This window comes from Eubacterium ramulus ATCC 29099, from assembly GCF_000469345.1.
Lineage (GTDB): Bacteria > Bacillota > Clostridia > Lachnospirales > Lachnospiraceae > Eubacterium_I > Eubacterium_I ramulus.
The window spans coordinates 1-46,574 of record NZ_KI271191.1 but is presented as its reverse complement, the minus strand read 5'-3'; the positions used below and the strand labels follow the sequence as shown (position 1 = coordinate 46,574).

Here is a 46,574-nt window from a genome sequence, read left to right as displayed (position 1 = left end):
GCACCAAGTCTCACGTGCGTTCGACTTGAAAGTAAAAACTGAGATGAAATCTGATTTCCGGGAAAATTTGATTTCAAGAATTAAGTATAGCATACTTTGAAAAGAGGTGTATAGAAAAAGTTCTTCGTTTATAAAAAGTTCACAAATCGTTTACCGGTTTGTGTATTGTGCGATGACTTATTCAGTGGTAAAATATAGATTATGTTTAGCGGCTTATAGCCGCAAAGAAGGAAAGGTACAGGAGAACTACATGAATATTATAGAAAAAATTTTTGGAACCCACAGCGAGCGGGAACTGAAATCAGTTTATGCGATCGCGGATAAAATCGAAAGTTATCGTCCTCAGATGCAGGCATTGTCTGATGAGGAGCTGCGTGGTAAAACAAAAGAATATAAAGAAAGACTTGCAAAAGGAGAAACTCTGGATGATCTTCTTCCGGAAGCTTTTGCAACTGTCCGTGAAGCTGCAAAACGTGTGCTTGGCATGGAGCATTACCGGGTACAGCTCATCGGTGGTATCGTTCTTCATCAGGGACGTATCGCAGAGATGAAGACCGGTGAAGGTAAGACACTTGTTTCCACATCTCCGGCATATCTGAATGCACTGGAAGGAAAAGGTGTTCATATCGTTACCGTCAATGATTACCTGGCAAAACGTGATGCTGAATGGATGGGAAAAGTACATGAGTTCCTGGGACTGACCGTAGGCGTGGTTCTGAATGATATGGATCATGATGAACGTAAGAAAGCATATGAGTGTGATATTACGTATGTTACCAATAATGAACTTGGTTTCGATTATCTGCGTGACAATATGGTTATCTACAAGGAGCAGCTGGTACAGCGTGATCTGCACTATGCCATCATCGATGAGGTTGACTCTGTATTGATCGATGAGGCACGTACACCGCTGATCATTTCCGGACAGAGCGGCAAATCCACCAAGCTGTATGAGGCATGTGACATTCTGGCAAAACAGATGAAACGTGGTGAGGCAAGTCAGGAATTTTCCAAAATGGATGCCATCATGGGTATTGAAATCGAGGAAACCGGTGATTTCATCGTAAATGAGAAAGATAAAGTCATCAACCTGACACAGGAAGGTGTGGAAAAAGTCGAGAAATTTTTCAAGATTGACAACCTTGCAGATGCTGAGAATCTTGAGATCCAGCACAATATCATCCTTGCACTGCGTGCACATAACCTGATGCACCGTGATCAGGATTATGTAGTTGCAGATGATGAGATCCTGATCGTTGATGAGTTTACCGGACGTATTATGCCGGGACGTCGTTATTCTGACGGACTTCATCAGGCAATTGAGGCAAAAGAGCATGTAAAAGTAAAACGTGAGAGCAAGACGCTTGCAACTATTACATTCCAGAACTTCTTCAATAAATATGCAAAGAAAGCAGGTATGACAGGTACAGCCCTGACAGAGGAAAAAGAGTTCCGTGATATCTACGGCATGGACGTTATCGAGATTCCGACCAACCGTCCGATCGCACGTATCGACAGAGAAGATGCTGTATATAAGACAAAACAGGAGAAATTCGAGGCAGTTGTACAGGAAGTTGTGAAAGCACATGAAACCGGTCAGCCGGTTCTGGTTGGTACGATCACGATCGAGACTTCCGAACTTTTGAGCAGAATGCTGAAAAAAGAAGGTATTCAGCACAGCGTATTAAATGCGAAATTCCATGAACTTGAGGCTGAAATCGTAGCGCAGGCCGGTGTACATGGTGCAGTAACGATCGCAACTAACATGGCAGGCCGTGGTACCGATATCAAACTGGATGATGAGGCAAAAGCTGCCGGTGGTCTGAAAATCATTGGTACCGAGCGTCATGAATCCCGCCGTATTGATAATCAGCTGCGTGGACGTTCCGGCCGACAGGGAGATCCGGGTGAATCCCGTTTCTATATTTCTCTGGAAGATGATCTGATGCGTCTGTTCGGTTCTGAAAAACTGATCAATATGTTCAACGCAATGGGTGTTCCGTATGGTGAGCAGATTGAGCATAAGATGCTTTCCAGTGCAATCGAGAAAGCACAGGAGAAGATCGAGGGTAACAACTTTGGTATTCGTAAAAACCTGTTGGAGTACGATCAGGTTATGAACGATCAGAGAGAGATTATCTACGGCGAGCGCCGTCGTGTCCTGGATGGAGAGAACATGCGCAGTGCCATTTATAAGATGATCACAGACCGTGTGGAAGATACCGTAGATCACTGTGTATCGGATGAAGAAGGTAAGAAGTGGGATGTCCTGGAGTTAAATGAACTGCTGATCCCTGTCATTCCGATGCAGCCGTTAGGGGACGATGAGGTTCAGAGTCTGAACGCAAACGAACTGAAACATATGCTCAAAGAGCGTGCAGTGAAGTTATATGAGGCAAAAGAAGCAGAGTTCCCGGAGGAAGAGATGATCCGTGAGCTGGAGCGTGTCGTTCTGTTGAAAACCATTGATCGTAAGTGGATGGATCATATTGATGATATGGAGATTCTCCGTGAAGGCATCGGTCTTCAGGCATATGGTCAGAGAGATCCGCTGGTTGAGTACAAGATGGCCGGATTTGAAATGTTTGATGAGATGACGGCAAACATTCAGGAAGAAACCATCCGCCTGCTGTTCCATGTAAAAGTAGAGCAGAAGGTTGAACGTGAGGAGGTTGCCAAAGTAACCGGAACAAACAAAGACGATTCCCTGCAGAGAGCACCGAAGACACGGGAAACTAAAAAAGTATATCCAAATGATCCGTGCCCATGCGGAAGCGGTAAGAAATACAAACAGTGCTGCGGAAGAAAGGCATAGAAAGTGTAAAATACTATATGAAATAAAAAAATGGCATCTGAACGATGATATCGTCAGGTGCCATTTTTGGGTGAAAAGATGTTAATTTTGACAGAAAATATCTTTTATATACAGCGAAAATAATTTCGTTATGTCGTGGAGGATTACGGCAAAGGAAACGTTACTTCGACAAGAAAAAGCGTTTTATCTTTCTGCGTAAAAGTCAGGGTTCCATGGTGCATTTTGGCTATTTTTTCCGCACTTTTTAATCCGATGCGGTTGCTTTCAATGCCGGTCAGGTCTTTTTTTACTGCATTGGAAAGTATGATCTGGAAAATATCATTTTTCTGAGAAATCTGTAAAGTCACTGGTTCCGATTTATCCCCATATTTCAAAACATTAGAAAACAGATTTTGAAACAACCGCTTCAGGGATGTTTCATCGCCTTCGATCTGTCCGTACAATGGAGCTATGGTTTCTGATGTCTGAAATCCGGCAAGCCGGAGAAAATCCAGATGCTCGGAGAGCATGTGCTGTACATTTTTCAGAGGAACCGGAACCAGAAGAGGGGATTGCGGGGGTTCGTAAACCAGAGAATATTCAAACATGCGGTCGGTCAGCTGCTGGATGTCTTCTGTTTTTTGCAGACAGCGCCGGACATATTCAGATTGTTGCTCTGGATTGCGGCCAAGTGCCAGAATATCCAGATAACCATGTAAAATGGTTAGTGGTGTGCGCAGATCATGGGACATGGCAGTGATGAGGTCCTGATTGGCCCGACGGCTTTCCACTTCCTGCTGTATGTTGGTGTACAGGGTATTGCGCATCTGATCCAGTTCCCGTGCGAGGACACCAAGCTCATCATTTCCCATGGAAGCGATGGGATGATTTAAATCCCCACCGGACATTTGCAAAATGTGGTCTTTTAGAATGCCGATGTCCTGTACTTTTTTCCGCAAAAACAAAAGTGGCAGTAACAGCAACAGAAAGAGTGCAACTCCGATGGAAAACAGGAACCACGGAATGGTCAGTTTGGAGTTGTGGAAACTGGAGACATACAGTTCGCCGGTTTCGTTTTTAAATTCTACTTTTATCTGAAAATAATCTTCGATTCCGTTCAGAGGTAACACGCTTGCGTAATTACTGTATGTGATCTGAAAGATCATGTTGGTAAAAAAGTTCCAGTTCTTGCTGTGAACGATGTCGGCGGTATGCTGTGTACGAAAGTAACGTTCAGACCCACTGTAAATTGCGATGCCAGTGTAAGAATCCAGGCAGTCAAAAAATGGTTTGAACGCTGCCTGCTCCTGCTTATTATTTTCGGAAGAAGGCAGGTCGTAATTTTTGGCACGTTCTGTGAGCTCTGTCTTAAGAGTCTCGCGGTCCAGATCCATACCGGGAATGTGGCGGGCAATTTTCCATGCACAGGGCATCATATGCCAGGTGAGAGAAAAACCACCAACGGCCAGCATGAAGGAAAGCAGGATCGTGACAAGAAACTGCAAGCGGATCCGTGGAATTTTCCAAAGGGGGTTTTTGTCACAGAGGACAGTAAAATGTTTTGTGTGGGAACGCAATTCTTTGTGTTTAATTTTCTTTGTCACAGCGGTAGCCCCTTCCCCAGACAGTTTTGATCAGTGTCGGATTTTTCGGATCGTCCTCAATCTTCCGGCGCAGATTCCGGATATGCACCATAATGACGTTGTTCGCCCCATAGTAATATGGTTCGTTCCAGATAGATTCATAAAGGTGCTCTGTGGAGAAAATCTGTCCAGGATGCATCAGAAGCAGGAGCAAAATGGAGTATTCAGTATCTGTTAATTCCACAGGAAGACCGTTTTTGGTCACTTCCTGCGTCAGTTCATCCAACTGTAACTGGTGATAAGTGATTTTGTCCGGTTGCGAGGGTTGCGCTGGCTTTCCCTGATACACCTGATATCTGCGTATCATGGCTTTGGCTCGACTTACCAGTTCCGCATAAGAAAAAGGTTTTGCAAGGTAGTCATCGCCGCCGCTGGAAAAACCAAGCGTTTTGTCACTTTCCTGGGTGCGGGCACTTAAGAACAGGATCGGGACGTTTGTACTCTTGCGTATTTCCAGACAGGTTTGATAACCATTAAGACCAGGCATCATGATGTCCAGAATGATCAGGTCAAAGGTGTTTTCTTTTAACATGCCGAGAGCCTGGGTTCCGCTGGCGGCTTCATGTACCTGAAAACCTTCTCCGGAGAGGAGAATCTGTATGATCTCCCGGATTTCGGGATTATCGTCTGCGATTAAAATGGCTGCTTGTTCCATGATGATAACGAACCTTTCCATATATTTTTGTAAATTAACGTTTATCACTCACATCATAGCATAGTTATGAAGTTGTAGCATGTTTTCTTAAGAAAGATTCAGAAAGAAGTTCGTCTTGCGAACTTTTTCTGGACAAAGAATCGCAAAACTATTACAATGAAAATTAGGTAAGACCAGCAGACCAAAAAAGAGAGTTTGACATAGAGGAGCTGGATCAAAGGAGGATTATTTATGAGTGAACATATAACATATGTGGCAAACGGAGGACAGACTTACCAGCCATGTCAGGATAATGTAAAGGTACCTTTTGCATCTTATGAGAAACCGGCCAAACCGAATCCATTACTGCCTGAGCTGGAGCTGAATCAGGATGCCATTGACAAAGGATATGTACTTCCGTCACAGAAACAGCATTTTCTTCCCGGGGTAACATCTGAGATGATGGACTGGTTCTGGGCAAATATGGAAAAAGGATATTATCTGTGGGCTCCGGGCTCTCACAAGAAATTTACATGGGTAAAGACACCGGTAGAGTACGGTATGGAAGCTTCCGTTCATATGATCTCCGAAGCATGTGAACCGGGTGCAGCTGTATTTGGTGGCGAAGGTGTTGAAATCCACAGACTTGCGTTGAAAGAGTTCTTCCCGTTCACCACATGTCTGAAACATGTGATCTGCGAAGGTGTATACAACGATCTCGGTGAACTGGTGGATTCTACGGTTCATATGTGGGAAGATGTAGAAGGTGGCTGTGTGCATATTACAGCAACCGTACAGAACTCCAAAGTATCTGCACCGCCGGCCTTTATCATTGATATCCTGAAAAAAGATCCGAATGCGAAGATCGTACCGAACTTTCTGACCGAACATGAGGATTTTGAAGCAAGTCAGTGGCCGGTATTTTTACCGAAATTATATGATTTATGGAAAAATCATCCGGATCCGTCACAGAATGTACAGTGCTGCCTGGAAGTAGAGAAAACTGCTGAGGGATGGCGTTACATCAAAGAAAATGGTCCGGTTGTATTATAGTTCGATCCGCGCAGTCTGAACGGAGTCTCTGTTTTTTCCATGTAACCTGTGGATATTTGCGGCAGTTAATGTTATAGTAAGCTGTATGAACAGAGAATGTCTGTAACATTCATATTCTTAAATGCAAAATGCAAAAACAGAGACAGGATTGAGATAACGTATGGATAAAAAGAAGAAAAGTGCCGGTTCCAGCTGCGAATACTGTATGAATTACGAATATGATGAGGATTATGAGTACTATGTCTGTACCCAGGATCTGGATCAGGACGAGATGTATCGGTTTATCACCGGGCAGTTCCGGGAATGTCCGTATTATCGTGCCGGAGATGAGTACAGTATTGTAAGAAAGCAGATGTAAACCAGAATCGTGTGCAGATTTGTACACAGAAAAAGAATGAAAAAGAAACGAAAAGTGCAGGAGAACGAGTGGCTCCTGCATTTTTTTGTCTGAGTGTACCGAAAATCACATAAAAATTAAAAATATGTGTAATTTCTTGCCTGAGATGAAATTGCCCGCGGATAAAATGTGAAAAATGTGTGAAAAGCACTACTGGATTCGCCATGTTTTGGACTTATGAGATGGTGTGAGGTTTGATAAAATGCAGATATCAAGGTTTGGATAAGGAGGACAAGGTAGTTATGAAGATGAAAAAATTACTGACCATTTTACTGGCAGCATCTATCGTAGCAGGAAGTGCACAGGTGCCGGGACTGACCATGCAGGTACAGGCCGCACAGGTGCAGACACAGGAAAGTGCCGGAAGTGCAACCGCTACTTATAACGGAAAAACATTCAACCGCGCATCTGCCGCATATCAGGATGGCGATGTAAGCTATGAGGGAATGCCATTGTACAACGGAAATGCAGAGGATCTGGATGATTATGTGAATCTGATCATGGACGAGATCGGAGTGGATGGCTGGATCAGTATTCTGGCAGGCAAATCTCCGGTTGGTACTTACGCCGATGAGAATGGAGAGAGCAAAACATACAATGTGCCGATTACAGTAAACCGTGCGGCAGATGTGGGTCTGGATGGAGAGACACAGTGGCCGAATCAGCTGGCACAGGCACAGACCTGGAATACAGATCTGCTGAAACAGGCCGGTTCGGTATATGGCGATGAGATGCGTTCTAAATATGCGACATCATCTATTGGAACCACAGCAGTGGGCGCACATGCGGCACAGATTGATGCCCGTATGAATCCGTTATCCGGACGTTACGATGAGGGATACGGTGAAGATGCATTTATGATCGGAGAGATGGCAGACGCCTGGGCCGGCGGTATGGTTGGCGATGAGTCTGACGTTTATATGAAATCCATTCCGCAGACAAAGCACTGGACCACGTACAACTCCGAGTTTTTCCGTCTGCAGGGCGGCAACAACGTAAGTACTCGTACATTCTATGAGTATTATGGAAAAGCGGCTGAGAAGCCATTTTCAGATGGAACGATCACCGGTTATATGTCTTCTTACGGAAACATGAACCGTGTACCGACGACATCCACATTTATCCATGATTTCGCACAGAAAATAAGCAAAGACGGTGTGACTACAGGTTGTGATTTTATGGCTGAGTATGGTTATATCGACGAGCAGTACCGACTGAATGCATCCGGATTTTCCAACGGATATGATAAGCTGTATTCTTCTTCCCTTCTGGATCGTACCGCATCCATGATTCTGGCTGGTCATATTCAGGGAGGAACCACCGGTATTGCAGATGCTGACATTGCACAGACGATCAAAACCGCGGTGGAGAATCATGTGGAAGGTTTGACAGAGGATGATGTATATAAAGTAGCACGTCCGACAATTGTAACCATGGCACGTTCCGGCGCACTGGATGAACGAGATGAAAACGGTCAGCCGCGTTACTATCCGTATACGGATATCAAGACAGATCATTCTTCCAAAACAAGCCAGGAGACAGAGCTTCAGATGGCTGAAGAGTCTGTGGTATTGCTGAAAAATGAAAATCATACGCTTCCGTTATCCAGTGATTCCAAAGCCGGTGTCTATGGTGTGATGGCAGAAACGATGCAGTACGGACAGTATTCTTCCGAACTGGATGTCAATGATGAGAAATATAATACTTATGTACAGGGCGCAGGCGATAATATAGTGGAGGCAGTACAGAGCCAGATTGGCAGCGATAATGTATCTTATTCCACCGGAAACCGTGTGGTTGCGTACAAGACAGCCGGTGGATATGTAACAGCCACCGAGGATGAGAACGGTGCACAGCTCACAGTTTCCAACCCGGAAGAGGGCACCAAGGCAGCAGATCAGTCCAAGTATTTATTTGAGTATGCGGACTGGGGACAGGATGCATTCAGTCTGCTTTCTCTGGCAAATCAGAAATGGATCAATGCAGGTGTGAAAAACAATTCTCTGCCGGGCAATACCATGGGATTGTATGATGCGGCAGTTTCCAATAACGGATCTTACAGCATGAAAGCAAGTGCCGGAATGGCAACTGCAGTCAGCAACATGCCGACTTTCATGTCAAAACGTGCAGCGGATGAGGATGGAAATTATTACCTGAAAATGGGTGATAAATACAATGATACTGATTTTTCCACCACTTGGGCACTCAGCGATAAATTAGGTTGGTATCTGCAGACAACAGAGGATGGAAAAATAAAATTAAATGGTGATGCACAGCCGATTCAGGGACCGAATCTTCCGTTCCTTCTCGGAGGAAATCTGGCAACCGGTATCGCAGCATTTGAAAGTGCAGAAGATAAGACACCATATACTTTCAAAGAAGAAACGATAAAAGAGGCTGGTGCGGATTCCGAAGAACTGGCAGCAGATACGGATTATGCCATTGTAGTTATCGGACAGCCGTACAACGGTATTTCCGGTGAAGGTGTTGACCGTAAATATCTGAGCCTCAGTGAAGATCAGATGGATATGGTATCTACCGTTGCTGCAAATTATGCAAAAGCAGGCAAGAAGACAATTGTTATCATCAATACAGAGTATCCGGTAGAGGCAGAAGCTCTGCAGAATGATGAAAATGTATCCGCAATCGTATTTAATGCATTTGGCGGACAGTATGATGCAACAGCACTTGTAAATGTGCTTTACGGTGAGGCAGCACCGACCGGTCGTCTGGTAAGTACCTGGTATAAATCGAAGGATGCACTTCCGGCAATCGACGAGTACTCTGTTCCGAATAACGCAATGGCACTGATCGGACCGGATCTGGTACAGGGCATGACACTGGATGATATTGACGATAATGTAACCGTAGATATGACAGAGACAGATATGGAGCAGAAACATCTGACTTATATGTATGCAGATGATGAAGATGTTACCTATCCGTTTGGATATGGTCTGTCCTACTCTTCCTTTGACTACTCAGGCATGAGTGCAAAAGCAAATGAAGACGGCAGCGTTGATGTATCTGTAACTGTAAAAAATACAGGAAAAGTAGATACTTCTGATGTTGTGGAAATCTACGCTTCCAACCCGGATTCTTCCTATGGCAATGCCGTACCTAAGAAAAAACTGGTTGGATTTGAGAAAGTTGCTCTGAAAGCCGGAGAATCCGCAAATGTTGACATTCATGTAGATGCTTCTGCACTGGAAGTATGGGATGTCAATGCAGGTGAATATGTGGTAGAAGGCGGTACTTACCAGCTGTATGCGGCACATTCTTCTGATCTGAAGGGTGAGAATGTACTGAACAAAAAAGTAAAAGTATCCGGAAGTACACTCAGCAACGCTGATACTGCAGAAAAACGGAATGTATGGTCCTCTTCCTTTACAGCATCTGATGTAAAATATGTAGAGTATTCCAAAGGAAATACCGCAGAAGCCGCAGCAGCAGACAGCGATGAGATATTTGCGGTTATGGCAAAAAAATCAGGTGCATATACAGCACTTCTGAACGTGGATCTGGATCAGGTAAAACAGGCTGTCCTGACCGTTGCTTCCACAGAGGCAGAAAACGGAATCGAACTTCGTCTGGATGCTCCGGATGGAAAACTGATCGGTACTGCAACTTATGGTGCAACAGAAGCCGTTACAAACAAACGTACTGCTGACAATGGCGTGGATGCCGGAACTTACACAGAGCTTGGTTATACAACAGCCTCTGCTGATCTGAGCGGTGCATCAGGTGTTCATAACGTATATCTGGTATTTAAAAATGCAAATGCGAGAGTGGAAGGAATCCAGTTTGTAACATCAGGTGTGACGATTCCGGATGGACTTGCAAATGAGGCAGACGAAAATGGAAACTGGAACTATTATATCGATGGTAAAGTTGCCACAGATGCAACCGGCCTTGCTCCAAATGCTTACGGTTGGTGGTATGTAAAGAACGGAAAAGTTGATTTTACTTATACCGGACTTGCATCAAACGACCAGGGATGGTTCATGGTTGTAAACGGCATGGTGGACTTTGGCTATACCGGACTTGTAGCAAATGAGTATGGCTGGTGGATGGTACAGAACGGAAGTATCAACTTTGCTTACACCGGACTGGCTGCAAATGAGTATGGCTGGTGGTATGTCCAGAATGGAAGTATCAACTTTAATTACACCGGACTGGCAGCGAATGAGTACGGCTGGTGGTATGTAAATGGTGGAAAAATCGATTTCGGTTATACAGGCCGTGCAGCAAATGAGTATGGCTGGTGGAATGTAGTGAACGGAAAAGTAGTATTCTGATCATAGAGCGTGACAGAACCGGGGGTTTTATTCCCCCGGTTTTTGTTGTACAATCGTGAAAAAGACGGAGATAACATGCAGGCAATTGCGCAGTAAAATAAAATGTGATAAAAGAAAACATGCGACAAGAAATAACATGTTGGGAGAACGAAAATGGTTCATTTTATGGTTAGGAAAGAAGGACGGCAGGAGCCGGAGTGGTCATCAGATTATAGCTTTCTGATACCGCTGTCCGGGACAGTGAAGCTTTTTTTGAAAAAGAAAATTCTGGAACTGAAGAAGGGGGATGTTGTGATGATCGAACCCTTTCAGTATTTCAGTTTGTCTGATGTGTCCGGGAGCTGTTTGCTCTGTGGAGCTGACCTGACAAAGCTGATGTCGGGGCAGGGAGCGGCGCCGGGAAGGCTGGAGTGCAATTCTGTCATGGAACTCCACAAAGAACGGTATCACGAAGTAATCTGCGATATCTTACATCTTGTGCAGGAGATTCAGCAGGAAAATGTGTGTGCATATGTCCGTGAAATGAAATGGTCTTATCAGCTTCTGGAGCATCTGCTGCGTGACTTCCGGGTTGAGACAGAGATACCGGACACAGAGTTCCCGATGATGCAGAATGTGCTGTTTTACATTTCGCAGCATTATACGGAAGCGTTAACTCTGGCGGCATTGGCGGAACAGTTTTTTGTCAGCAGTTCGTATATTTCCAAAATGTTCCGGGAGAAGCTGGACACCAGTTTCTTGAAATATATCAATGAGATTCGCCTGTTGCATGCAGCGGGTCAGCTGCGGGATACCAGGAAAACCATTGACCGGATCGCAGAGGAGAGCGGTTTTAAAAATGCCAGATCTTTCAGCACCAAATTTCGGGAGTATTATCAGATTCTGCCTAGCGAATACCGCAGACAGCAGAAGACGGAAGTACCTGCACGGCTGCTGGCAGATGAGGAGCAGGAACTGGCAGCGTTTCTGCAGGAACTGGAAGCGGATTTTGCCGGGGCAGAACTGCTCAGCCATCCCGGGAAAAAACAGCTGATTACCGGAGTGGATTTGGATGGATTTGTCAGTCTGGATCAGCCCGGAGGGATTCTGACGATTCGGAAAGCCAGCTATCTGTTGCTTCATCCTGTGCGTAAGATGGTGCGGGAGCTTGCGGAAAAATTACATTTTACCGGTATTTATTTTCATGAACTGTTTCATGATGATATGGAAATTTATGTAAAAGACAGGGATCGAAGACCGCATTATAGCTTTTACCGGATGGATCAGCTATTTGATTTTATTGCAGAGTGTGGTCTGATCCCATTTGTAGAACTGTCTTTTGTACCGTTTCTTATGGTGGAGAATGTAAATAAAGACGCACTGATGCGCAATTCTATCTCCGATATGCCGACGGATATGCAGCAATGGGATCGGCTGGTATACCATGTGGTGGAACATATGGTGGAACGGTATGGCCGCAGTCAGGTGTTGAAATGGAAATTTTGCGTGTGGAATTCACCGGATAATCCGGGGATCAATTATTCTGCACTGCAGCGTGAAAATTATTATCGTCTGTATTTGTCTACCTGGAAAGTGATCAAAGCAATCGATGAGCGGTTTCAGGTTGGGACGTCAGCTTTAATGTCAGTAAATTTACTGTATCCGGAGTGGATGGACAGTTTTGCATCCTTTTATCAGAAGCAGCATTGCGAACCGGATTTTGTCATGATGAATCTGTATACCGTGGATGATACACCGCAAAGTATCCAGAGGCATCAGTCTGCCGGTATTATGCAGCACAGGGATGCCGTGTATGATGTGATACGGAGGATTTTGAACAATAATGAGGATTGTGGATGGCAGGTGAGGGCCTGGTATGTGGCGGAGTGGAATTTCGATCTGGGCTGGAACAACGCCCTTCAGGATACCATGTTTTATCCGGCATATATTGTAAAAAGTATGGTTGATTGCTGGCAGACGGGGATTTCCTTTGGAGTGATGGATCCGCTGGAAAATCTCTCAGAGGATCAGATGATACAGGGATCTTTTCAGGGCAAGCGTGGGATCTTTACCTATGATTTTATTAAAAAACCTTCTTACTATGTGTATGAGATGCTGGCAAAAATGGGTTCCTATTTTATCAAAAAAGGGGAAAACTATCTGATCACGAAGTCAGAGGACGGGGAAATTCAGATCTTATTATATAATTATCTGCACCTGTCAGAAGCATATTGTCAGAGAAAGCTGGATCGGAATAAAATCAGCCCGGGGATGTTGGAGCCGGAACATGATCTGACTTATGAAATTCGTCTGGAACATGCAAAAGAGCGGACGTATCTGAAAGGAACGAGTGTGCTGAATGAAAAGAATGGAAATCCGTATGGATTTTGCAAAAATTATAGAAGAGCAGCGCGGATTTCATCTGCGGATATTGTTTATATCAACGAAAAGAATCAGCCGCTTCACACGACTGATTATGTGAATCGTCAGGAAGATGGAAGTATCTGTCTGTACGAACACCTTGAGCCATTTGAAGTCCGGCTGATCCGGTTAAGTGTTATGTAGGTGATAGGGGACTGATCGCAATTAAAAAAGGCAGCTGCATATCGAAAGTGTTGTTTCGGATACAGCTGTCTTTGTCTGTAAATTAAATCATATGCAGCACATGGATCAGAAGCAGCCATGCGAGTCCATAGTAAGTGATAACGGCAACCAGATCATTGACGGTTGTAATCAACGGACCGGAAGCAACTGCAGGATCGATTTTGATCTTGTGGAAAAACATCGGGATCAAAGTACCGACCATGCTGGAAATTACCATGGCTACCATCAGGGAAAATCCAACGCAGCCGGAAATCAAAAATGCATGTCCCATTGGATAATGTTTTAATACACAGATGTAAAGTCCGATAAATACGAAGGAAAGGATTCCAAGGAAAAGTCCGTTCAGGAATCCGACCTTCATTTCTTTCAAAACAAGGTTGAATTTCTGCTTTGCAGTCAGTGTCTCATCTACCAGAACGCGGATGGTAACAGCCAGAGACTGGGTACCAACGTTTCCTGCCATATCCAGAATCAGGGACTGGAAGCACATGACAATGGGCAGTACGGCTACAACGGTTTCAAATACGCCGACCACAGAAGATACCGCCATGCCGAGAAACAGCAGAATGATCAGCCATGGCAGACGTTTTTTGATACTGGTGGATGTTTTTTCGTGCAGATCTTCTTCTGCGGTCAAACCAGCCAGCTTTGCGTAATCCTCACCAAGCTCATCGTCTACGGCTTCCACAATATCCTGGGCAGTCAGAATACCGATCAGTTTTCCACTGTCAGTCAGAACCGGCAGAGAATCTTCGGCATAATCTTTGATGGTTTCGATGCAGTTATCAATTTTTTCATGATCTGTTACATACGGATAGGATGTACTGATGATGCCATTCAGTTCATCGGTTTCGCGGGCAATGATCAGATCTTTCAGATCGATGGCACCGTAAAATTTATCTGCATCATCTACCACGTAAACCGTGGAGATATTATCATTTTCACCAGCCTGTGTCACCAGTTCCCGCATGGCCTGGCGGATACTCAGATCTTTGCGGATGACTACGAAGTTTGTAGTCATCATGCTTCCAATCTCGTCCTCGTCGTAGGAGAGGATCAGACGGATGTCGTGGCTGGAATCTGCATCCAGCAGTGTTACGATTTTCTCTTTTGCGGATGCTTCCATCTGTTCCAGAATATCTACCGCATCGTCAGAATCCATGAAGGATACAATCTTTGCAGCCTGGTTGATGCTGAGCTCAGACAGATACTGTGTCGGTGTTTCGAGATAGGAAAAAATCTCTGCAAGCCTTTCGGCACCGAGTACCGGGTACAGTTTTTTGCGCTGCTGTGGTGACAGCAGTTCCAGCGCATCCGCAATATCTCTCTCATGATAGTCATTCAGCCGATCCAGCAGGACTTCATTTTTTAACGGGCTCTGAATGATTTTCAGTAATTCTTCTGCATAGTTTGGTCTTTTTAATGTTTTTTTCATCTCATTTCCTCCTGACAGCCCTCAGGTACTTAGGTACATTTGTCATCTTTTAAAGGCAGAATGGTAATGCAATAGTGTACCTCTGAAAAAAGGGCATAAAAAATCACCGCTTACGAAATTACGAAAGCTAATGTTACAGTTGCAGACTGTGCAGTATAGGAATTCTTAAAGTTCATTTACGAATTACAACGAATTACATATGAACTGATCGTATACGGTGGGAAAATGAATGAAATAAAAATATGGGAAATAATGAACAATTCTATTGAGCGAATGAATCCGTTAAATATATAGACAAACTGTTTTTTCGAATATTTTTATAACAATTTTATCTTCAATTGGAAATGAAAATGCAGGAATCAGTGAATCACATGGAACAGCTGCATATTCAGTTTCCATTGTCTGCCACCGCAGATCATACTTCGTCCTGTACTATCACAATTGTCCATGATCACACCTCCTGTTGAAAATTTTTGAATTCTTTTGTAAAAGAGTTTTTGGATTTGAATTATTGTAAATTTGAATTGGTTTCAGCTGTTTGCTTCAAAACCTTGGCTAGTTTAATACGAAAAAATAGATTCGTCAAGAAAAAAATGATGATTTACGAAAAATTTACAGAAAAATAAGGATCCTATATAATATGGTGAGGCATTAGAATCCTTATTTGAGACTATGTTTTTCAATTATTGTATGAAAAAACGGGTTGTGTTATAGTAGTCTTAGTTTTTAAGATGTTTACATAATACACAGATTACTAAAATGGCAATGATGACTAATAAAATGTATAGCATATAATTCTCCTTTGTTTATGAATATGAAACCAATCAGATATATAAAAGAAAATTTTGGAAAAATACCATTTTGCAATGAAAAACCGGATACCGCGCCACATTTAGGAAAATTTTGTTTTCCTGTCTGCTGGCGTTGTTTTGCATTAATTACCAGTATTCTTATAACGTATCTGGTAGCACATGTTTGGTTGAACATGATATTTCCACTGTGGATATCATTTGTTATGATATGCCCGACTGTTATTGATGGAATTGCCCAATATATATTTGGTATCCTGAGCAACAATCGACGGCGATGTATTACTGGTATTATTAGCGGAATAGGGATTACAATGACAATCCTGCATATACCACAATACTTTTAATATATCTGTAACCATTAAAACAAGTAAATTATATCATTGATCCGATGATTTGTATAGGATGAAATGTGAATAATATTTTATGAATTATTATCATGTGCAGGATACGGAGATTATGGTACGTAGAAATGGGATGGAGAAGCGGATATTTCGCAGAGGAACAGCAGAAAGAGCAGGAGAATTTGCAGAGAAGTTTGGTAAAAGGGAATGGGGATATTGTTGTGGAATGCTGCATGATATCGGAAAATATTCTAAAGAATTTCAGAGGAAAATACAGGAGAATACAAATGAAAGGGTGGATCATGCTACTGCAGGAGACAGGACTTCCTGCTATTCGCTGGCATGATCTGAGAAGTATATATTGCACTCTGTTGTTAAAGAATAATTTCTCTCCTAAGGCAGTAGCCAAGTTGATGGGAGATGCAAGAGAGTTGATAACCATGGATGTATATGGAGATAATGGAAATATTATAGCTGAGGAGATTCCACCGGAATTGCTTTCTTATATGGAAGAAGTATTACCGGAAAAGAAGAAGGATAATATAGAAAATGTTTTGGATACGCTGATAAATGTAGAAGAATCTCATAGAACTAATGTTCGCTTTGCGTATACAAATCCATATTTCCATGATATAATAGCTCTTACATTTGAGTGTTAATTCGCCCACGTTAGTTTTACTACTTTTTATAAGTCTATAAAATGTCAGGTGGTGAACAGAATTCGTCAAGAGGCATATTTGGGCGAAATCGGAGAATGTGCTTCGACGAATTTCTGCCTGATAGACGAACTTTTTTGATATAAAAACTAGGAGGTGCTTTTGTGCAGGATTCACAACAAATCTTCAAACTTCATTCCGAATACCAACCCACAGGAGACCAGCCCCAGGCAATCGAAAAACTGGTCAAAGGCTTCAAGGAAGGCAATCAGTTCGAGACGTTGCTTGGAGTCACAGGTTCCGGTAAGACATTTACCATGGCAAATGTTATTCAGCAGCTGAACAAACCGACGCTGATCATTGCACACAATAAGACGTTGGCGGCGCAGCTTTACGGGGAGATGAAGGAATTTTTTCCACACAACGCAGTGGAATATTTTGTCTCCTAGCATGAGAAAGTTACAAAATAGGTGGTATTTTGTGGTATGTGGGTGGTTGAACATCCAGATGTTGTGGAAGTGGTAGAGGTGAGAGTATAGGTGAAAAGAGGGTGGATGAAGAGGTTTTGTGACTTTTCGTTGTAAATTTTTTAATAATAATTAAAAAATAAGGTGTATGGAAAGAAAATACTTGATATAATTTGATTATGAGTCTAACGGAATATATATAAGAAAGAGAGTACAAATGAATTATTTAGAAAATTTTAAAAAAGAAAAAAATTTAATTGAAAGATTTAAAGAAGAAAATGCCTATTTATGTTGGGTGATGGCATTATATTTAGATAGAAATGATGTGTACGAATTAGGTACGGATAATTTGACAGATGGAAAAAATGATAGAAAAATAGATTTTATAGATTTAGATATTGGAAATGAAAGAATTACGTTGGCGCAGGGGTACTATTCAAAGAAAGATAAAGATGAGGCTCCAGCTAATAAGGCATCAGATATGAATACGGCATTAGCTTGGTTGTTATCAGGAGATATGAATGAAATTCCAGAATATTTGAGAAGTATTATTGCTCAATGTAGAGAAGCAATAAAGAACAATGAAATATCATGTATAGATGCTGTTTATGTTCACAATTTATCAGAGTCTAAAAATTGTAAAAATGAATTGGATACTATTCAAAAACACCAATCGAAATTGTTTGAAAGTTATAATATAGAAATTGAAACACACGAATTAGGAAAGCAAACAACTGAAAATTTATATATGTCAAGAGAATCACAGATTTTGATTAAAGATAAAATCGAAATGGAGGAGATTCCTTTATTTGCAGAAAAGTCTGATGGATGGGATGCGTATGTGTTTTCGGTAAGTGGAAAATGGTTATTCGAATTATATAATAAATATGGAGATGATTTGTTTTCAGCAAATTATAGAGGCTTTTTAGGAATAGGAAAGAGAAAGAAAATCAACAATTCAATAAGGCAAACTGTAGAAATGGAACCAACAAATTTTTGGGTATATAATAATGGAATTACAATTCTTACATTGGGTGTAGAAGAAGATAAAAATAAAAAAATTATAAGTGGTTTGTCTGTAATAAATGGAGCACAAACTACGGGATCTATTAGTATGGTAGAGGACTCTAAGAAAAGTAATTTAGAAGATGTGAAAGTTTTGTGTAGGGTAATAAAATGCAATGATATTAATTTGATTCCTAAAATTGTAAAATCAAATAATACACAGAATGAAATTACTTCGTGGGATCGTTATAGTAATGATCCAATACAGCTTTGTTTAAAGGAAGAATTTAAAAAATATGGAAAGGAATATTCATTAAAAAGAGGATTCGATGATACAACAGATTCTTTTGGAATATATACAATAGCACAGCCGACGTTAGCGTTTGAAGGAAATTATTCTGAGGCAAATAGAGGAAAAAATAATATATTTAAAAACAATTATCTGTATAGATCTGTTTTTGAAGATAAAAGAGCAAGGCATCTATTGTTAGTATATTCCTTAGCGCAGGCTGTTGATGAAGTAAAATATGAAATCAAAGATATGACGTCAAAAAAGGAAGAGCTAAAAGATGATGAAATAGCAAAACTCGCCTTTTTTAGAAATTTGAAGTTTAAAATGTTTTTAATTGCAATAATAGCAGAATGTTTGGATTCAATTGTTGATTTTAAAGTTGATAAAAAAACAATTGCGTTGTCAGAAGTTGCTGCACAAGATAGTTTGGAGTCGATAAAAAATAAATGGAAAAAATTTGTGAATAGTATATTAACTATATTAGGAAGTCAAATAAAAATTGAAGAAATAAATGAGTATATTTCGGATAAGGAAAAATTTGAACAATTATGTAAAACATTAAAAGCATTAATAAGCGTATTGCAAACTTCTTCAGCTACAAAGTTTGATGAATTAACAACAAGCTTGTGGAAAGGATAATGATACATAGCCGATTGGTTCACCAAGAATCAGTCGGTTTTTTCATGCCCATTTTTATACATAGCCAGTCCCGAAAAAAGGATTGGCTATTAAATTTTTCGAGGAAGGAGGAAACCATATGACCAAGTGTAAAGTAATTGCCCTTGCAAATCAGAAGGGAGGAACAGCCAAGACCACAACTACATTAAATCTGGGAATCGGTCTTGCACATCAGGGGCGAAAAGTATTATTGGTCGATGCTGATCCGCAAGGTGATTTAACAACTGCATTAGGATGGACCGATGCAGATAATCTTCCGGTTACATTGGCAACACAAATGAAGAAGATATTACAAGATGAACCATTTGTGTATAATGAAGGCATTTTGCACCATGAAGAAGGAGTAGATATTATTCCGACCAACATTGAATTATCGGGCATGGAAATCTCACTGGTAAATGCCATGAGCAGAGAGCAGACTTTAAAGCTGTATCTGGCAGATTTGAAAAAGGATTATGATTATATCCTGATTGATTGTATGCCTAGTCTGGGAATGTTGACCATCAATGCATTAGCTGCCGCAGACAGTGTAATCGTTCCGGTGCAGGCTCATTATCTTCCATTAAAGGGCATGACGCAGTTAATGAAAACAATCGGCAAGGTACAAAGGCAGCTAAATCCTAATCTGAAGATTGATGGAGTCCTACTGACACTTGCAGATGTGAGGACAAAACTTGCAAGAACAACAGAGGATAGCCTTCGAGAAAATTACGGGAAACATATCCGAATTTTTAAAACGGTTATTCCGCTGGCTATTACAGCAGCAGAAAGCAGTGCAGCAGGACAGAGCATTTATGAGTATGACAAGAATGGAACTGTTGCAAAGGCGTATGCAGAATTTACGAGGGAGGTGATTCAATGTGGCGAAAAACAGAGAAATAAACATGAATCTTCCCTCAGTCGATGACCTTTTTAGTACGCAAGAAGAAAGAGACCAGAAGAATCAGGAATATGTAAAAGATATTTCTATTTATGAAATTACAGATTTTCCGAATCATCCGTTTAAGGTAAAGATGGACGATAAGATGTTGGAAACAATTGAGAGTGTTCGTGATCATGGTGTATTAGTGCCTGCACTTGTTAGGGAGAAACCAACGGGCGGGTATGAAATGATTTCCGGACACCGCAGAAAAATGGCAAGTGAACTGGCTGGAAAAGAGACAATGCCATGTATTGTAAGAAATCTTAGTGATGACCAAGCAGTTATTGTCATGGTTGACAGCAATCTTCAGCGAGAAGAAATCTTACCATCCGAAAAGGCATTTGCTTATAAAATGAAACTTGATGCCATGAATAGACAAGGAAAGAGAACAGATTTAACTTCGACACCACTGGTGTCAAAGTTTCGGACAAATGAAATTTTGGCACAAGAAGCAGGAGAAAGTCGAGAGACAATCCGTCGATATATCCGCCTTACAGAACTTATCCCGGAAATTCTTGAAATGGTCGATGACAAAAAGATTTCTATGCGTCCGGCGGTGGAGCTGTCTTATTTGCCGAAAGAGGAACAGGAGATATTGTACGACACCATGGAGTCGGAGGCTTGTACCCCAAGTCATGCACAGGCAATTAAAATCCGCAAATTTTCAGCAGAGGGCAGGTTGAATGAAGATGTTTTGCTGTCGATTATGTCAGAAGAGAAGCCAAATCAGGTAGAGCAGTGGAAAATCCCGAAGAACCGACTGAAGAAATATTTTCCGTCGGGAACATCACAGCAGAAAATGGAGGAAACCATTATCAAAGCACTGGAATTATACCGGAAACGGGAAAAAAGCAGGGAACGATAGGCATTTTGACACCAAGGGAAAAGTCTATCCGTTGGTGGTCAATGAGAAATCAGCTTTTTCCTGTTTTCCCCTCCCCACACCCTACCCCTTTGGTTTACCAGCAGATTACCAGCCGAAAAGACAATAAGGAGCCGGGAACATTTTCTCTTTCGGCAGGTCAGAGATTCCCACACCCTGCATGACAGCAGGGAATAAACAGCACAAAGCAACAACAGGCGTTCCAGACGGACGTCTTTTTTTGATTGAAAAGAAAGGAATTGTAGAAAATGAAGAAGATATGGAAACGAGTGTGTACAGGGATTCTTGCCCTGACCACGATTTTAACCGCATTACCGACTACATCGGTTCAGGCAGCGGAAACACAGTATTGGACGGAATCCTCAGAGAGAGTCGGATATATTGAACATGTGATGAATGATGGAACCATTCATTCTACATTCAATGAAGGTCACATGCGAGTAGAGGGCGAAACAGCCTATTGCGTAGATATTAACACCGGATTTAAAAATGGATATAAAACCAGACACGATGCAAGTGTCAGTATGAGTGCTGCACAGATCGAAGATGTGGCATTGTCATTGGAATATGTAAAGCAGTATAGGAGCAGTCACAGTAACCTGAATGCGAATCAGGGATATCTGTTGGAACAGTGTGTGGTATGGCAGAGACTGAGTGAGTATTTAGGCTGGCAGTGTGATAATGTCCGAGCTGCATATTCTGAGATTTCACAGGATATTCAGAATGAAGTGTATGCAGAAGCGAGAGCATTTGTACAGGCAAACAAAGGTCGCTATAAATGTGGCGGATATATCTATACTGGTGCAGGACAGGATCTTGGACAGTTTTGGGCAGAACTGAATGTCGGAAATGCGAAGGTAAAAAAGACAACTGCAAATGAGATTGTCACAAATGGAAATGCAATGTATTCCATTGTTGGAGCAACCTTTGGCATATTTTTAGACCAGAATTGTAGTAATCAGATTGGAACACTTACAACAAATGAAAATGGCGATACGAATGAAGTTGAAGTGACTGCAGGGACTGTTTATATCAAAGAGCTTTCTGCACCGAAAGGATATAAGCTGGATACGACAGTACGCAGTCTGAAAGTTGAAGCCGGAAAGACAGCCGTATTAAATGTTTCCGATGTTCCGAAAGTAACAGAGACATTGGTAGATCTGTTCAAGATTGATATGGAGACAGGAAAAGCAACCGCACAGGGTGATGCAGCATTGTCAGGAGCAGAGTTTACCTGGCATTATTATGACGGATTTTATACAAAAGATAACTTACCAGAGAAAGCAACACGTACCTGGGTTACAAAAACGGTGGCAGAAAAGAGCAGTGACGGAAGTATTCATTATGTGACAAAACTGTCAGATGCTTACAAAGTATCGGGAGATGCATTTTACACTCAGAATGAAAAAAGCGTATTACCACTTGGAACACTGACTGTTGAGGAGACAAAAGCACCAGACGGATATTTACTGGACGGAGCTTATATGCAGGCAGGAGACAGTACAGAGCAGATCAAAGGAATGTATCTGACACAGATCACAGAGGACGGAGAACTTGCAGTTCTTTCCGGAAGCAACCAGTATTCCGTATCTGACCAGGTAATCCGAGGTGGTGTGAAGATTCAGAAACGTGATTTAGAGACAAAAGATACCAAAGCACAGGGAAGTGCCACATTAAAAGATACTGCATTTGCAATTATTTCTTTGAACGAAAATTCGGTTCTGGTAGAAGGAAAACTGTACAAGAAAAATGAAACAGTTAAGACAATTCAGACAGGAATTGACGGAGTAGCAACAACATCGGCAGATTTACTTCCATATGGTAAATACAAACTGGAAGAAACCAAAGCACCGGAAGGTTATCTGACTGACGGGGCAAAAACGATTGAATTTTCGATTACGGAAAATGGAAAAATAGTGGATTTAACAGGCGAAAGCCATTCCATTTACAACCAGATTAAACGTGGAGATTTGGAGGGAGTAAAGATTGGAGCAGGCACACATAAGAGACTTGCCAATGTTCCTTTTAAGATTACGAGCAAAACAACCGGAGAGAGCCATATCATAGTGACAGATAAAAATGGTCAGTTTTCAACTGCTTCCGATTGGGCGTCTCATAAGAAAAATACAAATGCCGGAACATCCAGTGAGGACGGTATCTGGTTCGGAATTTCTGAGCCGGACGACAGCAAAGGTGCATTACTTTATGACACTTATGAGATTGAGGAGTTATCTTGTGAATCCAACAAAGGCATGAAGCTGATTCCGGCATTTGAAGTTGTTGTGAGCAGAAATAAAGTAACTATCGACCTTGGAACACTGACTGATGAGTATGAAAAAGAGATTACCATTCATACAACTGCAACAGACAAGAAAACAGGCGAAAAAGTAATTGTTGCAGGAAAGAAAGTAACGATTGTGGATACAGTTACTCTGGACGGTCTGGAAGAAGGCAGAAAGTACCAGTTAAAAGGCTGGCAGATGCTGAAAGAGGAAAATGCAGAACTGCTCATTGATGGAAAGCGTGTGGAGAGTGATTACACTTTTGTTGCTGATAGCGAGAAAATGAAAGTAGAGATTTCTTATACGTTTGATGCATCAGAACTTGGCGGACAGAATCTGGTTACATTTGAAGAATTATATGATCTGAAGAATCCGGAAGAACCTGTAAAAGTTGCAGAGCATAAGGACATTGACGATGAAGGTCAGACCGTCCTGATTACGGAGCGAAAGATTTCGATTCATACCACAGCAACGGATAAGAACGGTAAGAAAGAGGTGGAAGCCGGAAAAGATCTGACGATTGTGGATACGGTTACTTTAGAGGGATTGGAAATTGGTACGAATTATAAGTTGTCCGGTTGGCAGATGGTTAAGGCAGAAAATGCCAAGTTGCTCATTGATGGCAAAGAGGTTACCAATGATTATGAATTTACAGCGGACAAGGAAAACATGGAAGTGCAGATTGAGTTTACTTTCAACGGCAGCACGCTTGGAGGAAAGCAGCTTGTAACCTTTGAAGAACTGTATGATATGACAAATCCGGAAGAACCGAAAAAGGTAACAGAGCATAAGGACATCAACGATGAAGGTCAGACTGTAACCATCAAAGAAGTACCGGAAACACCAACCCCAGAGACACCGGGTACTACTACAAAGACAAGTAATCCTCCGAAAACAGGAGATACGGAAAATGCAGCTTTATGGATAGCCATTCTGGTATTGTCAGCAGCCGGAATCACGGGAGTTCGTATCTGGAATAAAAAGAAACAGGTTAAGAGATTAGGAATTGAAGAAAAGAAAGAAGAGGAGGAGTAAAACAAAGGCGGCGATAAGCTGCCCTTTGATGATGAAATGGGAAAAAATCAGAAAGCAGTAAAAGTATTACAGCGTTTATTTGATGCTGGGTATGGAACGGAAAAAGAGATTGTCAATATGACGATGGATGAGATGCTTGCTTTGCCGGGAGTGAATGTAGCAGATTTGTGTATTATCAGTGAGTTACAGAAAAGCATTAAGACAAACAAAGTGATAAGCTATTTGTCAGGAAAAACAGAAGCAAGGGAAAAAACGAAAGGAGCAGATTATGGTGGAACAACATAAATGTTTGGAAATGACATTATCACAATTGAAATCATATGTGGAATCTTCAGAGAGTAATGTCCTTCTGGTTGTAGAATTTCCAAAAGGAGATCAGAACAATGGAGAATGAATTGGAAGTTGTGAATATCCGTTTGGTAAGAGAACCATCTCTTTATAGTGAGCAGATATTGGATAGTCCACAGGCTGTTGTAGAATTGATGGCGAAGGAGTTATCGCAATATGACAGAGAAGTATTTTGTATCCTGAATATGAAAAATAATGGACAGGTAATCAATATGAATCTGGTTAGTGTTGGAACAATCAATGCATCTTTGGTAATTCCCAGAGAAGTTTTTAAGAGCAGTATTCTGGCAAATGCTTCTGCAATCATTGGACTTCATAATCATCCCAGTGGTAATGTGAAACCATCAAAAGAGGATATGATTGTTACGAGAAAGCTGCAGAAGTGCGGACAGCTATTGGGGATAGAATTGCTGGATCATATCATTGTCGGTGGAACTAATGGAAAGATGCTCAGCTTCCGAGAAGAAAAGATGTTGAATGTGACAGGAAGGATGGACTGGGAGAGATAGAAGAAAAAAGAATTAGAAGTTTTTATTTATTGTAATATTTCATGTAGCGGCATTAGTAAAATAGTGTCGCTACAAAAAGCTGACTTATACATTGATATTATATGCATAACTCAAAATAAAATTGTTAAAAATAGAAAAAGAAACAATATATAACGAAAAAATCTCTAAATAAGAGAATTTACATTGACTGAGAGAAGAGTAAACCATATAATAAAGGTGGAGGTGTATAAGAATGTTAGTAAAAGTAAGTGTTGAAAATTTTAAATCTTTTGATAAAGCAGCAGAGCTGACAATGATTTCCTCAAATAAAATACGAACAAATGCAAATCACAGGTTAAAGATAAAAAGTACCCAGTTATTAAAATATGCAGTAGTTTATGGAGCAAATGCATCTGGAAAGACCAATTTGGCATTGTTCTTTAAATTTTTTAAAGATAGTGTCTGCAATGGTATTCCGATAGAAGCTACACAGATGTTTTGTAAGAATCGGCAGGAGAATAAGGAACGAGAAAGTAGTTTTGAAATTCAGATTACTGTAGGTGACAAATTTTATGCCTATGGTTTTTCTGCAGTTTTAAGCAGACGAAAAGTAACCGGAGAATGGTTATATGAATTATATCAGAATGGTTCAGCAAAATGTCTCTTTGAACGAGAAGGAAGTAAACGTCCGGTGTTAAATGATGGTATTACGCTGACAAACACAGAAAAAAATAAATTTGAAACCTATGCAGATGATTTTGAAGGAAATGAAACATCTTTGTTCCTGACAGAAATGAATCGTGGAAAAAAATATAGCACACGATCTAAATTATTGTTCTTCCGGGATGTATATGATTGGATTCAGAATCATATTTCGATTATCACACCGGATACGCCATTGATTGATTTGGAATATTATTATGATGATAATTCGCTGAAGCTGATTAACAAATTGATCAAAACATTTGATACGGGTATCAGCCAGGTAAAAATTGAAGAAATTACATTGGATGAGTTATCAAATGCATTGCCAAAATCAGTATTTGATAAGATGATGCAGCATGTAAAAAATAGAATGGAAGAGCAGGAAGAACCATCATTCAGAATGACGATGAGGTCGAAGGAAACTTTCTTTAATATCGAAGTTGAAGGACATTCTGAACCGAAGGTCACAACAATCCGGTTGCATCATAATAAGTCATTTTATGAGTTCGGTTTTGATGAAGAGTCTGATGGAACAAGAAGATTATTCGATTTGATGGATATGCTGTTGAATAAACGAGAAGATGTTCTTTATGTTGTGGATGAATTGGAGAGAAGCTTACATCCGAAGCTGACAGAACGATTTTTGCAATTGTTTATGCAGCTACATGATGAGCAGCGTATGCAGCTATTGTTCACTACACATGAATCATCCATTATGGATCAGGCTATTTTTAGAAGGGATGAAATCTGGTTTGTAGAACGTAACGCAGAAAATGCAAGCTCTATTTATTCCTTAGATCGTTTCAAGGAGAGGTATGATAAAGTGTTGAGCAAGGCATATCTGGAAGGAAGATATGGTGCGATACCGGTATTTTCAACATTCGACTTTAGAGAGGAGGAGTAGCCTTGGCTCCAGTAAGAAGTTATACGAATTGGAATAGCAGAACTACAGATGAAGAAGAACAGATTGAGCCTTATCGTAAGTACTTTTTCATATGTGAGGGTGCAAATACTGAAACATGGTATTTCAAAAAGTTAATTGATATCCGAAAAGAGTTAAATATTCATCCATTGATCGATATCCGGTTACTTGAAAAAACAGAGGGAGACAGGGACATTTCATTTCCAAGACGTTTGATTGAATTTGCAGAAAATCAGAAAGAAAATCCGGAAATAGCATTTGATAAAGAACGAGATAAGATGATTGTTGTATTTGATGGAGATATTTTTGAAGAAAAAGTACTTGATTATGATGAATTGGTAGCAGAAGGTGAGAAGAATAATATATTAGCGGTTAGCAATCCGGCATTTGAACTGTTCCTGTTGTTGCATTATAAAAATTCATACGAAGATGATATTGAGCCAAATGCTGAACAGATTATCAAGAATGAAAAAGATGGACATCAGACATTTATCTATAAGTTGTTACTTGCTAGAACAGGAATCAATCCGAAGAAAAATGCTGCGATTGGAGAACTCGCGAAAAATATAGAGATTGCTATTGAACAGGAAAAGAAAATCAATGAGGATATTCATCAGTGTAAAGGACAGATTACATGTAATATAGGCCGGATTATTGATGAGATTCGGAAGGATGATGGAAAATAAGTTGTTAGATGAAAAATAGGGGTGGAAAGATACAGTATGAAAGCAGATAATATAAAAAATATAATCAGTGACATAGATCATCTACCGTATAGAGCAATTTTATTTGATGGAACATGGGGAATTGGAAAATCTTATGCGGTAAATGAGGCATTAGAAGCAAATCCCAATGTTTGTAAAATATCAATGTTTGGTTTGAAAGACACTAGGCAAATATATCATGAAGCTTTATTTCAATTGGCTTTAAAGAATAATATTGGTGGGAAAATAGGTGAAATAGCTAATAATATTTTAGATGGCGCATCAAAAATCTGGGATAAAGTTGGTCAGGCAAAGGAAGCAGTACAAAGTATAGTCAATGAAAGAGAAATGTTTCTATTATTGTCAAAAGAGTTTACTTCTGTTCATATTATTGTAATAGATGACTTGGAAAGAATGAGTGATGACATAAATTTGGAAGATATATTTGGAATTATAGAAGAACTCAAGCAATGTAATTATGTAAAAGTTATTGTGATTGCGAATACAGATGAAATACAATCAGACAAAAAAGTTGTATTTGAAAAGTATAATGAAAAGGTCATTGAAAGAATATATCATATTACAGAACGTGCAGAGAAAGTGACATGGAGTAAAATGAATATCCATGCAGACTTTGTTGAAAAATTCTTGGAAATCCATAAAGTCAAAAATTTACGGACGCTCGAAAAGGCGCAACGTTTTTTTGAAGATGTAAAATTGTTTTGTAATAGTGACATGAGTGAGCAATTTAAAGAGGAATTAAGGTTAATATGCTTTGCTGTTGTTGTGGAGAGTATAGAAAACTTGTACTATAAAGAAATTGATTCTGATAATACTGATTCTGTAGAAAAAATGACAAATACGATTGGAAATATGCTTCAGCATAGAATTGGCAGATATCTTTATGGAATAAAGTGTAGTACAAATTTGGTAGAAATGATACTGAAATATTATGAGGAAGGGGTACTAAATGAAGAACAATTGGAGGCTGAATACAAGTTATTTCTTAATTCAGGAGATAAGCCTAACTATTATAAGTCAGATGAGGAAATAAGGAGTGTATTACCTATTTTAAGAGAGAAAATGCTTGAAGCAAAGAGTTTGGCAGAATTAAATGAATTTGCAGATGCGTATGTTGTTTGGAGTGATGTTTTAGAGGAAAATAATGAAAGTGTTTTATCAGAATATAGAAATATTTTAGAAGAAATGCTGGAAAAAACTGTCTTAGATGGGAAAGAGGAAATGCTATCGTATTCATATGATTTGTTTCACATGTCATCGGAAAAGACAAAAAGAATATATCAAGAAGAAAATAAAGAAACGATGAAATTTTTAATAGAGACATATGTGGGATATTTGAAAAAAACAACTCATGGGAAAAAGGCTTATGAGTATTCATATAAACTTAGAAATAATTTTGATAGTAGTTATTATCATGATATTATCATATCAGAGATAGACAATTTGTATAATAAAATTTCTTTTCCAGTAGACAATGTGGATGAGGATAGATATCATACGTGTTATAATATTATGTATGTTTTGTATCATTCAGATGCTGAAAAATTCTTGCAGTATTGTGAAAAAATAAAAGAAGATTGTGATAATATGTCAAGGCATAGAATAGATGTTTTGATTGAGGAGATAGTAAAAAAGTAAAAGTAAATTTACATAGCCAGTTGGTTCCAACTCAAGGAATCACCTGGCTATTTTCATGCCTGGGTATTATCCCGAATAATATCAATCTAAGGCAAGAAAGGAGATGAAAATTATGCCATATATACCACCATCGGTCGTGCGGGAGGTCAAGCGGATGGATTTGCTCACGTACTTGAAAAATTATGAACCATACGAATTGGTTCACTTTTCTGACAACACCTACACTACCAGAACACACGATAGTTTGAAAATATCAAATGGGAAATGGATGTGGTGGAGTCAGAGAACCGGTGGCAGATCAGCACTGGATTATCTGATCAAAGTAAGAGGATACAGTTTTTTAGAGGCGGTTGAATTGCTTGCAGAACGGGCAAATATTCAGCCGCCTCTTTCTGTATCTGAGAATGTTCCGATGGAGAAACAGTTACTGTTGCCAAAGAAAAATCAAGATGATCAGAAAGTGATTGCGTATCTTTTAGGACGTGGGATTGATAAGGAAATTATTCAGTTTTGTTTGGAGTCCGGAAGAGTTTATGAAAGTGCATTTCATCATAACGTAGTGTTTGTAGGGATGGATGAGAAAGATAATCCGAAATATGCAGCTCTTAGAGGAATCGGAACCAGCTTTATAGGAGAAGCAAATGGAAGCGATAAGAATTATTCTTTTTCCATTTTTGCAGAGAAATCCAATGATACGGTGCATCTGTTTGAGTCAGCCATTGATTTATTATCCTATGCGACGTTGCAGAAATTAGACGGGAAAGAGTGGAGGAGAGAACATTTATTGTCACTGGCAGGTGTCTATCAGCCAGCAAAAGAAATTGAAAAAAGTAAAGTCCCTGCAGCGTTGGCCAGGACATTAAAAATGCATCCAGAGGTGAAGACAATCGTTCTGCATTTGGATAATGACCGTATTGGAAGACTTGCCACAAAAGCAATTTCTACAGTACTTCCGAAGCAATATCAGATAAAAGATGTACCACCAAAACAAGGAAAAGATTACAACGATCTGCTCTGCATCAAGTTAAATCTGGCAATTACAAAGAGAGAAAAAAGCATGAAAAAGAATATGTCTGGTCATGAAAAATATGAGAGATAGAAGGTGAAAAAAGATATGAAAATTGCAAGATATGAGCTGAAGGTTGTGTATAAGAAAGAACTGATTTTGATGATGGAAGACGATGTAGACAGCGAAGATTTGTTGAAGATTTTTTGGGAAACACAGTTGAAAGAGGAAAAAGAACAGAGTGAATTACTTGGAATTATTGCTGAAAAAATGTCAGAAGAAAGCTGTACGGAGCAGTGTGAAAGTTGTCAAAAGTATTGTCCGGCAAGTGAAGAATGTATGGAAACTGATGAAAATGTACGATGCACAAAGTGTGAATACTTGTGTGAAACTTGCGGGATTTGTGAATTGAAAGAATAAAAAAAGCAAGTGCTTTTTCGGCAAGTAAATCTTCTGATACCCGGAACAGTGAGACGGGTGCAGAAGAATACACAATACCAGCAAGCAACGCCTTTGGATTGCCACACAGGTTTCCTGTCTGGCAGTCTGCGGCAGCTTGTCAGGGAGAATCCCTGAAACCCTCAGAAAATGAAAAAGGAGAAAGTAACAATGTTGAAGTTTATTTGTGGAGTATTAGTAGGTGGCATTATAGGAGTAGTGTTGATGTGCTTGTTGCAGATTAACAAGATTCGGTAGACAAAAAGAAAGGAGATACAAGATGCAGGTTGAAGTATCAATGAAAGACAAGAAGAAAGCAGAAAGACGGTATCAGGAATATTTAAAGAAAATGAACAAGAAGAAGGGAGAACAGAAGAAATGATTGTAAAAGAGATGATAGCAGAAAAGGTATTTGCGGAAGGTGTAGCAAAAGACATTCGGAATTTTCTCCCAGCTAAATATGAGAATGCAGAATTTCAGGTAATGCAGATGAATAAAAATAATGGAGTCCAGATGGTAGGAGTACAGGTAAGACTACAGGAAGAAAATGTGTGTCCAGTTGTTTATGTAGAGCCGTTTTTCAATGAAATACGTCTGGGTGAACCTGTTGAGAAAGTGATGAATGAAATTGCAAAATGCATGGAAGAAGCAGGCAATGCTCCGTTTGTGCACAACGGTATCAACCCAATGGATTATGATTCAGTGAAGGAACATCTGGCAGTGATGCTTGTAAACACCCAGGCAAACAAACGAATGTTACAGGAAATGCCTCATGAAAATATCGAAGATCTGTCGGCTATCTGTTATGTGGATTTTCCGGTAGAGTCTAACGATGGAAAAGCGACTATGAAGGTGAAAAATGAACATCTTAAGATGTGGAATGTGGATGCAAAAGAAATGTTCCATCAGACCAGAGCAAATACCCAGCCTGTAAATACACCGATTCTTCAGTCAATGGACGAAATGATGTTGAGTATTTTTAATGAAGAAGGACATGCAACAAATTTATTAGATGAAAATGTTGATTTTGGATTTCGTTCACATGATATGTTGTATGCACTTACGAATGTAGAAAAGCAATATGGGGCATCTATGATCACGCAGCCAGAAGTTTTAAATAAATTGGAACAGCTTTTTCCAGAAGGATTTTATGTGTTACCGTCATCTGTGCATGAAGTTCTGATCGTTCCGGATAATGGAGAGATGGAACCGAAAATGCTTGGTGAAATGGTACGGGAAGTAAATAAAAATGAAGTGGAACGGCAGGAAGTCCTTTCAGACAGAGTTTACAGCTACGATAAAGAAAAACACCAGATTCGCCAGGAACCAGATTCTATACAGAAAGTAAAGGAGATGGAGCGTTGAGAAAACGTAATGTAGCAATCCTTTTTCGATTGAACAAAAAAGAAGCAGAGGTATTGGATAAGAAAGTAAAGAAAAGTGGACTGAACCGGGAAGCTTACCTGAGACAGTTGATTTCCGGTGTTGTTCCAAGAGACGCACCGCCACCAGATTATTATTCCATGATGCGGGAACTTCATAAGATTGGAAATAACTTAAATCAGATTGCACAGAAAGCACATGTGTTAAATGTGATAGATGTGCAGCGTTACGATCAGGAAGTGTGGAAGTTCAATGAAGCGGTCCGTAAGATTACAGAAGCAGTAATACTTCCGGAGAAAAACGAATCATGGCAGTGACATCAATCTGGAGCATCAAAGGTTGGATTGGAAAAGTAATCAATTATGCGGAAAATCCAGATAAGACCAAAGAACAGACGAGCCAAGAACTGATTTCAGAAAGTGAAACCGGGCAATTACAAGGACTTAATGATGTGATTACCTATGCGGTGAATGCAGAAAAGACCAGACTGAGACAATCTAAATCAATGGAAATGGAAGTTGTCGGAGAATCGGAAGAACTGATGGAACAGTATGTATCGGGACTTAATTGTGCACCGACAACCGCCAGAGAAGAAATGATTGCAGTCAAAAAGCGTTTTGGAAAGGAGGACGGAATTGTTGCGTTTCATGGCTATCAGTCTTTTGCACCGGGAGAATGTAATCCGGCAATGGCACATGAGATTGGAAAGAAGCTGGCAGAAGAATTGTGGGGCAGTCAGTATCAGGTATTGATTGCGACTCATTTGGATAAGGCGAATCATCTGCACAACCATTTTGTGGTGAACTCAGTTTCATTCATTGATGGGAAAAGATACCACAGGACAAATCAGGATTACCGGGATATGCGGATGGTGTCAGACCGTTTATGTAAAGAATACCAGTTATCGGTTGTGAGGCAGCCAGAACAGGGAAAAGGAAAACATTATGCCGAGTGGCAGGCAGAACAGGATGGGAAGCCGAGTTATCACAGCATGGTAAAGGCAGATGTTGACGAGGCAATCCGAAAGGCGAGGACTGAAAAACAGTTCTTTTTTTATTTGCGGGAAAAAGGATATTCTTTTAAGTTTGGGAAAGACATTACCATTCGTCCGGAAGGGCGGGAGCGTGGTCTGAAGTTAAAGCGGAATTTTGGAGAGAATTATTCACTGGAAGCAATCAGGGTTCGGACTCTGGAAGAAAATGAATTACCTGCCGAGAAGAAATTTCCGGTTCAGAGGCATTACCGGATTAGGGTATCCGGCAACTTCAAGCAGACAAGAAAAATCGGAGGACTTCGGGGATTGTATCTGCATTACTGTTATCTTTTAGGAATCCTACCGAAGAATCGCCCGTCAATATCTGCTAAACAGGTGCATGTATTGTTCCGGGAGGATTTATTAAAACTGAATACCGTTTCTAAAGAAACGAAGCTGCTTTGCCATTATCACATTGATACTGCGGAGCAGCTTTTTTCATTGAAAGACCATTTACAGAAACAAATGGAGCAGTGTGCGGAGGAACGGAAGCACTTGCGTTATAAGATTCGGGCAGACAGACCGGAAGAAGAAATACAGGAAATGAAGGAGCAGATAAAAGTTCTGACAGAGAAAATTGGAACGCTCAGAAAGGAGGCAGCACTTTGTGATGGAATCGCCGCACGTTCCAAGGTAATCGAAGAAAAATTTAAGATGGTGCGGGAAGAAAAAGAGCAGAAGGAGGAACAAAGGCATGAACACATCAGGCGAAGCCGCTGATCAGGTGGTACGAATGTCATTGGAAGTCGGTGAAGCAGCATTGAAGATCAGTGGCACAGGAGCGAAGCATCTGGCAGTGATGCTGTATGCAGTCTTAAAAGAGAAGAAAAAGACAAAAGGCAGAGTAAGACTTGAAACATTGGTTAAATCAGGTAGACCACTGACGGTATTTTCAGTGAAAGAAAGTGATCTGAAACAATTTGTTCAGGAAGCAAAACGATATGGCGTGTTGTACTGTGCAGTCCGAAATCCAAGAGGAAGCAGTGACGGATTGATAGATGTGATTGTAAAGGAAGAAGATGCACCAAGAATCAACCGTATCGTAGATAGATTCCAGTTTGCATCTGTAACAGAAGCAGCGAAGATTAAGACGGAAATTGAGCGGACACGTGCAGAAAAAGCAAAAGCCGGAAAATCAGAGAAGCAGGAAAAGAAGCCGGAAAAAGTACAGGTTCAGCAAGAAAAACAGGGACAGGCAGAGCCGGAAAAAGATTATCCGCAGAAATCCAAGGAGGATCAGCTTATGGACGAGTTGTTTGGAGAGTCGGTGAAGAAAGAGGGTAAGGAGCAAAACCCTTCTTTGGCAAAGACGACCAAATCCCGTCTGTCCGAGCCTACCTCAAAGAAGCAAGAGAAAACCGCAGAGGGTACTTCTAAGTTATTTACCCCGGAAAAACCAGAGAAACCATCGGTCAGAAAGGAACTTCGGGAAATACAGAATGCAAGGAAGAAAGAAGCGGAGCGGCGTGAGAATAGAAATGATCCGGTGAGAAATCAGGGAAATAAAGACCCGAATCAGATTCGCCACCAGCAGCCACAACAGAAACGAAAACCAAGGAAAGGGAAAGAGAGGTAAATTTTATGGATAATAGTTTTGATTCTTTATTAAATGCATCGGCTGTACCACAGGATGAAAAGGTACAGGCATTTATTGCGGAAAGCAAAAATAACAGGAATCGCTGCTATGAGTTGTCAGAGCAGGTAACCGCACAAGTGGCAACGGATGGGAAAATGCTGCAGAAGTATCTGGATGTACAGAGTACCTTTGATCGATATACTACCAATAATGCACTTCTGATTCTGGCACAAAGACCAGATGCACAGAAATTAGGTGACTATGGATACTGGAGAGATCATGGATTTTATTTAAAACGTATGGAACAACAGAATCCAGTTCTGATTTTAGAGCCAGGAAAAACATATAAGCGTGAAGATGGTACAGTTGGAAATTATTATAATGCGAAAAAGCTATATGATATTTCTCAGACAACAATGTCCGATACTACAATTCAAAAGTCAGAATATGAAGAACATGATTTAATCCGGGCGTTAGTCAGTACCCCTCCGGTAAATATTGTTGCAGCAGAACCAGAACAGATGCCGGATGAAAAAGGAGCATTTTTTAAACCGGAAGAAGGTTGTATTTATGTAAGAAAAGGGATGAGTGCACAGGAAATCTTTCAGAATCTTGTGCCGGAATTGGTATTTGCCGGATATGCGGATGGAAATCCACACTATGATAAAAATGAAGATGCATTTCATGTATCGTGTGCGTCTTATATGTTGTGTAAAAAATATGGAATGGATACCAGTCGATATAATTTTTTACATGCACCAGAGTTTTTTGAAAAAATGGAGACTCAGGAAGTGAGAGTGGAACTTTCCAGAGCCAGAGATGCAGCGAATACAATTTCTGCAAGAATGGCAAAGGTACTGGATCAGAATCGGAATGCAACTTACCGACAGTCAGAGGCTGAAAAAAACGGGCAAGACAGTTCTGAAAATGTGAAAGATAAGAAAGAAAATCCAGAGCCTGAAAAGAAAGAACAGAAATCCAGAGGACAACATAGAAAAGAAGCACGCTAGAAAAATTCGGGAAAGGAGAATGCAAAATGAGCAGTGATACGATTACGTTAGAACTGGATAAATATGAGAGTGGCGTAGTGTTCCATTCCCTAAAGGACAAGCGGAATCAGATGCTGAAAGAGGGAAAAGATACGGAGCTTGTCGATGACGTTTTAATGAAAGTCATTGAGAAAATCGAAGTACCGTCGGAGAAGGAAAAGCGAGGACGCAGAAGCCATGAAGAACGATGATGAGCAGAGCAGTCTGATGTTGGCGGTAATTGGAATTATCCCGGTTATCTGGTTTGCGTTACTTGTCGCACCTTATCTTTCGTCTGGTCTTATGGGGATTCTGGATGGAGTCCCGGAAGCAATGAACCATCCGTTTTCCATTCGGTTATGTGGGGACAGTGTAAAAACTGTCCTTATTTTTTTGCTGTCTTACGGCATGGGAATCGGGATTTATATTTCTACCAAGAAACATTACCGACGAGGTGAAGAACATGGTTCTGCTAAATGGGGAAATGTGAAGAAAATAAATCGCAGATACAAGGAGAAGCGGTTTACAAAAAATAAGTTGCTGACCATGCATGTGCAGATCAGTTATAACATGAGGAAACATTTGCGAAATGTATTGACGGTTGTGATTGGTGGTTCCGGTTCAGGGAAGACCAGATTTTTTGCAAAGCCGAATCTGATGCAGGCGAATACTTCTTTTGTGGTTTTAGATCCAAAAGGAGAAAATCTAAGAGATACTGGGTATCTTCTGGAAGAAAAAGGATATGAGGTAAGAGTGCTTGACCTGATCAACATGGAAAAGAGCCATTGCTATAACCCGTTTGTATATCTGAAGGACGATAACGATGTGCAGAGATTGGTAACGAACCTATTCAAAGCGACTACACCCAAGGGAAGTCAGTCAAACGATCCGTTTTGGGATACTGCAGCTTCCATGCTGTTGCTGGCACTGATTTTCTATTTACAGTATGAAGCACCAGAGGAAGAACAGAATTTTCCGATGGTAATGGAAATGTTACGTGCCGGAGAAGTCAGAGAAGACGATGACCAGTATCAGTCACCACTTGATGAATTATTTGAGCGGTTGGAAATGAAAAATCCAGAACACATTGCAGTGAAGTATTACAAAGATTATCACTCTGGTAGTGCAAAAACATTAAAGTCCATTCAGATTACACTTGCAGCAAGACTTGAGAAATTTAACTTATCCAGTCTGGCAGCACTGACCGCAACGGACGATTTAGACCTGCCATCACTGGGAGAGCGAAAAGTGGCTTTATTCGCGTTAATCCCGGACAACGACACCAGTTACAACTTTCTGGTGTCAATTTTGTATACCCAGTTATTTCAGCAGTTGTTCTATCTGGCAGACCATAAATATGGAGGGAGACTTCCGGTTCATGTGCATTTCCTCATGGACGAATTTGCAAATGTTTCACTGCCTGATGACTTCGATAAGATTCTGTCTGTGATGCGTTCCAGGGAAGTGTCAGTCAGTATTATTTTGCAGAATCTGGCGCAGTTAAAAGCATTGTTTGAGAAGCAGTGGGAAAGCATTATGGGAAATTGTGATGAATTTTTATATTTAGGCGGCAATGAGCAGGGAACACATAAATATGTCAGCGAACTTCTTGGCAAGGCAACGATTGACACGAACACCTATGGAAAGTCAACGGGACATTCCGGGAACTATTCCACTAATTATCAGAATACAGGGCGGGAGCTGATGACACCCGATGAAGTTCGCATGTTGGATAACCGATATGCGATTCTTTTTATTCGTGGAGAAAGACCAATTTTAGACGAGAAATTTGATATTTTAAAGCACCCCAATGTGGGACTTACAACTGACGGAAACGGAAAACCATATCTGCATGGAGCAGTTGACCGGGCAGTGGCAAGTATTTCACTGGGAGACAGCTTGGAAGGCGAGTTCACAGATGATTCTCTGGAAGTGGAAGATTATGAATTATTATCCGATGAAGATCTGGAAGAAATCATTCAGAAATATCAGTAAATCCAAGAAAAATATATAGGAGGCTATCAAAAAAATGAAGTTAGATATGCGAAAGAAGCAGGAGAAGAAAGAAACAACAAAATCAACGAAGAAGCTGCCAATGACAGCAAAAATGAAACGTGCCATGGCAGTGTATATTGCAATGGTACTGATTATGACAGCAGGAGCAAGTACCGTATTTGCGGCAGACGATCCACTGACCGTTATCAATAATCTGTCCACGTTTATCTTTGGACTGATTCGTGCCATCGGAATGATTTTGTTGGGATTTGGAATTGTGCAGGTCGGTTTATCACTGAAATCTCATGATCCAAGCCAGAGAGCGAATGGATTCCTGACACTTGCAGGCGGTGTTATTATTACATTTGCAAAAGAAATCCTGAATCTGATTACAGGTTAAGAAGAATAGGAAATAAGGAAACGGGACGGTGCAGGTCCGAAAGGAATCGCACCGCCCAGGCTAAGACAGGAGGTGTTTAGAAGGTGTCAGATAACTGGGTAGTACAGAACTTGCAAAATGCCTTGGATACCTGGAACAGCAAACTTGCAGAAATCTGGCAGATACTCACACAGTCACCGGAAACCTTTAAGGGTGGCGGTATCTGGCAGGTGATTGTGCAGATCCATGGAGCATTGCAGGCAATCGGCTATGCTTTGTTAGTGCTTTTCTTTGTAGTCGGAGTGGTCAAGACTTGTGGAAGTTTTACAGAGGTAAAAAGACCGGAACATGCATTGAAAATTTTTATCCGTTTTGCGATTACAAAAGGCGTAGTCACGTATGGACTGGAGCTGATGATGGCATTATTCAATATCATACAAGGAGTGACCAGTACGATTATGCAGACCGCAGGATTTGGAAGTACGGAAGATACCGTTTTACCGGACGAAATCATAGAAGCGGTAGAAGATTGTGGATTTTTTGAAAGTATTCCTCTATGGGCGGTGACGTTGATCGGTGGACTTTTTATTACAGTTCTGAGCTTCATTATGATTATGAGTGTATATGGAAGATTTTTTCGATTGTATCTTTACACAGCGATTGCACCGATTCCATTATCTTCATTTGCAGGAGAGCCGAGTCAGAATATCGGAAGAAGTTTTTTGAAGTCATACGCAGCAGTGTGTCTGGAGGGAGCAATCGTGGTACTTGCCTGCATTATATTTTCATTGTTTGCATCATCACCGCCAGTTGTCAATCCAGATGCAGCAGTAGTCACTATGGTGTGGAGCTATATTGGAGAGTTGATTTTCAATATGCTTGTACTGGTCGGTGCGGTGAAGATGTCAGACAGGGTAGTGAGGGAAATGATGGGATTATAAAAAACAGAGTATGTATGGTAAGAAACCGTACATACCCTGTTGTATGTTATGAGCCTATTCTACAATGTCTTTGCTGTCATTATATCTCATATTTCCCTGAGAATCGAAATGAACAGAATCTAATGGAATCCCTCTTTGTCTGGCACGAGAAATCTGGAAGGACATATCGTCTTTCATAACTTTGTAGTATTGATGTTCCTGCCATTTGCGTCGCAGAGCAAAAATCCAGCTGAGAACAGAAAAGGCAGTCAGCAGATAGAGGATTGCAAATGCAAGTTTCTCATGAGTTGCTGCCCATGGATTCAGAATTGTGGAAACAGCAAGAAAGTATAACAGCGGTAAGGTCAGATTTAATCTGGCAGCAATCCGAAACAGCAGAGAAATCAGGAATAGAGCAACGGTAACAACAAGTGAAATCATAACAGTGATTGGCATAGGTCAGTCCCCCTTTCATTTACCCAAAGTGTAACAGAACAGAAAAAATATAACAAATGTGCGATTTGGAGGTGTATCGTTTTGGAAGTAAAAATTAACAAGGAAATCAGGGATTACACGGAAGCAATCTTTTTCGGATTGTCCCTGAGACAGTTTATCTTTTCAGGATTAGCCTGCGGGATTGCCGTTGGGCTTTATTTTTTGCTTCACCCATACATGAGCATGGAAACAGTGAGCTGGATTTGTGTACTGGGAGCTGCCCCATGTGTAGTGTTCGGGTTTGTAAAATATCATGGAATGACAGCGGAGCAGTTTATCTGGGCATGGATAAAATCAGAAATCCTGATGCCGAAAAAACTGGTGTTCCGGTCAGAAAATCTTTATTTTGATGCGGTAGAACCAGTCATTAAAAAATATGAGAAAGAAAGTCTGAAGAAGGAGGGACGCAAGAAGAATGATAAAAACGCTGAGTAATATTTTCAAGCAGGATAAAGAAAAATTTGTAATTCCAAGAAGCGTACAGCAGGTAATTCCCATCGAGACTATCTGGTCAGACGGGATTTTTAAAATCGGGAGAAATAAATTTGCACGTACTTATAAATTTACAGATATCAACTACGCGGTGGCAAGCAAAGTAGATAAGGAAACCATGTTCCTGGAATATATGGATTTATTAAATTCTTTCGATTGCGGTGGAACAACAAAAATAACGATCAATAATCGCCGCTTGAATAAGGTGGATTTTGAAAAAGCAATCCTGATTCCGATGCAGGAGGACGGACTGGATTTATATCGGAAAGAGTACAACAATATGCTTTTAGATAAGGCAACCAGTTCCAACAGCATGGTGCAGGAAAAATATGTGACAGTATCCTGCTATAAGAAAACAATCGAAGAAGCCAGAACGTATTTTGCACGAGTGACAACAGAGCTGAACAGTCATTTTGCAAGATTGGGTTCCAAATGTGTAGAGATAAATGGAGAAGATAAGTTACGGATTCTGCACGATTTTTACCGTACAGGAGAAGAATCTGGTTTCCATTTTGATATTCAGGAGAATATGAGAAAAGGACACAGCTTTAAAGATTATATCTGTCCGGATACCTTTGAATTTGAAAAAGATTATTTCCGCATGGGAGATCGTTATGGAAGAGTACTTTTTCTTCGTGAGTATGCTTCTTACATCAAAGACGATATGATAGCAGAACTGACCGACATGAATCGAAATCTGATGTTGAGCATTGATGTGATTCCGGTTCCGACTGATGAAGCAGTACAGGAAGTGGAAAAACGTTTGTTAGGTGTGGAGACTAATATAACAAACTGGCAACGACGCCAAAATGCCAACAATAACTTTTCCGCAGTGATTCCTTATGATTTGGAACAGCAGAGAAAAGAAAGTAAAGAGTTCATGGACGATTTAACCACACGTGACCAGCGTATGATGTTCGGTATACTGACTATGGTGCATACGGCAGAATCGAAAAAACAGCTTGATGCAGATACGGAAACACTTCTGACAATCGGACGGAAAAAGTTATGCCAGTTTTCTGTTCTGAAATTTCAGCAGATGGACGGACTGAATACAGCACTACCCATCGGACACCGGAAGATTCCGGCAGTCCGCACACTGACTTCGGAGAGTGTAGCAGTGTTGATGCCATTCCGGGTGCAGGAGATTATGGACGCAGGTGGAATCTATTGCGGTGAAAATGCAATCTCCCATAACTTAATCATGTGTAATAAAGAAAAACTGTTAAATCCAAACTCATTCCTTTTAGGAGTACCGGGAAGTGGAAAATCCTTTAATGCAAAAATGCAGATTGTATTCCTGGCACTGGCAACGCAGGACGATATCCTGATTTGTGATCCAGAGCGAGAGTATGCATCATTAGTTGAAGCAATGGGCGGAGAAGTGGTTCGCATTGCTGCAGGAAGCCGGGACCATATCAATGCAATGGATATGGTAGACGGATATGGAGATGGCGGTGATCCAGTGATTGAGAAGTCACAGTTTATTTTATCTCTGTTTGAACAGTTGGATAAAAAAGGAATCAATGCAAAGGAACGTTCCATTATTGACCGATGTGTGGGAGAAGTTTATGAGGAATATCAGCATGGCGGAGCAGTGCCGACTTTGCGGGTGTTGCGTGAAAAATTTTTAGAACAGGAAGAACCGGAAGCACAGGATTTGGCACTGGTATCAGAATTATTTACCAATGGAAGTCTGGACGCATTTGCACATGAAAGTAATGTTGATGTGAATAACCGTATCATGGTATACGACATTCTGGATTTAGGAAAACAGTTAAAGACCATGGGACTTCTGGTAATCACTGATGCAATGTTGAACCGGGTAACGGAGAACTGGAAACAGGGAAAGCGAACCCATATTTTTTTAGACGAGTTTCATGTAGTATTTGAAAATGAGTATTCCGGAGCATTTTTTAACTCTGCATGGCGAAGATTTCGTAAGCGTAATGCATTCCCGACAGCAATCACACAGAACGTGGAATATCTGTTAGATTCTGTTCTTGCAAGTACGATGATTTCCAACAGTGAGTATATCGTGATGCTTAATCAGGCAGAGCCGGACAGAGCAAAGTTGGCGACACTTTTGAATATTTCTACAGAGCAAATGGGATATATCACAAATGCAGATGCCGGTTGTGGTCTGGTGAAATATGGAAGTTCGCTTGTACCGTTCGTCAATAGATTCCCAACCAATACAAGGTTGTATAAACTGATGACCACAAAGCCGGGAGAGGACAGTATCAACCGGGGAAGAATGTAAAATTAAAAATATTTTGAATAATGAAAAGCAAGGCACTGAAAATCGTCACAATTTGTGGCGTTTTTTAGTGCCGGAAAAGGAGCCAAATATGTCAGAAATCAGATTTTCATCAAAGGAACACGAAAAGTTTTTTTATCAGATGTTAGCTAAATGCGGAAAGCACGACAGTTATTACAGTTCATTTTTCTATTGTGTGGGAATTTCTGAAGATACCAGAAATCATGTTGATCGCATGTTTGATTTTAAAGAGCGTTTGATTAAACCAGAAGCATTGCATGAAGGGTGGCAGACAGGCGGTTCGGCACGATTGACCAGACTGGCTTTCAACTTGTGGAATGGATATGTGGAGAAGGGAGAAGAAAGTCTGTCTACCCCATACGAGATGTTCGATTGTGGCTATGCATCATATTTTTATGAAGCAATCCGCATGAAATACCCGGAATACTGCCGGGAACTGCCACAGGTGAGCAAAAAAGAAACTAATCATGAACGCTAGATAAAGATTCAAATGGAGAAAAGCGATGGATCGTAAGATAAAAACACGCCAAGTCCATAAGGATATTAAAGTATTAGATAAGACAGTTACAGTGACAGACCATGTTAAGCAGTCCTATGTCAGAACAAAAGAAAATATCATGCAATCGACGGAGAAATCTAGTGATAGAGAGAATAATCCGGTAGGTTATGCAGAAGATGCGGCCAGCAAGTATGCTGACCGCATCTTTCACGAAACAGGGCATCAGGTACGCAGACAGGCAGAAAAGCTTATTGAACGGAAGAAAGGGAAAACTTCTGTTTCTTCAGCAGGCGAAGAAACAGTTTACCAGCCGAAAGAACAAATACGACCAGTACCGCCTTTAGGCGAAGAAAAGGCACAGGAGCAGGGGAAAGAACTTGCCGTCAAAAAAATCAAGACCATTGAGCGAGATAAAAGAACCATCAAGACCGGGAGAGTATCGGAACAGGTAGTAAAGAATACTGGAAAAGGTACCATCAAGACTTCTGGGAAAGTGATCAAGACTGCAGAACAAACAGCAAGGACCAATATCAAAACATCGGAGCAGATAGCAAATGCTTCTGTCCAAGCAATGCATTATTCCATGAAAAAGGCAGAAAAAGCAGTGCAGACAGTAAGACAGACAGCACGAGATACCAAGATTGCAGTGAAAAAGACAGCAAAAGCGGTAACACATGCGATAAAAGCGTTGATTGAAGCCACAAAAGCATTAATGAGTGCATTGACTGCAGGTGGTTGGATTGCGGTTATGATTTTGATTATCGTCATTTTATTTGGTGGTTTTCTATGCATGACAGGTGGGGATAATTCCAGTACGGTTTCTTCGGTTAGTGCAGAAGTAGAAGCATATGAACCACTAATCCGACAGTATGCAAATCAATATGGCATTGGAGAGTATGTGGAACTAATCAAAGCCATTATGATGCAGGAATCAGGCGGGAGAGGACTTGACCCGATGCAGTGTTCAGAAGGGAGCTTTAATACAAAATATCCCAGACAGCCAAATGGAATCACAGATCCAGAGTATTCGATTTCTTGTGGTGTGCAGGAAATAAAAAGCTGTCTGGAACGTGCATGGGTAAAAAATCCTCTGGATATGGAAAATATTAAACTGGCATTGCAAAGTTACAATTATGGAAATGGATATCTGGAATGGGCGAAAGCCAGAGGTGGATATACCCTTGCGAATGCAGCAGAATTTTCTGATATGATGGCACAGAGAATGGGGTGGAGCAGCTATGGGGACAAGCAGTATGTACCACATGTGCTTCAGTATTATGCATTTGGAAGAATCCCAACAGGTATCGGTAATCAGGCAATCGTTCAGGTGGCAGCATCGCAGGAAGGAAAAGGCGGAACAACCTACTGGAGTTGGTATGGATTTGGAAGCCGGGTAGAGTGGTGTGCCTGCTTTGTGTCCTGGTGTGCAGAACAAAGCGGTTATATCCAGAGTGGAGTGATTCCGAAATTCTCTCTTTGTTCGGACGGTGTGAAGTGGTTTGAAAGTAAAGGTAGGTTCCGTGATGGAAGTTATACCCCGGCGGCAGGAGATATTATTTTCTTTGACTGGGGAAATAATGGAACGATTGACCACGTTGGAATTGTAGAGAGTGTCAGTGGAGGAACCGTAAATACCATTGAAGGCAACAGTGGAGATAAAGTGGCAAGACGAAGTTACAGTATTGGAAGCAGTAACATCTATGGATATGGTGTTCCGGCATATTAAAAGGCAGGAGAAAAAGTGTGATAGTCTAATGGTGAATCTGGAGTATACAATTCCTGAAAATAGACTTGACTTTTAAGTATTACAAGTGTAAGATTTAAGAAACAAAAAATTAGAAGAAAGGAATATCTATGAAAAGAAGACGGAAAAAGCAAAATATCCAAAAATCTTACGCTTGTAAGATTTTTGGGCTGATAGTAGCTATAACAGTAATTGCTGTTTCAGGAGGTGTTTTATTAAAAAGGACGATAACGGAATCACCAGAAGACACACTTATGGAATATATGAACCATATTGAAAAAAAGGAATATGAAGTAATGTATACTATGATAGATTCAGATGAAAAAGTTTATCTGACAAAAGAAGAATACATACAACGAAATTCTAAGATATACGAAGGAATAGAGGTCAGTGACATTAAAATCAGTCATATAGCTGTGAAAGAGAAAAAAGCAGATACAGTTACGCTTTCGTATGAAACATCATGTAATACAATTGCCGGAACAATACAATTTGACAATATGGCGGAACTGAAGAAGACGAAACAGGGATATAAATTAGTATGGCAGGATAGCCTGATTTTTCCAGATTTAGAGAGTGATGATAAAATAAGTGTTACTACATCAAAAGCGGAGAGAGGAGAAATATTAGACCGAGATGGTAAAATGCTTGCAGGAAAAGGAGTAGCAACATCAGTTGGCATTATACCGGGAAAGCTGGAAGACAGGAATGTATCTATTGAAAAAATAGCGGAGTTATTAGAGATAGATGTAGAAACAATAAATAACAAACTCACAGCAAAGTGGGTAAAAGAAGATTCTTTTGTACCAATTGAAACTATTCCGAAAGTAGAAGAAATAGATTTAATGAAAATACAGCCAGAAGAAAAGACACTTGAGGAGCAGGATTGTCAGAATAAACTTTTGGAAATTCCAGGGGTTATGCTATCAGATGTGGAAGTTAGAACCTATGAGTTAGGGGAAGCAACAGCTCATTTAATTGGTTATGTACAGTCTGTAACAGCAGAAGATTTGGAAAATCATCCAGGGGAAGGATATTCAGCTGAAAGTGTAATCGGAAGATCTGGGTTGGAAAAGTTATACGAAAAGCAATTAAAAGGAAAAGATGGTTGTGATATAAAGATTTTGGATAGTGATGGGGAAGTAAAAGAGGTTCTTGCAAGTATTTTTAAAGAAGATGGTATGGATATAAGATTAACGATAGATTCCGATTTGCAAAAATCATTATACGAGCAGTTTAAAGAAGATCCGGGGTGTTCTGTCGCAATGAATCCTTATACGGGAGAAGTATTGGCTTTGGTAAGTACCCCATCTTATGATAATAATGAATTTATACGGGGCTTATCATCAGAGAAATGGACATCATTAAACGAAGATGAAAAGAAGCCATTATATAATCGTTTTCGTCAAGTATGGTGTCCTGGCTCAACATTCAAACCAGTTGTGGCAGGAATTGGGTTGAAAACGGAAAGCATAGATCCAAAAGAAGATTTTGGAAATGAAGGTTTGGCATGGCAGAAAGATTCGTCTTGGGGATCTTATCAAGTGACAACACTTCATGAATATGAACCGGTTATTATGAAAAATGCAATTATCTATTCTGATAATATTTATTTTGCAAAGGCAGCTCTTAAAATTGGTAGTGAGAATTTTATGAATACTTTAAATGAAATAGGATTTAATCAGAATATGCCGTTTGAGATTGCGATGCAGGAATCAACATATTCCAATACAGATAAAATAGAAACAGAAATACAATTGGCAGATAGTGGTTATGGGCAAGGTCAGATTCTTGTAAATCCATTACATCTGGCAAGTATTTATACTTCATTTTTAAATGAAGGGAATATGATAAAACCGTATTTGAAATACAAAGAAGAAGCATCCGGTGAAACATGGATAGAAAATGCGTTTAGCAAAGAAAATGTAGAAGAAATTATGCAAGGGGTGGAAGGTGTTGTAAATGATCCGGAAGGAACCGGATATGCTGCACATCGTGACGATATTTTGCTGGCTGGAAAAACAGGGACAGCCGAGTTGAAGGCAACGAAAGAAGATACTTCTGGCAAAGAAATCGGGTGGTTTTCGGTGTTTACGGCAGATAAAAGCGTGGACAAACCAATTCTTCTTATCAGTATGGTTGAGAATGTGAAAGGAATCGGTGGAAGTGGTTATGTTGTTAAAAAAGATGCAACAGTATTGGATGAGTATTTTGAAGAATAAAATATTTTTATGGGAAATTATTACATATGTAAGATATTTGCGATGAT

At 40.4% G+C, this 46,574-nt stretch carries 38 protein-coding genes and 1 pseudogene; 35 read left to right on the top strand and 4 right to left on the bottom strand.

The window, feature by feature from the left end; translation table 11 throughout:
* Window positions 1–250: 250 nt before the first annotated feature.
* Window positions 251–2,815, top strand: coding sequence for a preprotein translocase subunit SecA (secA, locus tag HMPREF0373_RS15455; protein ID WP_044964958.1), 2,565 nt, complete (start codon window positions 251–253; stop codon window positions 2,813–2,815).
* A 143-nt stretch (window positions 2,816–2,958) separates the two neighbouring features.
* Here secA and HMPREF0373_RS15450 read toward each other — a convergent pair whose 3' ends face one another.
* The gene (locus tag HMPREF0373_RS15450) at window positions 2,959–4,398 is read right to left on the bottom strand and encodes a sensor histidine kinase (RefSeq protein ID WP_021740741.1); all 1,440 of its coding nucleotides are present in this window, start codon (window positions 4,396–4,398) and stop codon (window positions 2,959–2,961) included.
* Window positions 4,382–5,092 (bottom strand): response regulator transcription factor, encoded by a 711-nt coding sequence (locus HMPREF0373_RS15445; protein ID WP_044964955.1) that lies wholly within the window; start codon window positions 5,090–5,092, stop codon window positions 4,382–4,384. Before HMPREF0373_RS15445 ends, HMPREF0373_RS15450 begins: the two co-directional genes overlap by 17 nt.
* A gap of 231 nt (window positions 5,093–5,323) precedes the next feature.
* Here HMPREF0373_RS15445 and HMPREF0373_RS15440 point away from each other — a divergent pair, with 231 nt between their 5' ends.
* The 4 genes from HMPREF0373_RS15440 to HMPREF0373_RS15425 all read left to right on the top strand — a co-directional run bounded on the left by HMPREF0373_RS15440 (window position 5,324) and on the right by HMPREF0373_RS15425 (window position 13,363).
* Window positions 5,324–6,124: a DAPG hydrolase family protein gene (locus HMPREF0373_RS15440; protein ID WP_021740739.1), complete on the top strand. Its 801-nt coding sequence runs from the start codon at window positions 5,324–5,326 to the stop codon at window positions 6,122–6,124.
* A gap of 160 nt (window positions 6,125–6,284) precedes the next feature.
* On the top strand, window positions 6,285–6,482 hold the full coding sequence (locus HMPREF0373_RS15435; protein WP_021740738.1) for a DUF6472 family protein: 198 nt from the start codon (window positions 6,285–6,287) through the stop codon (window positions 6,480–6,482).
* Between the two features lie 281 nt (window positions 6,483–6,763).
* Complete coding sequence (locus tag HMPREF0373_RS15430) at window positions 6,764–10,819, top strand: glycoside hydrolase family 3 C-terminal domain-containing protein (RefSeq protein ID WP_044964952.1); 4,056 nt, start codon at window positions 6,764–6,766, stop codon at window positions 10,817–10,819.
* Window positions 10,820–10,972: 153 nt separating this feature from the next.
* Window positions 10,973–13,363, top strand: a complete 2,391-nt coding sequence (locus HMPREF0373_RS15425) for a GH39 family glycosyl hydrolase (protein ID WP_021740736.1) — start codon at window positions 10,973–10,975, stop codon at window positions 13,361–13,363.
* A gap of 82 nt (window positions 13,364–13,445) precedes the next feature.
* On the opposite strand, the gene mgtE is transcribed toward HMPREF0373_RS15425, so the two are convergent.
* Window positions 13,446–14,837 carry a magnesium transporter gene (gene mgtE, locus HMPREF0373_RS15420; protein WP_021740735.1) on the bottom strand — a complete coding sequence of 464 codons (1,392 nt, stop codon included), beginning with the start codon at window positions 14,835–14,837 and terminating at the stop codon, window positions 13,446–13,448.
* 808 nt (window positions 14,838–15,645) lie between these two features.
* On the opposite strand from mgtE, the gene HMPREF0373_RS17820 reads away from it, so the two are divergent.
* From HMPREF0373_RS17820 to HMPREF0373_RS15305, 25 genes and pseudogenes are all read left to right on the top strand, one after another.
* Complete coding sequence (locus HMPREF0373_RS17820) at window positions 15,646–15,993, top strand: DUF2085 domain-containing protein (protein ID WP_021740734.1); 348 nt, start codon at window positions 15,646–15,648, stop codon at window positions 15,991–15,993.
* 79 nt (window positions 15,994–16,072) lie between these two features.
* Window positions 16,073–16,336 (top strand): CRISPR-associated endonuclease Cas3'', encoded by a 264-nt coding sequence (locus HMPREF0373_RS15415; protein WP_021740733.1) that lies wholly within the window; start codon window positions 16,073–16,075, stop codon window positions 16,334–16,336.
* A 67-nt stretch (window positions 16,337–16,403) separates the two neighbouring features.
* Window positions 16,404–16,649: a hypothetical protein gene (locus HMPREF0373_RS17450; RefSeq protein ID WP_242831223.1), complete on the top strand. Its 246-nt coding sequence runs from the start codon at window positions 16,404–16,406 to the stop codon at window positions 16,647–16,649.
* Window positions 16,650–16,828: 179 nt separating this feature from the next.
* A pseudogene (locus HMPREF0373_RS15405) lies at window positions 16,829–17,092 on the top strand (DEAD/DEAH box helicase family protein); the annotation flags it as partial.
* A 238-nt stretch (window positions 17,093–17,330) separates the two neighbouring features.
* Entirely contained in the window at window positions 17,331–19,049 is a 1,719-nt protein-coding gene (locus HMPREF0373_RS15400; RefSeq protein ID WP_021740730.1) for an AIPR family protein, read from the top strand.
* 118 nt (window positions 19,050–19,167) lie between these two features.
* Window positions 19,168–19,995, top strand: a complete 828-nt coding sequence (locus HMPREF0373_RS15395; RefSeq protein ID WP_044964947.1) for a ParA family protein — start codon at window positions 19,168–19,170, stop codon at window positions 19,993–19,995.
* A complete protein-coding gene (locus tag HMPREF0373_RS15390; RefSeq protein WP_021740728.1) occupies window positions 19,973–20,875 on the top strand; it encodes a ParB/RepB/Spo0J family partition protein in 903 nt (300 codons plus the stop codon). The genes HMPREF0373_RS15395 and HMPREF0373_RS15390 overlap by 23 nt, the downstream gene beginning before the upstream one ends.
* A gap of 266 nt (window positions 20,876–21,141) precedes the next feature.
* A complete protein-coding gene (locus HMPREF0373_RS15385) occupies window positions 21,142–24,210 on the top strand; it encodes a VaFE repeat-containing surface-anchored protein (RefSeq protein WP_021740726.1) in 3,069 nt (1,022 codons plus the stop codon).
* A gap of 36 nt (window positions 24,211–24,246) precedes the next feature.
* On the top strand, window positions 24,247–24,495 hold the full coding sequence (locus HMPREF0373_RS15380) for a hypothetical protein (protein WP_021740725.1): 249 nt from the start codon (window positions 24,247–24,249) through the stop codon (window positions 24,493–24,495).
* Between the two features lie 98 nt (window positions 24,496–24,593).
* A complete protein-coding gene (locus tag HMPREF0373_RS15375; RefSeq protein WP_021740723.1) occupies window positions 24,594–25,067 on the top strand; it encodes a JAB domain-containing protein in 474 nt (157 codons plus the stop codon).
* Window positions 25,068–25,299: 232 nt separating this feature from the next.
* Window positions 25,300–26,655: an AAA family ATPase gene (locus HMPREF0373_RS15370; RefSeq protein ID WP_009268661.1), complete on the top strand. Its 1,356-nt coding sequence runs from the start codon at window positions 25,300–25,302 to the stop codon at window positions 26,653–26,655.
* Between the two features lie 2 nt (window positions 26,656–26,657).
* Entirely contained in the window at window positions 26,658–27,359 is a 702-nt protein-coding gene (locus HMPREF0373_RS15365; RefSeq protein WP_021740722.1) for an RloB family protein, read from the top strand.
* A 36-nt stretch (window positions 27,360–27,395) separates the two neighbouring features.
* Window positions 27,396–29,036, top strand: a complete 1,641-nt coding sequence (locus HMPREF0373_RS15360; RefSeq protein WP_021740721.1) for a P-loop NTPase fold protein — start codon at window positions 27,396–27,398, stop codon at window positions 29,034–29,036.
* Between the two features lie 112 nt (window positions 29,037–29,148).
* Entirely contained in the window at window positions 29,149–30,135 is a 987-nt protein-coding gene (locus tag HMPREF0373_RS15355; RefSeq protein WP_117688318.1) for a DUF3991 and TOPRIM domain-containing protein, read from the top strand.
* 15 nt (window positions 30,136–30,150) lie between these two features.
* On the top strand, window positions 30,151–30,462 hold the full coding sequence (locus tag HMPREF0373_RS15350) for a hypothetical protein (RefSeq protein ID WP_044964961.1): 312 nt from the start codon (window positions 30,151–30,153) through the stop codon (window positions 30,460–30,462).
* A gap of 168 nt (window positions 30,463–30,630) precedes the next feature.
* Window positions 30,631–30,738: a DUF3789 domain-containing protein gene (locus tag HMPREF0373_RS16605; protein ID WP_081695286.1), complete on the top strand. Its 108-nt coding sequence runs from the start codon at window positions 30,631–30,633 to the stop codon at window positions 30,736–30,738.
* Window positions 30,739–30,858: 120 nt separating this feature from the next.
* Window positions 30,859–31,845, top strand: coding sequence for a DUF5688 family protein (locus HMPREF0373_RS15345; protein WP_021740717.1), 987 nt, complete (start codon window positions 30,859–30,861; stop codon window positions 31,843–31,845).
* The gene (locus HMPREF0373_RS15340; protein ID WP_021740716.1) at window positions 31,842–32,180 is read left to right on the top strand and encodes a plasmid mobilization protein; all 339 of its coding nucleotides are present in this window, start codon (window positions 31,842–31,844) and stop codon (window positions 32,178–32,180) included. The genes HMPREF0373_RS15345 and HMPREF0373_RS15340 overlap by 4 nt, the downstream gene beginning before the upstream one ends.
* The gene (locus HMPREF0373_RS15335) at window positions 32,171–33,616 is read left to right on the top strand and encodes a relaxase/mobilization nuclease domain-containing protein (protein WP_021740715.1); all 1,446 of its coding nucleotides are present in this window, start codon (window positions 32,171–32,173) and stop codon (window positions 33,614–33,616) included. The genes HMPREF0373_RS15340 and HMPREF0373_RS15335 overlap by 10 nt, the downstream gene beginning before the upstream one ends.
* Window positions 33,591–34,472: a DUF3801 domain-containing protein gene (locus tag HMPREF0373_RS15330; RefSeq protein ID WP_021740714.1), complete on the top strand. Its 882-nt coding sequence runs from the start codon at window positions 33,591–33,593 to the stop codon at window positions 34,470–34,472. Before HMPREF0373_RS15335 ends, HMPREF0373_RS15330 begins: the two co-directional genes overlap by 26 nt.
* Window positions 34,473–34,477: 5 nt before the next feature.
* Window positions 34,478–35,482 (top strand): hypothetical protein, encoded by a 1,005-nt coding sequence (locus HMPREF0373_RS15325; protein ID WP_021740713.1) that lies wholly within the window; start codon window positions 34,478–34,480, stop codon window positions 35,480–35,482.
* A gap of 26 nt (window positions 35,483–35,508) precedes the next feature.
* Window positions 35,509–35,712 (top strand): hypothetical protein, encoded by a 204-nt coding sequence (locus tag HMPREF0373_RS15320; RefSeq protein ID WP_006426173.1) that lies wholly within the window; start codon window positions 35,509–35,511, stop codon window positions 35,710–35,712.
* Window positions 35,699–37,495 carry a VirD4-like conjugal transfer protein, CD1115 family gene (locus HMPREF0373_RS15315; protein ID WP_021740712.1) on the top strand — a complete coding sequence of 599 codons (1,797 nt, stop codon included), beginning with the start codon at window positions 35,699–35,701 and terminating at the stop codon, window positions 37,493–37,495. Before HMPREF0373_RS15320 ends, HMPREF0373_RS15315 begins: the two co-directional genes overlap by 14 nt.
* A 34-nt stretch (window positions 37,496–37,529) precedes the next feature.
* Complete coding sequence (locus HMPREF0373_RS15310; protein ID WP_006426171.1) at window positions 37,530–37,895, top strand: hypothetical protein; 366 nt, start codon at window positions 37,530–37,532, stop codon at window positions 37,893–37,895.
* 83 nt (window positions 37,896–37,978) lie between these two features.
* A complete protein-coding gene (locus HMPREF0373_RS15305) occupies window positions 37,979–38,815 on the top strand; it encodes a hypothetical protein (RefSeq protein ID WP_021740711.1) in 837 nt (278 codons plus the stop codon).
* 54 nt (window positions 38,816–38,869) lie between these two features.
* Here HMPREF0373_RS15305 and HMPREF0373_RS15300 read toward each other — a convergent pair whose 3' ends face one another.
* Window positions 38,870–39,250: a hypothetical protein gene (locus HMPREF0373_RS15300; RefSeq protein ID WP_021740710.1), complete on the bottom strand. Its 381-nt coding sequence runs from the start codon at window positions 39,248–39,250 to the stop codon at window positions 38,870–38,872.
* Between the two features lie 81 nt (window positions 39,251–39,331).
* Between HMPREF0373_RS15300 and HMPREF0373_RS15295 the strand changes: the two genes are divergently transcribed.
* From HMPREF0373_RS15295 to HMPREF0373_RS15275, 5 genes are all read left to right on the top strand, one after another.
* Window positions 39,332–39,724: a PrgI family protein gene (locus HMPREF0373_RS15295; RefSeq protein ID WP_021740709.1), complete on the top strand. Its 393-nt coding sequence runs from the start codon at window positions 39,332–39,334 to the stop codon at window positions 39,722–39,724.
* Complete coding sequence (locus HMPREF0373_RS15290; RefSeq protein WP_021740708.1) at window positions 39,705–42,044, top strand: VirB4-like conjugal transfer ATPase, CD1110 family; 2,340 nt, start codon at window positions 39,705–39,707, stop codon at window positions 42,042–42,044. Before HMPREF0373_RS15295 ends, HMPREF0373_RS15290 begins: the two co-directional genes overlap by 20 nt.
* Before the next feature lie 88 nt (window positions 42,045–42,132).
* Window positions 42,133–42,540, top strand: coding sequence for a DUF6075 family protein (locus tag HMPREF0373_RS15285; protein ID WP_028087880.1), 408 nt, complete (start codon window positions 42,133–42,135; stop codon window positions 42,538–42,540).
* Between the two features lie 25 nt (window positions 42,541–42,565).
* A complete protein-coding gene (locus HMPREF0373_RS15280) occupies window positions 42,566–44,287 on the top strand; it encodes a lysozyme family protein (protein WP_021740706.1) in 1,722 nt (573 codons plus the stop codon).
* A gap of 128 nt (window positions 44,288–44,415) precedes the next feature.
* Window positions 44,416–46,527, top strand: coding sequence for a penicillin-binding transpeptidase domain-containing protein (locus HMPREF0373_RS15275; protein WP_021740705.1), 2,112 nt, complete (start codon window positions 44,416–44,418; stop codon window positions 46,525–46,527).
* The last annotated feature ends 47 nt before the right edge of the window (window positions 46,528–46,574 follow it).

Bases quoted from the DNA above. Each gene is read 5' to 3' on its own strand.
- secA (WP_044964958.1), top strand. From the start codon at position 251: ATGAATATTATAGAAAAAATTTTTGGAACCCACAGCGAGCGGGAACTG.
- HMPREF0373_RS15445 (WP_044964955.1), bottom strand. From the start codon at position 5,092: ATGGAACAAGCAGCCATTTTAATCGCAGACGATAATCCCGAAATCCGG.
- HMPREF0373_RS15440 (WP_021740739.1), top strand. From the start codon at position 5,324: ATGAGTGAACATATAACATATGTGGCAAACGGAGGACAGACTTACCAG.
- HMPREF0373_RS15435 (WP_021740738.1), top strand. From the start codon at position 6,285: ATGGATAAAAAGAAGAAAAGTGCCGGTTCCAGCTGCGAATACTGTATG.
- HMPREF0373_RS15430 (WP_044964952.1), top strand. From the start codon at position 6,764: ATGAAGATGAAAAAATTACTGACCATTTTACTGGCAGCATCTATCGTA.
- HMPREF0373_RS15425 (WP_021740736.1), top strand. From the start codon at position 10,973: ATGGTTCATTTTATGGTTAGGAAAGAAGGACGGCAGGAGCCGGAGTGG.
- mgtE (WP_021740735.1), bottom strand. From the start codon at position 14,837: ATGAAAAAAACATTAAAAAGACCAAACTATGCAGAAGAATTACTGAAA.
- HMPREF0373_RS17820 (WP_021740734.1), top strand. From the start codon at position 15,646: ATGAATATGAAACCAATCAGATATATAAAAGAAAATTTTGGAAAAATA.
- HMPREF0373_RS15415 (WP_021740733.1), top strand. From the start codon at position 16,073: ATGAATTATTATCATGTGCAGGATACGGAGATTATGGTACGTAGAAAT.
- HMPREF0373_RS17450 (WP_242831223.1), top strand. From the start codon at position 16,404: ATGGGAGATGCAAGAGAGTTGATAACCATGGATGTATATGGAGATAAT.
- HMPREF0373_RS15400 (WP_021740730.1), top strand. From the start codon at position 17,331: ATGAATTATTTAGAAAATTTTAAAAAAGAAAAAAATTTAATTGAAAGA.
- HMPREF0373_RS15395 (WP_044964947.1), top strand. From the start codon at position 19,168: ATGACCAAGTGTAAAGTAATTGCCCTTGCAAATCAGAAGGGAGGAACA.
- HMPREF0373_RS15390 (WP_021740728.1), top strand. From the start codon at position 19,973: ATGAATCTTCCCTCAGTCGATGACCTTTTTAGTACGCAAGAAGAAAGA.
- HMPREF0373_RS15385 (WP_021740726.1), top strand. From the start codon at position 21,142: ATGAAGAAGATATGGAAACGAGTGTGTACAGGGATTCTTGCCCTGACC.
- HMPREF0373_RS15380 (WP_021740725.1), top strand. From the start codon at position 24,247: ATGGGAAAAAATCAGAAAGCAGTAAAAGTATTACAGCGTTTATTTGAT.
- HMPREF0373_RS15375 (WP_021740723.1), top strand. From the start codon at position 24,594: ATGGAGAATGAATTGGAAGTTGTGAATATCCGTTTGGTAAGAGAACCA.
- HMPREF0373_RS15370 (WP_009268661.1), top strand. From the start codon at position 25,300: ATGTTAGTAAAAGTAAGTGTTGAAAATTTTAAATCTTTTGATAAAGCA.
- HMPREF0373_RS15360 (WP_021740721.1), top strand. From the start codon at position 27,396: ATGAAAGCAGATAATATAAAAAATATAATCAGTGACATAGATCATCTA.
- HMPREF0373_RS15355 (WP_117688318.1), top strand. From the start codon at position 29,149: ATGCCATATATACCACCATCGGTCGTGCGGGAGGTCAAGCGGATGGAT.
- HMPREF0373_RS15350 (WP_044964961.1), top strand. From the start codon at position 30,151: ATGAAAATTGCAAGATATGAGCTGAAGGTTGTGTATAAGAAAGAACTG.
- HMPREF0373_RS16605 (WP_081695286.1), top strand. From the start codon at position 30,631: ATGAAAAAGGAGAAAGTAACAATGTTGAAGTTTATTTGTGGAGTATTA.
- HMPREF0373_RS15345 (WP_021740717.1), top strand. From the start codon at position 30,859: ATGATTGTAAAAGAGATGATAGCAGAAAAGGTATTTGCGGAAGGTGTA.
- HMPREF0373_RS15335 (WP_021740715.1), top strand. From the start codon at position 32,171: ATGGCAGTGACATCAATCTGGAGCATCAAAGGTTGGATTGGAAAAGTA.
- HMPREF0373_RS15330 (WP_021740714.1), top strand. From the start codon at position 33,591: ATGAACACATCAGGCGAAGCCGCTGATCAGGTGGTACGAATGTCATTG.
- HMPREF0373_RS15325 (WP_021740713.1), top strand. From the start codon at position 34,478: ATGGATAATAGTTTTGATTCTTTATTAAATGCATCGGCTGTACCACAG.
- HMPREF0373_RS15320 (WP_006426173.1), top strand. From the start codon at position 35,509: ATGAGCAGTGATACGATTACGTTAGAACTGGATAAATATGAGAGTGGC.
- HMPREF0373_RS15315 (WP_021740712.1), top strand. From the start codon at position 35,699: ATGAAGAACGATGATGAGCAGAGCAGTCTGATGTTGGCGGTAATTGGA.
- HMPREF0373_RS15310 (WP_006426171.1), top strand. From the start codon at position 37,530: ATGAAGTTAGATATGCGAAAGAAGCAGGAGAAGAAAGAAACAACAAAA.
- HMPREF0373_RS15300 (WP_021740710.1), bottom strand. From the start codon at position 39,250: ATGCCAATCACTGTTATGATTTCACTTGTTGTTACCGTTGCTCTATTC.
- HMPREF0373_RS15290 (WP_021740708.1), top strand. From the start codon at position 39,705: ATGATAAAAACGCTGAGTAATATTTTCAAGCAGGATAAAGAAAAATTT.
- HMPREF0373_RS15285 (WP_028087880.1), top strand. From the start codon at position 42,133: ATGTCAGAAATCAGATTTTCATCAAAGGAACACGAAAAGTTTTTTTAT.
- HMPREF0373_RS15280 (WP_021740706.1), top strand. From the start codon at position 42,566: ATGGATCGTAAGATAAAAACACGCCAAGTCCATAAGGATATTAAAGTA.
- HMPREF0373_RS15275 (WP_021740705.1), top strand. From the start codon at position 44,416: ATGAAAAGAAGACGGAAAAAGCAAAATATCCAAAAATCTTACGCTTGT.